Source organism: Alteromonas sp. S005, assembly GCF_036864475.1.
In the GTDB taxonomy this organism is placed as follows: Bacteria; Pseudomonadota; Gammaproteobacteria; order Enterobacterales; family Alteromonadaceae; genus Alteromonas.
Window position 1 is genome coordinate 115,344 of sequence record NZ_JAZETN010000007.1, and the last position, 57,671, is coordinate 173,014.

47 protein-coding genes and 1 tRNA gene (1 of these 48 only partly in view) are annotated in these 57,671 nt (G+C 43.6%); 27 read left to right on the forward strand and 21 right to left on the reverse strand.

The annotated features are described in order from the left end of the window. The first annotated feature begins 349 nt into the window (after positions 1 to 349). Positions 350 to 1,564, forward strand: a complete 1,215-nt coding sequence (gene fabB / locus V7R55_RS10570) for a beta-ketoacyl-ACP synthase I (RefSeq protein WP_334059436.1) — start codon at positions 350 to 352, stop codon at positions 1,562 to 1,564. A gap of 261 nt (positions 1,565 to 1,825) precedes the next feature. Next, on the forward strand, positions 1,826 to 2,992 hold the full coding sequence (locus V7R55_RS10575) for an alpha/beta hydrolase (RefSeq protein ID WP_334059437.1): 1,167 nt from the start codon (positions 1,826 to 1,828) through the stop codon (positions 2,990 to 2,992). Positions 2,993 to 3,133: 141 nt separating this feature from the next. Here V7R55_RS10575 and V7R55_RS10580 read toward each other — a convergent pair whose 3' ends face one another. Then, a complete protein-coding gene (locus tag V7R55_RS10580; protein ID WP_334059438.1) occupies positions 3,134 to 4,855 on the reverse strand; it encodes a serine hydrolase domain-containing protein in 1,722 nt (573 codons plus the stop codon). A 452-nt stretch (positions 4,856 to 5,307) separates the two neighbouring features. On the opposite strand from V7R55_RS10580, the gene V7R55_RS10585 reads away from it, so the two are divergent. Together V7R55_RS10585 and V7R55_RS10590 are read left to right on the forward strand one after the other, a co-directional pair. Continuing rightward, positions 5,308 to 5,538 carry a ribbon-helix-helix domain-containing protein gene (locus V7R55_RS10585; protein WP_110288631.1) on the forward strand — a complete coding sequence of 77 codons (231 nt, stop codon included), beginning with the start codon at positions 5,308 to 5,310 and terminating at the stop codon, positions 5,536 to 5,538. Further along, positions 5,539 to 5,826 (forward strand): type II toxin-antitoxin system RelE/ParE family toxin, encoded by a 288-nt coding sequence (locus tag V7R55_RS10590; protein WP_334059439.1) that lies wholly within the window; start codon positions 5,539 to 5,541, stop codon positions 5,824 to 5,826. Between the two features lie 221 nt (positions 5,827 to 6,047). Here V7R55_RS10590 and V7R55_RS10595 read toward each other — a convergent pair whose 3' ends face one another. Then, on the reverse strand, positions 6,048 to 6,956 hold the full coding sequence (locus V7R55_RS10595) for an alpha/beta fold hydrolase (RefSeq protein WP_334059440.1): 909 nt from the start codon (positions 6,954 to 6,956) through the stop codon (positions 6,048 to 6,050). A gap of 81 nt (positions 6,957 to 7,037) precedes the next feature. Then, entirely contained in the window at positions 7,038 to 7,727 is a 690-nt protein-coding gene (locus V7R55_RS10600; RefSeq protein WP_334059441.1) for a Crp/Fnr family transcriptional regulator, read from the reverse strand. 175 nt (positions 7,728 to 7,902) lie between these two features. Between V7R55_RS10600 and V7R55_RS10605 the strand changes: the two genes are divergently transcribed. From V7R55_RS10605 to purF, 11 genes are all read left to right on the forward strand, one after another. Further along, positions 7,903 to 8,658 (forward strand): class II aldolase/adducin family protein, encoded by a 756-nt coding sequence (locus V7R55_RS10605; protein WP_334059442.1) that lies wholly within the window; start codon positions 7,903 to 7,905, stop codon positions 8,656 to 8,658. A gap of 237 nt (positions 8,659 to 8,895) precedes the next feature. Next, on the forward strand, positions 8,896 to 10,104 hold the full coding sequence (locus V7R55_RS10610; protein WP_334059443.1) for a 4-phosphoerythronate dehydrogenase: 1,209 nt from the start codon (positions 8,896 to 8,898) through the stop codon (positions 10,102 to 10,104). Positions 10,105 to 10,133: 29 nt separating this feature from the next. Further along, positions 10,134 to 11,150, forward strand: a complete 1,017-nt coding sequence (locus V7R55_RS10615; RefSeq protein WP_334059444.1) for an aspartate-semialdehyde dehydrogenase — start codon at positions 10,134 to 10,136, stop codon at positions 11,148 to 11,150. Positions 11,151 to 11,647: 497 nt separating this feature from the next. Further along, the gene (locus V7R55_RS10620; RefSeq protein ID WP_334059445.1) at positions 11,648 to 16,294 is read left to right on the forward strand and encodes a FimV/HubP family polar landmark protein; all 4,647 of its coding nucleotides are present in this window, start codon (positions 11,648 to 11,650) and stop codon (positions 16,292 to 16,294) included. A 200-nt stretch (positions 16,295 to 16,494) separates the two neighbouring features. Next, positions 16,495 to 17,289 carry a tRNA pseudouridine(38-40) synthase TruA gene (gene truA / locus V7R55_RS10625; protein WP_334059446.1) on the forward strand — a complete coding sequence of 265 codons (795 nt, stop codon included), beginning with the start codon at positions 16,495 to 16,497 and terminating at the stop codon, positions 17,287 to 17,289. A gap of 27 nt (positions 17,290 to 17,316) precedes the next feature. Then, positions 17,317 to 18,129 carry a substrate-binding periplasmic protein gene (locus tag V7R55_RS10630; protein WP_334059447.1) on the forward strand — a complete coding sequence of 271 codons (813 nt, stop codon included), beginning with the start codon at positions 17,317 to 17,319 and terminating at the stop codon, positions 18,127 to 18,129. 280 nt (positions 18,130 to 18,409) lie between these two features. Further along, positions 18,410 to 19,255 (forward strand): acetyl-CoA carboxylase, carboxyltransferase subunit beta, encoded by an 846-nt coding sequence (gene accD, locus V7R55_RS10635; protein ID WP_179983821.1) that lies wholly within the window; start codon positions 18,410 to 18,412, stop codon positions 19,253 to 19,255. Beyond that, a complete protein-coding gene (gene folC, locus V7R55_RS10640) occupies positions 19,255 to 20,586 on the forward strand; it encodes a bifunctional tetrahydrofolate synthase/dihydrofolate synthase (RefSeq protein WP_334059449.1) in 1,332 nt (443 codons plus the stop codon). The genes accD and folC overlap by 1 nt, the downstream gene beginning before the upstream one ends. Positions 20,587 to 20,631: 45 nt before the next feature. Next, positions 20,632 to 21,255 (forward strand): SPOR domain-containing protein, encoded by a 624-nt coding sequence (locus tag V7R55_RS10645; RefSeq protein ID WP_334059450.1) that lies wholly within the window; start codon positions 20,632 to 20,634, stop codon positions 21,253 to 21,255. A gap of 159 nt (positions 21,256 to 21,414) precedes the next feature. Beyond that, a complete protein-coding gene (locus V7R55_RS10650) occupies positions 21,415 to 21,903 on the forward strand; it encodes a CvpA family protein (RefSeq protein ID WP_334059451.1) in 489 nt (162 codons plus the stop codon). Between the two features lie 14 nt (positions 21,904 to 21,917). Beyond that, entirely contained in the window at positions 21,918 to 23,441 is a 1,524-nt protein-coding gene (purF, locus tag V7R55_RS10655) for an amidophosphoribosyltransferase (RefSeq protein WP_334059452.1), read from the forward strand. A gap of 84 nt (positions 23,442 to 23,525) precedes the next feature. Here the strand turns inward: purF and V7R55_RS10660 are convergent, their stop codons facing one another. Next, positions 23,526 to 24,125 (reverse strand): Yip1 family protein, encoded by a 600-nt coding sequence (locus tag V7R55_RS10660; protein WP_105929391.1) that lies wholly within the window; start codon positions 24,123 to 24,125, stop codon positions 23,526 to 23,528. Between the two features lie 214 nt (positions 24,126 to 24,339). Next, positions 24,340 to 25,122 (reverse strand): tRNA isopentenyl-2-thiomethyl-A-37 hydroxylase MiaE, encoded by a 783-nt coding sequence (gene miaE, locus V7R55_RS10665; protein ID WP_334059453.1) that lies wholly within the window; start codon positions 25,120 to 25,122, stop codon positions 24,340 to 24,342. Between the two features lie 196 nt (positions 25,123 to 25,318). On the opposite strand from miaE, the gene V7R55_RS10670 reads away from it, so the two are divergent. Beyond that, positions 25,319 to 25,915, forward strand: a complete 597-nt coding sequence (locus tag V7R55_RS10670) for an acyl carrier protein phosphodiesterase (protein ID WP_334059454.1) — start codon at positions 25,319 to 25,321, stop codon at positions 25,913 to 25,915. Between the two features lie 332 nt (positions 25,916 to 26,247). Further along, the gene (locus V7R55_RS10675) at positions 26,248 to 27,756 is read left to right on the forward strand and encodes a S10 family peptidase (protein WP_334059492.1); all 1,509 of its coding nucleotides are present in this window, start codon (positions 26,248 to 26,250) and stop codon (positions 27,754 to 27,756) included. Here V7R55_RS10675 and V7R55_RS10680 read toward each other — a convergent pair whose 3' ends face one another. Next, positions 27,757 to 28,677, reverse strand: a complete 921-nt coding sequence (locus V7R55_RS10680; protein WP_334059493.1) for a LysR family transcriptional regulator — start codon at positions 28,675 to 28,677, stop codon at positions 27,757 to 27,759. A gap of 99 nt (positions 28,678 to 28,776) precedes the next feature. Here V7R55_RS10680 and V7R55_RS10685 point away from each other — a divergent pair, with 99 nt between their 5' ends. Continuing rightward, the gene (locus tag V7R55_RS10685; RefSeq protein ID WP_334059494.1) at positions 28,777 to 29,790 is read left to right on the forward strand and encodes a zinc-binding alcohol dehydrogenase family protein; all 1,014 of its coding nucleotides are present in this window, start codon (positions 28,777 to 28,779) and stop codon (positions 29,788 to 29,790) included. Positions 29,791 to 29,910: 120 nt separating this feature from the next. Here V7R55_RS10685 and V7R55_RS10690 read toward each other — a convergent pair whose 3' ends face one another. Beyond that, positions 29,911 to 30,900, reverse strand: a complete 990-nt coding sequence (locus V7R55_RS10690) for a YhdH/YhfP family quinone oxidoreductase (protein WP_334059455.1) — start codon at positions 30,898 to 30,900, stop codon at positions 29,911 to 29,913. 194 nt (positions 30,901 to 31,094) lie between these two features. Here V7R55_RS10690 and V7R55_RS10695 point away from each other — a divergent pair, with 194 nt between their 5' ends. Continuing rightward, a complete protein-coding gene (locus V7R55_RS10695) occupies positions 31,095 to 31,517 on the forward strand; it encodes a winged helix-turn-helix transcriptional regulator (RefSeq protein WP_334059456.1) in 423 nt (140 codons plus the stop codon). 125 nt (positions 31,518 to 31,642) lie between these two features. On the opposite strand, the gene gtfA is transcribed toward V7R55_RS10695, so the two are convergent. The 6 genes from gtfA to V7R55_RS10725 form a co-directional block, all read right to left on the reverse strand. Beyond that, entirely contained in the window at positions 31,643 to 33,139 is a 1,497-nt protein-coding gene (gene gtfA, locus V7R55_RS10700; protein WP_334059457.1) for a sucrose phosphorylase, read from the reverse strand. 385 nt (positions 33,140 to 33,524) lie between these two features. Next, positions 33,525 to 33,704 carry an oxidoreductase-like domain-containing protein gene (locus V7R55_RS10705; RefSeq protein WP_334059458.1) on the reverse strand — a complete coding sequence of 60 codons (180 nt, stop codon included), beginning with the start codon at positions 33,702 to 33,704 and terminating at the stop codon, positions 33,525 to 33,527. Between the two features lie 202 nt (positions 33,705 to 33,906). Continuing rightward, positions 33,907 to 35,676, reverse strand: coding sequence for a flotillin family protein (locus tag V7R55_RS10710; RefSeq protein WP_334059459.1), 1,770 nt, complete (start codon positions 35,674 to 35,676; stop codon positions 33,907 to 33,909). Between the two features lie 18 nt (positions 35,677 to 35,694). Continuing rightward, positions 35,695 to 36,309: an OB-fold-containig protein gene (locus tag V7R55_RS10715; protein ID WP_334059460.1), complete on the reverse strand. Its 615-nt coding sequence runs from the start codon at positions 36,307 to 36,309 to the stop codon at positions 35,695 to 35,697. A 178-nt stretch (positions 36,310 to 36,487) separates the two neighbouring features. Then, positions 36,488 to 37,213, reverse strand: coding sequence for a UDP-2,3-diacylglucosamine diphosphatase (gene lpxH / locus V7R55_RS10720; RefSeq protein ID WP_334059461.1), 726 nt, complete (start codon positions 37,211 to 37,213; stop codon positions 36,488 to 36,490). A gap of 152 nt (positions 37,214 to 37,365) precedes the next feature. After that, a complete protein-coding gene (locus tag V7R55_RS10725) occupies positions 37,366 to 37,857 on the reverse strand; it encodes a peptidylprolyl isomerase (RefSeq protein ID WP_334059462.1) in 492 nt (163 codons plus the stop codon). Positions 37,858 to 38,041: 184 nt separating this feature from the next. Between V7R55_RS10725 and cysS the strand changes: the two genes are divergently transcribed. Continuing rightward, positions 38,042 to 39,424 carry a cysteine--tRNA ligase gene (cysS, locus tag V7R55_RS10730; protein WP_334059463.1) on the forward strand — a complete coding sequence of 461 codons (1,383 nt, stop codon included), beginning with the start codon at positions 38,042 to 38,044 and terminating at the stop codon, positions 39,422 to 39,424. A gap of 273 nt (positions 39,425 to 39,697) precedes the next feature. Here the strand turns inward: cysS and V7R55_RS10735 are convergent, their stop codons facing one another. From V7R55_RS10735 to gloB, 4 genes are all read right to left on the reverse strand, one after another. Further along, the gene (locus V7R55_RS10735) at positions 39,698 to 41,689 is read right to left on the reverse strand and encodes an Ig-like domain-containing protein (protein ID WP_334059464.1); all 1,992 of its coding nucleotides are present in this window, start codon (positions 41,687 to 41,689) and stop codon (positions 39,698 to 39,700) included. Between the two features lie 130 nt (positions 41,690 to 41,819). Further along, positions 41,820 to 42,854 carry an ion transporter gene (locus V7R55_RS10740; protein WP_334059465.1) on the reverse strand — a complete coding sequence of 345 codons (1,035 nt, stop codon included), beginning with the start codon at positions 42,852 to 42,854 and terminating at the stop codon, positions 41,820 to 41,822. 78 nt (positions 42,855 to 42,932) lie between these two features. Beyond that, positions 42,933 to 44,597 (reverse strand): lytic transglycosylase, encoded by a 1,665-nt coding sequence (locus V7R55_RS10745; protein WP_334059466.1) that lies wholly within the window; start codon positions 44,595 to 44,597, stop codon positions 42,933 to 42,935. A gap of 64 nt (positions 44,598 to 44,661) precedes the next feature. Further along, complete coding sequence (gene gloB / locus V7R55_RS10750) at positions 44,662 to 45,453, reverse strand: hydroxyacylglutathione hydrolase (RefSeq protein ID WP_334059467.1); 792 nt, start codon at positions 45,451 to 45,453, stop codon at positions 44,662 to 44,664. A gap of 84 nt (positions 45,454 to 45,537) precedes the next feature. Here gloB and V7R55_RS10755 point away from each other — a divergent pair, with 84 nt between their 5' ends. After that, positions 45,538 to 46,395: a class I SAM-dependent methyltransferase gene (locus tag V7R55_RS10755; protein ID WP_334059468.1), complete on the forward strand. Its 858-nt coding sequence runs from the start codon at positions 45,538 to 45,540 to the stop codon at positions 46,393 to 46,395. A 185-nt stretch (positions 46,396 to 46,580) separates the two neighbouring features. Here V7R55_RS10755 and V7R55_RS10760 read toward each other — a convergent pair whose 3' ends face one another. Further along, the gene (locus tag V7R55_RS10760; protein ID WP_334059469.1) at positions 46,581 to 47,420 is read right to left on the reverse strand and encodes a mechanosensitive ion channel family protein; all 840 of its coding nucleotides are present in this window, start codon (positions 47,418 to 47,420) and stop codon (positions 46,581 to 46,583) included. Between the two features lie 342 nt (positions 47,421 to 47,762). Then, positions 47,763 to 49,790 (reverse strand): methionine--tRNA ligase, encoded by a 2,028-nt coding sequence (gene metG / locus V7R55_RS10765; protein WP_334059470.1) that lies wholly within the window; start codon positions 49,788 to 49,790, stop codon positions 47,763 to 47,765. Between the two features lie 108 nt (positions 49,791 to 49,898). Between metG and apbC the strand changes: the two genes are divergently transcribed. The 6 genes from apbC to V7R55_RS10795 all read left to right on the forward strand — a co-directional run bounded on the left by apbC (position 49,899) and on the right by V7R55_RS10795 (position 56,371). Next, on the forward strand, positions 49,899 to 51,005 hold the full coding sequence (gene apbC / locus V7R55_RS10770; RefSeq protein WP_334059471.1) for an iron-sulfur cluster carrier protein ApbC: 1,107 nt from the start codon (positions 49,899 to 49,901) through the stop codon (positions 51,003 to 51,005). 249 nt (positions 51,006 to 51,254) lie between these two features. Continuing rightward, positions 51,255 to 51,848: a dCTP deaminase gene (dcd, locus tag V7R55_RS10775; RefSeq protein WP_334059472.1), complete on the forward strand. Its 594-nt coding sequence runs from the start codon at positions 51,255 to 51,257 to the stop codon at positions 51,846 to 51,848. A gap of 138 nt (positions 51,849 to 51,986) precedes the next feature. After that, positions 51,987 to 53,423, forward strand: a complete 1,437-nt coding sequence (locus V7R55_RS10780; protein ID WP_334059473.1) for an SLC13 family permease — start codon at positions 51,987 to 51,989, stop codon at positions 53,421 to 53,423. A gap of 135 nt (positions 53,424 to 53,558) precedes the next feature. Continuing rightward, positions 53,559 to 53,635: transfer RNA gene (locus V7R55_RS10785), tRNA-Pro, on the forward strand. 228 nt (positions 53,636 to 53,863) lie between these two features. Then, a complete protein-coding gene (locus V7R55_RS10790) occupies positions 53,864 to 54,265 on the forward strand; it encodes a hypothetical protein (protein WP_334059474.1) in 402 nt (133 codons plus the stop codon). Between the two features lie 1,194 nt (positions 54,266 to 55,459). Then, positions 55,460 to 56,371, forward strand: a complete 912-nt coding sequence (locus V7R55_RS10795; protein WP_334059475.1) for a hypothetical protein — start codon at positions 55,460 to 55,462, stop codon at positions 56,369 to 56,371. 863 nt (positions 56,372 to 57,234) lie between these two features. On the opposite strand, the gene V7R55_RS10800 is transcribed toward V7R55_RS10795, so the two are convergent. Then, positions 57,235 to 57,399, reverse strand: a complete 165-nt coding sequence (locus tag V7R55_RS10800; protein ID WP_334059476.1) for a hypothetical protein — start codon at positions 57,397 to 57,399, stop codon at positions 57,235 to 57,237. Positions 57,400 to 57,478: 79 nt separating this feature from the next. Then, a protein-coding gene (locus V7R55_RS10805; protein WP_334059477.1) for a hypothetical protein crosses the window boundary here: on the reverse strand, positions 57,479 to 57,671 show its final stretch. Its footprint extends 782 nt past the window's final position; 193 of the gene's 975 nt are visible here — the last part of the coding sequence; its start codon lies off the right edge, out of view; its stop codon occupies positions 57,479 to 57,481.

Consider the following 57,671-nt stretch of genomic DNA (forward strand, 5'->3'; position numbering starts at 1 on the left):
TTCAGTTTTATCGAAATTTCGAACGTTTGGCCGCGTATTCTACCTGTCACTTTTTTGTTTTTCCGCAAAAGTTTATGCTCAAGTTATTTTGAAGGTTTTGTGACTGCATAAATTAACGCTGGTCATCACCCAGTGCATTCGTGCTACATTGGTATTGTTCAATGAATGATGTCGGCGTTAGCGATCTAAGAATAAAGGACGAGCCATCTTTTTAGAAATAAAAGCCTACAACAGAAAAAAGGTATTCAGCGGCCAATGCGATGTCATTTAAGTCGCTGCAATTGGCAGAGCAGACCACTTTACCGTTCAAAATCGTTACCATAAGCCGCAACAACGCAAAGGGTAAACTATGAGAAGAGCAGTTATCACCGGTCTTGGTATCGTATCAAGCATCGGCGTAAATAAAGAAGACGTACTTGCTTCATTAAAAGCGGGTAAGTCTGGAATTACATTTTCAGAACAGTTCGCCGAAATGGGCCTTCGCAGCCAAGTTTGGGGCGACATCGATATCAAATTAAAAGATCACATCGACCGCAAAGCAATGCGTTTTATGGGCGATGCAGCCGGCTACGCATACGTGGCAATGCAGCAAGCTATTGCAGACTCTGGTTTAGAAGAAAGCGAGATTTCAAACGAGCGCACAGGTATTATCGCAGGCTCAGGTGGCGCGTCTTCTGAAAACCAAGTGCTTTCTGCAGATATTCTTCGCGAAAAGGGCGTTAAACGTGTAGGGCCATATATGGTTCCTCGCTGTATGGCGTCTACGGTATCAGCTTGCTTAGCGACACCGTTTAAAATTCGCGGCGTGAACTATTCAATTGCCTCGGCGTGTGCAACGAGTGCCCACTGTATTGGTAATGCGCTAGAGCTTATTCAGCTTGGTAAGCAAGACGTGGTATTCGCCGGTGGCGGTGAAGAATTACATTGGTCACTATCAAGCCAGTTTGACGCTATGGGCGCACTAAGCTCTAAATACAACGACAATCCAGCTGTGGCATCACGTACTTATGACGCAGCACGCGACGGCTTTGTAAGTTCTGGCGGCGGCGGTATGGTTGTTGTTGAAGAACTTGAGCACGCCCTTGCGCGCGGCGCAAAAATCTACGGCGAAGTAGTAGGTTACGGCGCTACATCAGACGGTTTCGACATGGTTGCACCATCGGGTGAAGGCGCAATTCGCTGTATGAAGATGGCAATGCAAAATATCGATGCCCCAATCGATTACTTGAATACCCACGGTACATCAACGCCAGTAGGCGATGTGAAAGAACTTGCAGCGATTCAAGAAGTGTTTGGTCAAGCGGGCGTACCTATTAGTGCAACTAAGTCACTGACAGGTCACGCACTAGGTGCAGCGGGTGTAAACGAAGCTATTTACAGCTTGCTGATGATGGAAAATAACTTTATCGCGCCATCAATTAACATCGACACGCTAGACGATGCGGCACAAGGGCTAGATATTGTTACCGAAGCACGTGAAGCAACGTTGAATACTATTATGTCAAACAGCTTTGGCTTCGGCGGCACTAACGCAACGTTAGTTATGCAGCGTTACAACGGTTAATTGAAACCGCTTGAACCAGTAAGCTTTTTTAACTTCTGTAAGAAGCTTCAAAAAACAAAAGGGCGTAAAACTGAGCACCGTGGGTGTTTGTGTTTACGCCCTTTTTTGTTCCATTTTTCTATGAAAAGTGCCTAGGTATTATAGAGAAGACAATACCTATTACTTTTTAATTCTCTATTTAAGCTAACGCATCGGCAAGCTTGAATATTAATAAGCATATATATATTGAGATTAAACCAATTCAAAAAAAGATAGGAAATCATGAATGTAGCAGGGAAGTTTTTGTTTGGCTTATTCTTAGTATTTTGTTTTTCAAGTTCGATATTAGCGCAACAGCTTACACTAGACGAGCATGTGTTAAATTCAAAAGTACTCAACGAAGAACAGAAAATAAGTGTTTACCTTCCTGAGAGGTATGGAGAAGACCCCACTCACAAATACCCAGTAATATATGCTTTGGACGGCAAGTATTATAAACAAATGGTAAGTGCGGTAATTGCACGCTTTTATGATGACTGGCTAATTCCTGAAACTATTGTGGTTACTATAGATAATGAAAACCGCATCAGAGATTATACACCTACTCCACATGCAACAGCTGATGTACTTAGCGGTAAAGCAGATGTTTTCCTAGACTATATCGAAAAAGAGCTTATCCCTTTTGTAGACAGTAATTATCAGACTTCTGAATTTAGAATTTTCGAAGGTCATTCTCTTGGAGGATTACTTTCGTTATATGCCGTTCAAGCTCGGCCTGAACTCTTTACAGCGCATTATGCTTTCAGCCCATCCCTTCACTGGGGAGATAATAAAACAGTAGAAAAGATTATTACTTACCTTTCATCTCGTAAATCCTTAAAGCAATTCATATATATGAATTTAGGTAATGAAATAGTAAAAAGTGAGTATGAAACAACTAATACAATGGCCGATTCTTTTTTAAGGTTACAAACCTTTTTCAAAGAACACAGTGTTCCAGGGTTAAGGGTGAAAAGTGAAATTTTAAAAAACCTTCCCCATGCTTCAACGAATATATCTGGTTTAGTTAATGCAACTAACGAACTCTACAGGTACTGGGTTTTACCATTTGATGCAATTGAAGGAGGGCCTGAAGCCATTTCTGAACACTACGAAAAGCTATCTTCCGACCTTTACCAAGAAATTAAACCTCGTAAGGGGTCAATTAACTTCGCCGCAGACTACATGACCAATGGTGTTCACTCTCCAGAGAAAGGTATGAAGTTATTAAAATACAATGCATCATTATATCCAGACTCTGCGTGGGTTATTTTTAATTTAGCGAAAGGCTACGAGCAACGTGAGCAGGTGGACCTTGCAAAAAAATACGGACAAGAAGCTTTGAATTTGATGGTTCACGAAGACAAAGAGCTAAAGTCTTCAATTATTAGTTTTCTAGACGCCCTATGATCCTAGATAACACCAACCGTTTGGTATATGTGATGGAAGATAACCGCAAATACGGTTATCTCGTGTCGCTACCATTACTAGCTACCATGTTTGTCGTCCTTATTGATAAGTTTAAAAATAAATTGTTTTTATTTTTCTTGTCTACAGCTTTCTAAAGTAAAGATTGCGAACACGACCGTTAGATATTCTGAAGCCATTCACTTCACCATGAACATCGCGCTCAAATAGGATATCGCCAACTTGTGAGCTAAAAAAGTCACCTTTGACTGGCGCAATATAATGGTCGCTTAGACGGTGATGAGAAATTTTCAGCTGTTTATTTTCTGGTGAAAAGTGATAAGTGGAAGAAAGTTCAGGGCTGAAGTAACTGCCGGCGAACTGCGATAACCAGGTTCTGGTTATTTTGACTGGTGTATAGCCAACCGACACATACGTATCGATATTGTCTACCCGCACTGTCATGAAGCTTGTTTCGTCATCTTTAGTAAATTCAACATAAATCTCTCCCTCTACATTCAGCATTTTGAAGGTGTTTTCGCTGATAGGAGCGAGTTCGCTTACGTCACCTTGGCCTCTTGAATACATTAGTTTACCGTTTTCTAAATATATCTCTCGTGAGTACGCTTCTGGTTTATACCAATAGTGACCCGCATAGGCATTGAGTGTGTCTTTATCTAACTCAATAAAATCTGATATTTGTTTAGGTGAGATTGACTCTAGAAATGCGTTAGCAATGGCGTTATGAGGGGGAGGGGTGTCTTTCTTCAAAAGCGTGTCAGCCATTTGCAGAGCCAATTCCCATGGCCTTGCATCTGCGCCATTATTCAATATTGCAATTGCTAAATTTTGGTTAGGGAATCGAGCTAAATACGAACGAAACCCTGCGTCTCCGCCGCTATGCTGAAAATATTTGATACCTTTGTAATGACTAATAAATTGCCCATAAGCGCCACCAAATGTTTCTCCATTGTTTAAGGACGCAAGAGTATTCATTTGCTTAATTATAGCAGGGCTACCAACAGTCGGTTCGGTGTAGTTAGCTGACCATTTCAGCAGATCTTCTGCGGTTGTAAATAAACTGGTTGCACCTACATTTGAAAAGTTCAACACACTTTTTTTGTAGCCACTGCCATTGGGCTCGTATGAGTAGGCCCTATTGCTAACGATCTTCTGATGGTCGTCATAAAACAAGCTGTTACTCATATTCAATGGAGTGAACAGCCTTTCTTGCGTGAACTGAGCAAAAGATTTACCGCTAACACGCGCAACAACCTCTGCTAGTAGTGTGAACCCGGTATTTGAGTAAAGAAACTCTTCTCCCGGTTTGAAGTTTAGCTCTTTTTGTCGCGCTACTATTTTTAGTACGTGTTCGGTAGTGATTACGTCATCTAATCGCCAACCCGCCATACGTAACAAATTCCATTGATCTCGCATGCCGCTTGTATGTGATGCTAAGTGTCGTAAAGTTATGGTGTGACCAAAGTCCGGCACTTCTGGAATGTATTGCCGTATGTCATCATCGAAATTTAACTTACCTTCTTCAGCAAGTAGAAGAATGGCGAATACGGTAAATTGCTTGGATACAGATGCAACGTGAAACATAGTTTCTGGCGTAACAGGTATATCGTATTCTAGGTTTGCGCTGCCATAACCTTTTGAAAATATAATCTCCCCATCCTGCAGAACTGCAACTGAGGCCCCGGGCTTATCAATACCATCGAATTGGGAAAATAGTTGGTCAAACTCGATAGTTTGTTTTGAAGGGCTATTTAGAGGTTTTTCAGGTTTTAAAGATGGTTGGCAGGCGCTTATACCAATTAATAGTGATAAAATAACGACTAGACGTGCTGCAAGATTAGACATTGTAACGATTCCTTGTTCGCGCTTATTTTCAATTTTTTCCGATGAAGAGCAAGCGTCAATTCGCTGTAGAAAAACGCAAAAACCATTCTCAGGCGAAGGTTAGGGTAAAGTTGTTTTAATTAGTAGGCAAACATATTCTCTATTAACTACCCACTGATGAAAATGCTTTTGCACTTTAGCCGCTTGTTCTGAAAGCTGCGAAGCTAATACATGGGCTATGTCACATCGTTTCTAATTTTAGCCCACGCGTTATAGACCATTTGTGTAGTGTGTGAAGGTTTGCTGTTTGTCTCTAATTGCCAGAAAGACTACTCTTCGGCTGCGTACATTTACCCGTCACTCAAGCTGCCTGTGATAATTTTGGCTTTTGTCTTCTCTAAATTAAAAAATGCTGATGTTTAAACAAGTCTGATGTAATATTGCACCAGCTAATATCTATTGGAGTAAATGTCATGCCTCGTCAAAGTATCACTCTGACTGAAAAAAATGATGCGTGGCTCAAAAGTCATATTGAAGATACGCGAGAGTATGCAAACAAAAGTGAACTCGTGAATGATTTGATTCGTCGGGCCAGACGCGCTGAGGAAATAAATCAAAAGCTCGTCAGTGCAGAGAGAAGTGGATTCATTGAACAATCGCCTGAAGATATGCTGAAAGAATTTAAGGCTGAATTAAAAAGATAAATGGAAAGCTACAAGCTATCGCTGAATGCCAAAGAGGATCTCAGGCGTATTTATACATATGGATTTGTAGAATTTGGCGAACTCCAAGCAGATAAGTATTTCGAAGGTTTTTTTCAGACATTTGAAAAAATTGCAAGTAATCCATCTGCATACCAATCAGTTGACCATATTCGGCAGGGGTATAGACGCTGCGCTTATGGCTCAGACAGTATTTACTATCTATACAATGGTATTGAAGTTGAGATAATGGCAATTCTGGGTGGGCAAGACATCGTTGAATGGCTCTAAATCAAGCCAACAAACAAAACTCGGTGTCCGCTCCTTGTTTTGAGCAGACTGTAAAGAAGGAAACGAAGTCGCACCGCTCAACACAGTGCGTCACGTACAAATCCATATCTAACTAAGTAAAACCGCAAGCTCACCCTAATATTAATAGAGAGCTACTGTGTTATTACTAAGTTTTCGAAAAATAACTACAAGGCCATTTCACAGCGGAATTCTAGTATTAGTTAAAGCTTTTCAGCTAGCTTTTGAATTGCTTCAACAACTATTTCTGGCTGCCTTTTGTGAATAGAATGCTGACGTTCCCCTGAAAAAATAATTGTGCTATTGGTAGAGCGAGTGGCAATGTTTTCCTGCAAAGTAGCCCATACCAAATCTCTGGTTTTTGTATTGTCGATGTCAGAAGACGCTTTATTTCGCGCAATAACCACCAAGGGCATATCACCATAGTTAGGTGTTAATTCATTTAATTCGCTAAGGCTTCTTGGAAAGTATTCGGCTTCATCTAAGCTGGTATATTGATGCTTGGTCGTACTTTTTTTGGCTTTTTCTTCTGGATTAGTGTTGGAAAGGTACAATCTGGGAATACCGACAGGGGCTGCCCACATTCCAAACTTGAAAAGGTATTTTTGAAGAGGATTCGTTTGAGGCATCTCACCTATCTGATCTTCGTGGGCAGAGTCTACCAACACCAAAGCGGCTATATGTTCGGGATAGGTGAGGGCATAGCGCTGCATGTTTACCCCGCCAAATGAATGGCCTACAAGGATAATTGGTCCAGTAATGTCTTTCTTTTCTAGAACCGAGTGAAGTTCTGCGACAATAGTTTTGCTGTCTCTTTTGTTCGGGCTTTTTTCACTCCACCCAAGGCCAGCTCTATCATAGGTAATGACCCGAGAAAACTGTGAGACTTCCTCTGCCACTTTGTTCCAGACCGATGAGTCGTCACCCATACCAGCATCAAAAATTACGGTAACTTTTCCTGCTCCAGTGTCCTCGACATAAAGGCTATAGCCACCGATATCTATCATTTCTCCACGATTGTCAAAAGAGGTGGAATCGACATAGCTTGAATATGACTGAAATACAAAACCGACTAATAAAAGCAAAACTATGCTGACAGATAAAATTTTCAATGCGAACTTTCCTTTTCTTTGCGTCTCAACGCCTTTAATAATATTCCACAAACTCTTGAGCGATTCAGCTAATTAATTCGGTCAAATAAACTGGTAGCGACCAAACAAGGTATCTGGCTCGGAAATGGTGATTTTCCCGTAATGTCGTTTAAGCAAACCTTCACTTTCTAGCTCACCTAAAAGCTGATTAACCGTTTGCCTACTGCTATTTATCATCTGCGCCAAAGACTCTTGCGAGAGGGTGAGTGTAATTGCATTGTTCTTAGGTAAATGTTGACCATAGCTGGTGGTAAGCATCAATAGCCGTTTTACAAGCTGGTGTTTAAGGCTAAGCCCTGCACTTGAGTCAATAAACTGAAAAGCGCTGCGTACTCGCGTACATAAAAGGCGAGTAAAATGCGGGTACAGTTCAGGGTACTGTTCAAGTAATGTCTTAAACGCATTTTTTTGAATAATAGCAACGGTGGAGTTTGTCTCACAGAAATTATCATGGGTACGCGGAAGGTCGTCGAACATCGATATTTCACCAAACCAGGTACCGGGCCCAAGCAAAGCAAATAGCATCTCTCGACCATCCACGCCCACTGTAACAACTCTTAAACGGCCCTCGCATACGCCATAAAAACCGACACCGTCTTCACCTTTAGCATGCAGTTGCTGCCCAGCTTTTAAGTGTTTTAGACGCATCTTGTCGAACATGGCTTCCTGCAAATAGGGTGGGAGCGCGCCAAACCAAGTAGAGCTAGCGAGAACAGGTTTAAATTTTTCCATTTAACAAATTTCTTACAATGTCGTATATCCGACAGTGTATAGCAATTACTGCGCGTAATGTAGGCGCTAAGAGAAAGTAAATAAAATTTTCGTTGAAGCTTTCCTTTTGTAAGGCCTTCAAAAGACGGCTGACAGACTTCAATGAAAGTATTTTAGATATAAAAAGAGTAAAACTATGACAGATTCAGTAAAGTCGAAAGTTAGCAGTGAAGAATGGCAAACCCGTGTTGATTTAGCTGCATGCTACCGCGCCGTTGCTATGTATGGGTGGGACGATCTCATTTTTACCCACATCTCTGCCCGTGTTCCTGGGCCTGACCATCATTTTTTGATTAATCCCTACGGTTTAATGTTTGATGAAGTTACTGCATCAAGTTTGGTTAAAGTTGATTTGCACGGTAATAAGGTAATGGAAAGTGAGTACGACATTAACCCTGCAGGCTTTACCATTCACAGCGCAGTTCATGAAGCACGTGACGATGCCAAATGCGTGTTGCATTTGCACACAGCAGAAGGTGTAGCAGTTTCCATTTTAGAAGACGGGCTACAGCCATACTCGCAGCAGTCGCTTTTTCCACTAGCGTCCCTTTCTTATCATGCCTATGAAGGGGTGGCGTTAAACTCAGACGAAAAAGCACGATTGGTTCGCGACCTAGGCGATACCCAATTTATGATTTTGCGCAACCACGGGCTTTTGACCTGTGCAGACAATATTCCCGATGCATTCTTGTTTATGTTTATTATGCAGCGCGCCTGTGAGATTCAGTTAAAAGCGCAGGCCACAGGCAAACCGCTTATTCCAATTCATTCGGCAATTCTAGATGGCATTCGTACACAGGCCGATCAGGTCACACGGCAGGCTGGTGGCTCGTTAGCTTGGCCGGGTATCAAACGACGTGTTGAACGCCGTTTCCCTGGATATGACAAGTAACGGCTTGAAGTTTAACGTTATCTAATACGATGCTCAGCAAAGGCTGAAGTGCACATTAACGCGAGCTAAAACGCTTTGCATTAGGCGTTCTCGTTTTAAATAATTGTATGAGCTTCGGCCATCTCTTAAATGTTGCGACCAAACGCGCATCAAAATGACGTAAATTAAACAAATCACCGATAAGATAAATTGGGGCGCTGGGTTACTAAAAGCCTAAGTTAAGGTACACTTAGCGCCATGAAAATACTTCTTGAAGATACCATACCGTTTGGCACCGATTACCTTAACAGCGTAGGTGAGGTTGAAACCTATGCATGGCAATCTCTTGTGCCAGAAATGCTGCGCGATGTAGATATTCTTGCGCTGCGTTCTACTACCAAAGTTACCCCTGAACTGCTGACCTGCGCTAACAAGCTTAAGTTTGTTACTACAGCAACAGCGGGAACCAATCATTTAGATAAAACGCATTTAGATAGCGTGGGTATTATGCACAGCAGTGCAGCAGGCTGTAATGCCATTGCGGTTGCCGAGTACGTGTTAAGTGTTTTGCTGCATGCGCAAAAAGCCCAAAAGCTCGATTTATATAATGCGACGGTGGGAATAGTAGGTGCTGGTAATGTGGGAACTGCATTATCAAGAATTTTAACGGCAATTGGCGTTAAACACAGTCTGTATGACCCACCGCTACAGCAAGCGCTAGCAAAATCTGGTAAGAAGGAGCATAACGGTCAGTCATTTGTAGACTTAGCGCAAATAGCACAGTGCGACGTTATTTCGCTTCATGTGCCGTTCATTAAAGACGGCGACTATCCCACCTATCGGATGATAGACAATGCGTTTCTTGAAGCATTAACACCTGACCAGCTGCTTATCAATGCATGCAGGGGCGAGGTTATCGATGAAGTGGCGCTACTTAGTGTACTTCAAGGGGAAAAACCGCCAACGGTGGTACTCGACGTATTCGATAATGAACCTGCCATAAATACAGCATTATTTGACTATGTTTGGTTCGTTACACCACATATTGCGGGGCATTCTGTAGAAGGTAAAGTGCGCGGTACGCAAATGATTTACGAACAAATTTGTGACGTAGTGGGCACAGCCCCAAGCAAAGTGCTTAGCGACTTTTTAGAGAAAACCAACCCAATAAAAGTTGAGTTAGTATCGCCAGAGATATCTCGCGTATCAGTTGAAGATCTTATGGCGGTATTTCATGAGGTGTACGATGTCGCTATTGATGATGAAATAACGCGAAACGCGTTTTCTTCATTAGTAAAAAATACCGAAGAGGCGAAATCTGATATAGCAAATACGTTTTCTACATTGCGCAAGCAATACAGAGTACGTCGCGAGTGCAGCGCCTATGCGTTACACTTGCCAAAAAACACCAGTAAGCAAATCCAAGACACATTCACCAAACTGGGCTTTCACGTTAGTCTGGTTTAGTTATTTTTACATTAGGAGCATAAAGCATTATGTCGCAAGCGTTTGACGTAGCGGTACTTGGCGCCACAGGTCTAGTGGGCCAAACCATGATTGAACTATTAGAAGAGCGAGACTTTCCGGTAAACCGTTTGTATCCGCTTGCCAGTAAACGTTCAGCAGGTAGTACCGTGTCGTTTAAAGGCGAAGACATTGAAGTATTAGATGCTGATGATTTCGACTGGTCATTAGTGCAATTTGGCTTTTTCTCAGCCGGAGGCAGCATTTCTGCAAAATTTGCTCCGCTAGCGGCAGAGGAAGGCTGTATTGTTATCGACAATACTTCAGAGTTTCGTTACGAGCCAGATATCCCACTTGTGGTGCCAGAAGTTAACGCCCATGCACTGGCAGAGTTTCGCAATAGAAACATTATTGCGAACCCAAATTGCTCAACAATTCAAATGTTGGTTGCACTTAAACCTATTCAAGACGCGGTTGGTATTGACCGTATTAACGTGTGCACATACCAGTCAGTTTCTGGTGCAGGTAAAGAAGCCATGGAAGAGTTGGCTAAACAAACCGCAGGTTTGCTGAACGCACGTGAAGTAAAGCCAGAATCGTTTAGTCGCCAAATTGCCTTTAACGTTATCCCTCAAATCGACGTATTCCAAGACAACGACTACACCAAAGAAGAAATGAAAATGCTGAGGGAAACCCAAAAAATCATGGGCGATCAGAGTATTTTGGTAAACGCGACGGCTGTGCGCGTGCCGGTTTTCTACGGGCATGCTGAGGCCATTCACTTAGAAACGCGTTCGCCAATAGATGCGCAGCATGTTAAAGAGCTTCTAGCCGATGCGCCAGGCGTAACAGTTTACGACGGCAATGAGCAATTCCCAACTCAAGTAAGCAGCGCTAGCGGCAACGACATTGTGCACGTGGGTAGAATTAGAAACGATATTACCCACCCTTGTGGCTTAAATTTGTGGGTGGTCTCTGACAACATTCGCAAAGGTGCAGCGACAAACAGCATTCAAATTGCTGAGACGCTAATTCGCGATTACCTGTAAAGGCTTTAGCAGAGGTTCTGCTTTTGTTTAATCGGATAAGCACAGGAAAAGGTAAACATTTTTCTGTGCTTGCCGATACGCAATAAAAGGGCGGTTCTTGTTGCAATGAGGCAGCACTATTCAACGGGATAGAAAAACAGCACTCGAAGCTACTGAATGACACTTTTAGTGAAAATGTGAACATTAGAGTGCTCCAATACTACTGTCTAACTAGATCACCCTTAATAACTGGTTTATAGTTTGTAAAGTTAGGAATAAAACAACGTTAAAAACAATACTCAGTCAGACACTTAGGCGAAGGGTAAGAACTCTAAAAAGCGCAAATAAATCTTACTGCTAAGTTCATAAAGACTGTAAAACGCTAGCTTGATTATTAATGGTTTCAAGGTGGCTTAAGAATAAAAATAAAAGCCAATATTTTCTTCCGTACAGATTGGCTAGAAAATCCGCCCATACGTCTCGGGTGGTAAAGACGCTTGAGGGCATATAGGACTGCTATGAAATTGCATTTGACGGGCTTACTTTTACTAACACTTTGTTTGTCTGGCCCTATCATCACTGTTGATGCACAAGAACGCGCTACCTTCTTAAAAGGTCCGAAAGACGCAACCGATCAGTATTCAGGCCTAGAATATGGCCCTATCGACGCTAACGATACCCTGTGGCGTATCGCCGAGCGCTATCGCCAAAACAATAGCCTGAGTGTCTATCAGGTTATGACTGCTATCTACGAACTCAATCCCAACGCATTTGAAAATGGCAACTTAAACTTGTTAGTCGATGGCGCGGTTTTGAAGCTGCCGTCTGAGCGTTATATTGCCAGAATCGACAAACAAAAAGCACAAATGCGAGCTGAGCAAGACGATAGGGCATTCGCTGAATCACTTAACAAGCCCGGCAGCAGCGTAAAAAATATTAAGCCCGCTTCGCCGTTAGTTAATCAACAAGACCTCACTCAAACACAAACTGACATTGAGCAAAAGATCACCCGTTTAGATCAGGAACAAAGTCGTCAGTTTGATGAATTACGTATGCAATTTGCTGCGTCGCTAGAAAACGTTGAAGCAATCTTAAACGAAAATAGACGCTTGTATGAGCGTGTTGAAGCCGTCAATGGTGAGCTTGAAACCTTGCGAGGCCAAGTCGAAGGCGATGTTAAAAGCCAGCTTGATATGCAAGTAGCGCTTCAACAAGAACTGCTCGATATGATTAAAGCCGAGCAGGCTCAGCGCGAAGCCGAAAAACAGTCTTCATTTTTAAGCGCACTTACCAGCCCATTGAGCTTGATCATCGGTTCGGCAATTCTGTCGCTAATGTTGGTAGGTGGCCTAATCATGTGGCTACTTAAACGCAATAGTAAGCCCGAGGAAGCGCCAGCAGCTGGACCCACTATCACAGCTGATAATGATGAAGTTCCGGTGCCAGATGCTGATATTGACGACCTTTCAAGTGCATTAGCACCCGATTTAGATGATAAAGCGGAGTTATCAGATGACGATTTGTTCAACGATGACGACCTGCTTGATGACGTTCTGACCTCTGATTTAGAAGAAAGCTTAGACGATGAATTAGAAACATTTGCCGATCTTGAAGACGACATGTTGGTGCCAGGCGATGACAACGATGATTTGTTTGAAGCGGGCGCCGATGAGCTCGATCAGAGTGAATTAGATAGCTTGTTTGACGACGATGACCTGTCAGACAAAGTATTAAATGAAAAAGACGAAGATGATCTTGAAGGATTTGATCTCTCAGGTGATGACGACATCTTTGATGAAGATGCCGCAGAGGATAGTGAGCAAGAGACAGCGGACACAGAGGAAGTTGCAACAGGAGATGACGATGATTTTGATATTGATGACTTGCTTGACGATGTGCAGAGCCAAGACCTCGATAAGTCGGAAAGTCTTGAGTCGGATGAATCCGATGATGTTGACCCTGATGATATACTGGCTGAGGTTAACGGGGCTGCCGATTCTGAAAACGTTGATGAAGACGATATCGACGCGTTGCTTGCAAGCTCAGTTGATTCGGTGTCTGACGCGGAAGAAGAGGAAGAAAGTTCTGCATCTCTGCCGAATATAGAAGATGAAGACGACAAGCCAGAAATAAGCATTGACGATTTGCTTGAAGAGCATGGTGTTGATGCAGGTCTTACCGATGAGCTCGACAGCAACGACGACCTTATCAATGAAGACATGCTGAGTAAGCTTGATGACGAGATAAATCAGCAAAACAAAGAAATAGATAAAATCACCGACGACTTGCTTAACGAAATAGAGCAAATTGAAATGATGGGTGGTTTAGGCGAAGAGGATGATGAAGACGAAGATGATTTCGAAGATGAGATAACTACATCGTCACCTTCACCTCAGTCAATCCAAAGCCTTGATGCGATTACTGATGATTTAGATGAAATCGTCACCGACGAAATAGAAACTGATGCCGATTTCAGTGACCCGCTATCCGACGACCTTATTGCTGAGCTTCAAGCGGAGGATGATTATTCGGAAGAGCCTTCAGCGGATCAAGAATCGCAAGAAGTAAGCGATTCGGTATTAGATGAGTTTGAAGAACGAGGTGAAGACACTTCAAATGAACCACCTTCTCAAACAGAAGACGATGGCGACTTTGATGACCCATTTACCGACGAGTTGCTCGCGGAGCTTGAAGCTGAGCTAGAGGGCGAACCAGAAGTTAGTCCAAACGCTGAACCTGAAGTTTACGATGAAGATGCAGAAATTACGGTTTCTGATAGCGGCGAAGATTTAAACGATCCGCTTACTGATGAACTTCTAGCTGAATTAGAAGCTGAAGAGTCAAAAAGTAGCGAAGATGTCGATCAGCTAACAGACGAATTACTTTCTGAACTTGAATCTGAAATAGAGTCTGAAGGTGATACAGACACCGAATTTGATGCTGATGGCGAAACCGCTGGGCAATCTGAAGAAACAGAGCCAAAGCTAGAAGAGCAGCCAGAGATAGGCACCGAAGTAGAGTCTGAACAAGATGCCGATATAGAGTCAGAATTAGAGCCTGAGCTACAAGCAGAGCTAGAGTCGCAGCCAGAACCTGAAACAGAACTCGAGTTCGATTCTGAATTAGAAGAGACCGAGTTAACACCTGAAGAAAAGATTGAGGTGGACGCAGACGCTGATACCCATCTTGATGATAATCCAGAACCAGAACCAGAACCAGAACCAGAACCAGATTTAGAGCCAGAACCAGATTTAGAGCCAGAACCAGATTTAGAGCCAGAAGCGCAAACAGAGTTGGGCGCTGAAATTGAACCCGAACAAGATGCCGATATAGAGTCAGAGGTAGCTCCTGAATTAGAAGCAGAGCTAGAGTCTCAGCCAGAGCCTGAAGCAGAACTAGACTTTGGTACTGAGTCAGAAGAAACCGAGTCTACTCCTGAAGACAAGGTTGAGGTTGACGCAGACGCTGATACTGATCTTGAAGATAATGCAGAGCCAGAGCCAGAGCCAGAGCCAGAGCCAGAGCCAGAGCCAGAGCCAGAGCCAGAGCCAGAGCCAGAACAAGAATTAGAAGGTCAACCAGAGCAGGGCGCTGAAATAGAGCCCGAACAAGACGCCAATACAGAATCTGAACTAGAGCCTGAATTGGAAGCGGAGCTAGAGTCCCAGCCTGAGCCTGAAACAGAGTTGGAATTTGAGGAAGAAGCAGAAGCTGAGGTCGAGCCGGAATTTGAGCTCGAAAGTACCGAAGATGAGACCGAAGGCGATTCCGACGACCCATTAGACGATGCTATTGAAGCATTCGAAAAACAAATGATGGATGATATTCCTTCTTTCGGTGAGATGGAGCCTTCAGCCGAACAAGAGCCTTCAGCCGAACAAGAGCCTTCAGCTGGAGAAGAGCCTTCAGCGGATGAGAAGCTCTCTGCTGACGAAGAGTTATCCGAAGACGATGTCTCTACAGACGAATCAGAACCATCAGCAGAAAAAGACAGTGACGAGTATGACGATAGTCTTTTGGATGCAGCATTCGATGAGATAGACAGTTTTGAGCTTGAACAGGAGGTCGACGGCGTTGATGAAAATAGCCAGCAACCCGAAGACACTGGTGCTGCTAAGGACTTGGGCTCAGCTGAAAACCAAGACTCAAATGAGAGTGACTCAGAGGGTAGTGAAGAAAAAGAATTCAATGAACTTGATGACGTCCCTGGTCTTGACGATTGGTTGTCAGGTTCCGACGACGATGCTGTTGACGACAACGAGATACTTGATGACTTAGACAGCGCTGAATTTGATGAACTTCTCCAAAGCCTTGAGTCAGACGATGCTGTAGATGCGAGCGTCATTGAAAATGAAGGCATACATGAGTCAGCAGAGTCTTCGGCCGACAGTAATGAAGACACTTTCGAACTCGAGCAGGAAGATGATGAAGAGGCTACGTTTGAGTTGGAAGAAAGTGTCGATGACAGTCTTGAACCAACGGAAAGTCTTGAACCAACGGAAAGTCTTGAACCAACGGAAAGTCTTGAATCAACTGACAGTCTTGAACCAGCGAAAAGTGACGATACCTTCGAACTTGAAGAAGACGAAGAAACTTTTTCGTTAGACGATGGCGTTGACCTAGAGTCTGAGCAGATTGATAACGAAGAAGATACTTTTGAGCTTGAAGAAGACGACCTCGATATTCCAGATGATATGGACTTAGATATCGCCACGCCTACTGAAATTGAAGAGAGCCAAGAGGGCGCAGCACAAGCAGAGCCTGAAGGGGAACAAGAGGAAGAGCTGAAGCTTGATAATCCTGATTTGGATTTGGCTGCTTTACTTAGCGACGTCGATACTGACAGTGAGCTTTCAACATCGTCCGAAGATTTTCTTGATGTAGAGGCGCTGATGGACGATGGAGACGATTCAAATGCACCTGATCCAGATAGCCAAGCGTTAGATCTTGACGTGAGTTTATCTGACTTTACTGGCGTATCCGACGATGACACGGTAATTGATATTGATAAAGATGCAGGGCAAAACGCCAACTTAGACTTGGCTCGTGCGTACATCGAAATGGAAGACGTAGATGCTGCAAGAGAATTACTTGAAGAAGTAATGAAAGAAGGCAGTGAAGAACAAAAGCAGGAAGCAGCGTCGATTTTTGAGAAAATTGTTTAACAAGATTTTAAATGCGAGCTTAAACTTGCGTTGATATTCGTATTGAGCGGTCTGTATGTTAAAGATATACAGGCCGCTTTTGTTTTCATTGGCATGCGTTTATTTGTCGAGCTGCGATAGGTTTTGCCTATAAGCGGCATTGCATGTTGCAAGTGACATGACTACACTTAGCGGCTTTTCAGAAACAGGGTAATACAGATATGGGGCGAATTGCCTTAGGGATTGAATACGACGGTGCCGCTGTTTACGGTTGGCAACGCCAACGGGAAGTACCGAGTGTTCAAGAGCATCTTGAAAAGGCACTTTCGACAGTAGCCAACCAACCTATTGAAGTGCAATGCGCAGGACGCACCGACGCTGGTGTGCATGCGACCGGACAAGTGGTTCATTTCAATTGTGATGCTCCACGTTCAGAGCGAGCGTGGACACTTGGGGTTAATGCAAACCTTCCTAACTCCGTTGCCGTTACTTGGGCGAAGAACGTTAGCGATGACTTCCACGCGCGTTTTTCTGCTACCCATCGCCGCTATCGGTACGTCATCCATAATGCAAAAATGCGCCCTGCTATTTTGCATTCGGGTGTTACCCATATTCACCGTGAACTAGATGAAAAGAAAATGCACCTTGCCGCTCAAGCACTATTAGGTGAGCAAGACTTCACGTCTTTTCGCGCAGCGCTTTGCCAGAGTAAAACGCCGTTTCGCAATGTTACCGACGTGAGCGTGTACCGCCAAGGTCGGTATGTGATTATAGATATCCGTGCTAATGCTTTCCTGCACCACATGGTTCGCAACATCACAGGCGCGCTTGTTGAAATTGGGGCGGGGGAGCAAGATGTAAATTGGATTGCTCACCTGTTAAGCTTAAAAGACAGGAGCAAATCGGCAGCCACAGCGAAGCCAAATGGTCTGTACTTGGTAGACGTAACTTACCCTGAAGAGCATAACCTGCCTAAAGGGCCTATGGGGCCGTTATTTCTGCCAGATTACACATAGCACTGTTGATATGTACAAGGAAGTAGTGTGACCAGGTTTCAATTTTTATCACAAATTTTGGGTTTGTTACTGTGTTTTACGGCTTTAGAGTGCGGCGCCCATATAAAAGATAAAACCCCTAGCGTCCGTTTCGCGGTTAACACACCAGGCGCAGCTCCTTATTTATATTATGATGAGAACTCCAAACGCTATGAAGGCATAGTCGTCGATTTTTTTAATTCGAATGAGTTATCGAATCAGTTTCGTATTGTTTATTTAGACTCGAATCGTGCCAGAAGCGAAGATTTATTAAAGTCGTCATCGATAGATTTGTTCCTCTCTTCTGAAAGTTGGATAAGTAAACCGAACGACTTTTTGTTCAGCGAAGAGTTGATCAAGCATGACAGCTATATCTATTCAGCTTCAAGTTTCGAAGGGCCGTTTGTACCCGAGGCAAACTTATCCTCTAGTATTTGTACTAGATACGGCTTTACTTATCCCATTTTACAGCAGTTTTTTGAGAGAAAAGAAAACAATATCCAGAGGGTTGACTCAAGCAGTCAATTTACAATGGCTATGATGATGTCTAAAGGGCGTTGTGACTTTGCGATAATGAATGAACATAATGCGCGTGCTGTTCTGTTTAATAAGACGTTTTGCTCTTCAGAATTCTATCAGTCACCTAACGTTGTTAATCGGGCTCGTTTAGTGTTTGTTATTCGTTCTGATTTAAACTCCCTTAAAAATAAAATAGATACTGCACTGACGCATTTTGTCGAAAGCGGACAAAGGCAAAAATCGCTAGAACGTCACTCAGGTGTTAACCATTTTCCAAAAGTTAAATGTCACGGTGCTCGGTGAAACCAGCATTCTATAAATCTCGCCAGTGATAATTTAGCAAAAGCTAACAGCGGTAAGCACTACTTGTGTCGATTGCCAACTTCTAAGACCAGTTTTGTTTTTTCCATTTCGTTGTATTGTGGTCTAATAGCGCGCTATATTAGGTAGCTGTTCTATTGTGTTACGCATTTTTTCTTTGTAATACAGTATGAAACTTAAAAATTTAATGTGTTGTTGACCTCAAGTATGAACAAACATTAATCGTCATGGTCGGCAAACAAAAACAAAGGATTCAATTTCCATGAGCTGGATTCAAAAAATTCTTCCTCGCACGCAAACATCAACCAAAGGTAATGTGCCAGAAGGTATCTGGACAAAGTGTGGTTCTTGCCAAGCTGTGCTATACAAGAGCGAACTGGAAAAACTTCAGGAAGTTTGCCCTAAGTGCGACCACCATATGCGTATTACTGCACGCCGTCGCATTGATGCATTCTTAGACGATGGCGATCGCGTCGAGTTAGGTGCAGAACACGAGCCGCAAGACGTACTTAAGTTTAAAGATTCTAAACGCTACAAAGACCGTATTGTTGCTGCACAAAAGTCGACTAACGAAAAAGATGCGCTAGTGGTAATGCAGGGCAAGCTAAAAGGTATGCCTGTAGTCGTTGCATGTTTTGAGTTTGCGTTTATGGGCGGCTCAATGGCGTCAGTCGTAGGTGCACGTTTTGTTGCCGCCGTTAATGCATGTTTAGAAAATGATATGCCGCTTATTTGCTTTAGTGCAAGTGGTGGTGCGCGTATGCAAGAAGCGCTTATGTCACTAATGCAAATGGCTAAGACGTCGGCTGCGCTTGCTAAGATGAGCAAAAAAGGTTTGCCTTATATTAGTGTGCTTACCGACCCTACAATGGGGGGTGTATCTGCGAGTTTGGCAATGCTTGGCGATGTTAACGTTGCCGAGCCAAAGGCGCTTATCGGTTTCGCGGGCCCTCGCGTAATCGAGCAAACAGTAAGAGAAAAACTGCCGGAAGGTTTCCAGCGCAGTGAATTCCTTGTTGAGAAAGGCGCAATTGACATGATCATTGACCGCAGAGATATGCGTGATAGATTACACAGCCTGTTGGTTAAGTTGCATTACAAGAATTAGTGAATAACGAAAATAATTTAAAACCTGGCTCAGTGCCAAATACAGAAGGCGCCCTCGCGCCTTCTGCTTCGAAAAAAAGCCTGAGCCAATGGTTGTCTTACCTAGAATCTATTCATCCTAGCGCCATCGATATGGGGCTAGACAGAGTGAAAGAGGTGGCCAATGCCATGGCACTTTCACTTAGCCAGTCTTTGGTTATTACTGTTGCAGGCACAAACGGTAAGGGCACAACGTGCCGTTTACTCGAGCAAGCCATGTTATCGCAAGGCAAAAGCGTTGCGGTTTACAGCTCGCCTCATTTGACCGATTACCGTGAACGAGTGCGTTACAACGGTGAATTACCGCCTGCCAGTGAATTTGTCGGTGCTTTTGAGTTTGTTGAAAGCGCGCGAAAGAGCACGGGTGGCGAACCCATTACCCTGACTTACTTTGAGTTCGGTACACTGGCTGCAATGAAAATGATGCAGTCATGGGCGGTCGATGTAGTTATTCTTGAAGTGGGGCTCGGCGGGCGTTTAGACGCTACGAATATTATAAATCCTGACCTTGCCGTTATAACCACCATCGATCTCGACCATCAGGATTGGCTTGGCAATACAAGAGAAAAAATCGCTCGGGAAAAAGCGGGCATTATGCGCAAAAACGGTAATGCAGTGGTTGGTGAGCTGTTTCCTCCATCATCGCTTTACGATGTGGCAAACGAACTACAAGCTAACGTACGTTGGGCCACACAGGACTTCGTCACAGTCGTAGCAGGTGATTACAGCGAGTGGAGCTGGAAAGGAAAGAGTAACAGCTACGCGTCGCTACCTTACCCTAAAATTCCACTTCAAAATGCGAGTACAGCGTTGGCCGCGCTGGAGCTACTAGATTTGCTGCCCGGAGAAAGTGTGGTTAGGGACATTATCGAAAATACCACTATGCCGGGTCGCCAACAAACTATTAGTGAATCGCCTCTAGTTGTCGTAGATGTTGCTCACAATCCACAAGCTACTTCTGCCATGCAAGAATGGCTAAACCGTTACGATGTTAGCCAAATGCGCGTTGTTGTGGGTATGCTTAAAGATAAGTCTATTGCTGAGACCTTGGCGCCACTTTCCGGTCTTAACGCCAAGTGGTACTTAGCTTCAACAAGTGGACCGCGGGGTTGCAATGCAGAAGTACTTGAAAATGCACTTGTTAATGCCGGCACAACCATAGAGAATATAGATACGTTTCAAGACGTGTCTTCAGCATATCAACGTGCGCTTGCAGATTATCAAACTGGTGAACTTATTCTCGTTTTTGGTTCTTTTGTTACCGTTGCAGACGTGCTTGCTGAGCAAAACTAACGCGCGCATTGTAGGTAAAACCGTGTATTCAAGCAGGAGAGCACAGTGACATCGGCATTAAAGAATAGACTGGTGGGGACAATTATTGTTGTCGCCCTAGCGGTTATCTTTTTACCAGACTTTCTTGATGGCAAAAAGCAAACGAACAGAGAGCCTTTTGTCTCTGTTCCTGCAAACCCGCCTAAAAAGCCCATCGTAGAGCCTGAATCTTTTCCATCAGAGCGGGTAGCGAAAGCTGCGGTACCGGCTGTCGAAATTGAGGATGAAATAGCGTTAGATGAAGAGCTGGTTGCTTCAAGTACAGGTAACAGCAAAAATACTGACGAAGCTACAGCCGCTAAAGCGCCAGTGCCAAAAGCCTTTGAAGAAGAGGACAAGTTAGCGAGCCAAACGGTTGTTGATACGAAAAGTGCCTCTGCAGATGACGACGCAGGCTGGGTTATTCAGCTTGGTAGCTTTCGTCATGAAAAAAACGTAAAGGCATTGCTGGCAAAGCTTGAAAAGGCAGGATATCGCGCGTTTAGTCGCAAAATTCAAACTAGCTCTGGCCCGCTCAACAAAGTCTTCGTTGGCCCTGATTTAGACAAGAAAAAACTGGAATCGGCGCTACCACATTTGAAAGAGCTAACGAAACTTAAAGGTAAAGTCACCACGTTCAAAGTTGAGTAATGTGTATTCATTGTATATTGAACAACGTTTACTGACAGGGGAGTGATAGGGATTGCATTACAGACTAGTAATATTTCTATCTTCTGTTAGAATGCGCGCCATCTCGCCAAAGGCTCGTTGCTTCACCATAAAAAGCAACATCAACGCAATAAAGAGACGATGAACTGGGTAGACTTTTCCATACTGGGTATCATTGCGGTATCTACCTTAATAAGCCTTATTAGAGGGTTTGTTAAAGAAGCCATCTCGTTAGTGGTTTGGTTTGCTGCACTCTTTATTTCAAGTAATTTTTATGCTGACCTCGCCATTTACTTCACAGCCATTGATGATCCTTATTTGAAAAATGGCGCTGCAATTGCTGCGCTGTTTGTGACAACGCTCATTCTGGGCGGCATGATCAATTATGTTATTAGTCAGCTGGTACAGGCAACGGGGTTGTCTGGTACCGATAGAGTCCTAGGTATAGTTTTCGGTGCACTGCGTGGCGTGCTTATTGTTAGCGCATTGCTCTTTTTTATGGACACCTTTACTGGTGCAGCCTCCTCTAATTGGTGGCAAGCATCGGTACTCATTCCAGAGTTTGGTGTCATCATTGAGTGGTTTTTCAGTTATGTGAAAGACTCCTCCAGTTTCTTAAATCCCGCTTGAAATAGGTAACGCACATGTGTGGTATAGTCGGAATAGTTGGTAAAACACCCGTAGCTCAGTCACTGTACGACGGTCTAACGGTTATTCAGCACCGTGGGCAGGATGCTGCAGGAATTATGACTATCGACCAAAATATGTTTAATTTGCGCAAAGCGAATGGCTTGGTTCGAGATGTTTTCCATACGCGTCATATGAAGAGGCTGTCCGGCAACATGGGTATTGGGCATGTTCGCTATCCTACCGCGGGTACATCAAGCTCTGCAGAGGCGCAACCGTTTTATGTGAACTCGCCGTTTGGTATTGCCTTTGCACATAACGGCAACCTTACCAACGCCCATGAGTTACAGGAAGAAGTGTTCCGCATTGCACGCCGCCACATCAACACGACCTCAGATTCAGAATTATTGCTTAATATTCTTGCTCACGAACTGCAGCAGGTAGCGGGGTTAAGCGTAAGCGCCGAACACATTTTTGAAGTGGTAACGAAAGTTCATAAGAAAATTCGTGGTGCCTACGCAGTCGTTGCGGCCATCATCGGCCAAGGTATTGTAGCGTTTCGAGATCCCCACGGCATTCGACCGCTTGCACTGGGTAAGCGCATGAGCGAGCTGGGCGAAGAGTGGATGGTAGCGTCTGAAAGCGTTGCACTTGATGCTGTTGGCTTCCAGTTTGTTCGCGATGTTATGCCTGGTGAAGCGGTATTTATTACCGAAGAAGGCCAGCTGCATACAAGACAGTGTGCAGAGAACCCTGTCACATCACCATGTATCTTCGAGTTCGTTTATTTTGCTCGCCCAGATAGCTTTATCGACGGTATCTCTGTTTATGCGTCTCGCGTAAACATGGGCCGTAAGCTAGGTGAAAAAATTAAGCGCGAATGGGCAGACCTTGATATCGACGTGGTGATCCCTATCCCTGAAACGTCGATGGATGTAGCGCTGCAAATCGCTAATACACTTGAACTGCCTTATCGTCAGGGTTTTGTTAAAAATCGCTATATTGGCAGAACTTTTATCATGCCTGGCCAAACCATGCGTAAAAAGTCAGTGCGTCGTAAACTAAACGCCATCTCTTCTGAATTTAAAGGCAAGAGTGTATTACTTGTTGACGATTCTATTGTGCGCGGTACAACGTCGGGTCAGATTATTGAAATGGCCCGAGAGTCTGGCGCTAAAAAAGTGTACTTTGCGTCGGCGGCACCGGAAATCCGCTTCCCGAATGTATACGGTATTGATATGCCATCAGCTAATGAACTGATTGCATACGGGCGTGAAATTGACCAAATTGCAGAGCTTATTCAAGCTGATGGTCTTATCTTCCAGGACATTTCTGACTTGGTTGAAGCCGTGCGCGAAGAGAATGATACGATCCAGCGTTTTGAAACATCAGTGTTCGACGGTAATTATATCACTGCCGATATTAATCAAGAGTATCTTGAGCGCATTGATATGTCACGGGGTGAGGCAGCAAGAAAAGCACCTGTGGTCCAAGCTGAACTGAGTAATCTTGATGTACATAACATTGATGCCGCAGATTAGCACTTTTGAAATAAGTTTATAGTGAACGAAAAAGCCGCTTTTAAAGCGGCTTTTCATTATCCTATTTTGTGTTGAGCTAGGGCGTTAGTGAACGAACACTGGTCCGCCAGTTAACCCCCACACTAATACCGAACCTGTCATTAGAATAACCAGTAAAACCAACCCGCACGTCACTACAGAACTTGAGTAAATGAAGCCTTTGTCTTCTGGCATGTGCATCAAAATAGGTACGCCGGAATAGAGTAGATAAACCGAGTAGCTAATACCCACTAGCAGTGCCGTCATCACTACCCAAAGTTCAGGGTAAAGACCGGCAAAGCCGACCATGAACAGCGGTGTTGCGGTGTAAGCCGCAAGTTCTAGTGACTGTGTATACGTTGGCGTTGCATCGAACGCTTTAGCCAACTCATGAATTAACACTGCCAGCGCTACAACACCGGCAATTAAGCCAAAGTACATGCCGATACCCATCATAATAGCGGTATTCTCGCTTAGTCGTATTATGTCTCCAGCACCAATACTCCACCCTGTATGCGCACTAGAATAATAGGCTACAAGGGAGGGGATAAGTGCAATAAAAGCAATATGGGTAAGCGCGTAAAAATAGGTTTCGTGCTTGGTATCAATGGTTTGCCATTCTTCTCTTGGGTGGGTGTAAATTCCAATCAGATGATTCAAAATCATAAAGTCCTGCCTTATTCACCAACGTTATTATTTTAAAGAATATTGTTGTGAGGCAGGGTAAACACACGGACAAACCGTAAAATCAGAGAACACGAACACGAACACGACGCAAAGCGTCAAACACTGCCATTAACAATATGTTTACAAGTTGAGTGTGCAGCAGAAAGGCAAAGCCGTCAATATAAATTGCTTAATTTATAGACGGCTATAAGTATCAGTTAAATTGAGGGGCGCCAGAATGAAAACGCAGTTCCTCGTCGTCACTTTCAATAAGTGATTTTTCGACGCTTCCGAAGTGGGCGATGCGCTCTGATATATCGGATTTAGCGATCTGCTCGGCAAGAGTAAGGTAATCTTCAAAATGTCTGGCTTCTGAACGAAGCAAAGATATATAAAATTTGCCAAGATTTTCGGAAACATACGGAGCGAGTTTAGCAAAACGCTCGCATGAGCGGGCTTCAATGTAAGCGCCACAAATAAGCTTATCAACCAGCTTTTCAGGCTCGTAGGTGCGTATATGACGTAGCAATCCATTGGCATAGCGACTTGACGTCACTGACTTATATTCAAAGCCTAGCTCGTGCATAATTTCTAGCACTTGGTAAAAATGATGAAGCTCTTCTTTAATCAGCATCACCATTTTATCTAGCATGTCTTTTTTAAAGGGGTCTAGCCCTTCAGTGTTAAATACATTCTTGGACAGATGCTTAGTATTGAGCGATTGCCAATCGCCTTCATGGCGATAAGTAAAGTTTTCGTAAGGCTTTAACCAGCCTAGCAAAACTTTGCTGGTTTCCTCATCAGCCACATAGCGACGAAGTAGGTACATTGCCGATTGAGCTGCTTTAAGCTCGCAAATTAAGTGATCGGTGAGAATAACGCGGAGATTTTCTTCTTTCTGCGCTTCATCTATCCACGACTGTGGCGTCTCGCAATGTAAAAAATCATTGACGGGTAAAAGCAAAGACGTGACTTCAGAAGAAGATATTACAGACATGTTGAAACTCGGTTTTAAGTGCTACGGTTTTTCAGTTACATTTGAATTTGTCATACTTTCAACTTCAATGTCGACAAGGCAGTTGTGCTCGTCTTAGACTGATGCTATCCAAATTCGATGCTTCTGAACTGAGCGCTGATTTTACTTGATACCCATAAGCCGTTACAACTTAAAATCGAGGACTCTAAATTACAAAATGAACTACCTTGCTCACCTTTTTCTAGCACGCCCCACTGCCGATTCCCATTTTGGCAACTTACTTGGCGATTTTAGGCGTGGCGTTGATATAAACACATATGGAAAAGCTGTGCAGCTGGGTCTTAAAAATCATTACGAAGTGGACAAGTTCACAGATAGTCATAAGAACGTCGTGGCTGCGAAATCGCTGTTCGATCAAAGTCGCAGGCGGTTTGCGCCCGTGGCCCTGGATATCTACTTCGACCACTTGCTGATAAAACATTGGTCGACGTTTACGTCGCATAGCTTTGACGACTTTCGAGAACAAAGCTTTTCCTTGTTAGAACAGAGGTTGCCCATTATGCCAAGAGCAATGCAGCATAGCGTAGGTCATATGATTACCCACGATTGGTTTGAAGATTATGCCAAAGAAGAGGGCATTGCTAGGGCCATCTCTGTTGTTGCTAAACGAATTCGGTTTGCGAACACTTTTCATCACGTGGTAGATGATATAAGTGCGAATAAAAAGGAAATAGAAGCGAGATTTATGACATTTTTCCCAGACCTCATCGCTCATATAAAGGACAGGGGCCCTGAAAATAGCAATGAGAACTAGCCACCTTAACAGGAACGTATCGAAGAAATTGGTAGTTCTATCGTTGATTGCTAAGCTCACTTGTTAACAGCGATATAGTCTTAATTGATAGAGTCTCAAATATAGTGCAACAATGGCCTGTATGAAAAACAGGTTAGCTTGCGCTTAACAAATACAAAACGAAAAACTAACGACACACAAAAGACGAACAAATGAAAAATACTTACCCTTCAGCTAGAAACACAAGAGCCCTGCTGTTTAGTCAGGTTAACTCTAAATACAAATCACATGTTCACCATTTATTAGCAAGTTCTGAGACAAACCACCGTCCGTTAGCGTGGCTAATGGCAGTCATGATTGCTTTTTTCGGTTTAACAGCTAGTGCCTTAGCCCAAGAAGAAAGCTCGGCCTCGCACGCTCGTGCGGTGAAAATTGATAGTAGTGTAGTAACAGAGCATGAAACCAAAATCTTGGGAAAACGCGTAAAATACAGCGCAACGACAGGTACTCAGCCGGTTTGGAACAGTAAAGACGAAGCGGTTGCCACTTTGTTTTATACGTATTACCAGCGAACCGATGTGAAAGAAAATACCAAGCGCCCGCTTATCATTTCTTTCAACGGTGGTCCGGGCTCAGCGTCGGTATGGATGCATGTGGCATACACAGGTCCACGTATTCTTAATATTGATGACGAAGGTTACCCTGTTCAGCCCTATGGCGTTCAAACCAACCCTTACTCTATTTTAGACGTTGCTGATATTGTATTTGTTAACCCAGTAAACACCGGCTACAGCCGTGTGCTGCCAAAAGCTGATGGCAGCATGCCGTCACAAGATGAACAAAAGAAAATGTTCTTTGGCGTAAACGCTGATATTAGCTACTTGGCCGACTGGGTGAATACCTTTGTAACACGCAATAACCGCTGGCGTTCGCCTAAGTATCTTATTGGCGAAAGTTACGGTACTACGCGTGTTTCGGGCTTAGCACTAGAGCTTCAAAATCGCCAGTGGATGTATTTAAATGGCGTAGTATTAGTATCACCAACTGACATTGGTATTGAGCGCAACGGACCAGTAAAGGCCGCCAATCGCCTGCCTTATTTTGCCGCTGCCGCCTGGTATCACAATAAGCTAGACCCAGAACTACAAAATAAAGACCTAACTGAATTGTTGCCCGAAGTTGAAGATTTCACCATCAACAAGCTTATTCCGGCACTTGCTAAAGGTGGCTTTATTAGTGATACAGAAAAGCGTGATGTGCTAAAGCAAATGGCGCGCTACTCTGGGTTAAGTGAAGCGTCTATTGCGCAAAACAACCTAGATGTAAGCACAGCTTTTTTCTGGAAAGACTTATTGCGAGATGAAGGGAAAACCCTAGGCCGTTTAGATAGTCGCTATTTAGGCATAGATGCTAAGCAAAGTGGTGACCGCCCTGACTATTGGGCCGAACTTACCTCATGGCTACACTCCTTCACGCCTGCCATTAATTACTATCTGCGAGAAGAGTTAAATTACAAAACCGATATTAAGTACAACATGTTTGGAAACGTGCATCCGTGGGATAGAAGTAATAATCAAACGGGACAGAATTTGCGATTGGCGATGGCGCAAAATCCCTATTTAAATGTAATGATTCAAGCAGGTTATTACGATGGTGCAACGAATTACTTCGATGCTAAATATACCATGTGGCAGCTAGATCAAAGTGGCACTCTAAAAGACCGTTTAAGCTTTAAAGGGTATCGCAGCGGACACATGATGTACCTGCGTCGCGATGACTTAAAACAGTCTAACCAAGACCTACGTGAATTCATTAAAGCAAGTACACCGAGTAAAGGTGCGCCTGCGATGTATAAGAGATAGTTAGAGGTGAACACCTGCTTTTTTGAGCTGCGCTAAACATTCGGCGCAGCGCGCTTTTAACATATCTCTTAATAGCCTAACCGCTGGCGTAATAGACTGGCGGCTTGGGCAAATTAGCCAAAGCTGTGTGGGTTTTGCCTTGTAGTCTGGCAACATCGTCACAAGCCGACCATTTATAATGTCGTCGCACGTATCTAAACTTGATTTAACGGCGACTCCTTTCCCTGCTACAGCCCATCTTCTAACCATCTCACCGTCATTGGCGGTCCTGTTTCCCTGCATTTTTACTTTTATTGGTTTATTGTCGTGTACGAATTCCCATTCGTTATACACTTTATCGTGTAGTTGATAAAAAAGGCCGTTGTGAGCTTGCAGGTCGTCGAAGTTTTTAGGCGTACCATAAGTGCTGATGTAAGACGGAGAGGCAACAAGTAAGCGTGGTACATCACATATTTTAAACCCGTAAACGCTCGCATCGTCAGGCGAGCCATAACGTAAAGCTAAATCGATGGGGTCGCGATAGAAGTCGATATTACTGTCGTTTAAATTTAGCTTAACGCTTATCTTCTCATGCTCTACCATAAAATCATCAAGCCAAGGAGCGATAACATTGCGCCCGAGGTCTGACGATAACCCCAACCTTAATTCACCTTCAATAACGCCGCTATCACCCTTTAAGTTCTGTTTGGCGGTAGTCAGCATCGACATGGCTTGTTCGCACGTTGGAAGAAAACGTTCACCTGCAGAAGAAAGCCTAAGCGAACGGGTTGTGCGAACGAACAATTCAGCGCCAAGCGCTTGCTCAACACGTTTAACTGCCGCACTTGCCGTTGCGGTTCGCATATTTAAGTGGGTTGCAGCAGCGGTAATGTTCCTAAATTCGGCAACTTTTATTACAACATTTAAGTCATCAAGCAACATGATTTTCAAAAGCCATTTGATAATGTTTCTAATATTGTGCTGTTTATACAAATTTAATCAAGGGTATGATGGAAACATTACTCAAAGGAGAAACGAATGATGAAAGCTATTGGTTATACCCATTCACTTGATATAGATGAACCAGATGTATTAATGGATTTAGACGTTGATAAACCGAGTGTTTCAGGTAAAGACTTGCTCGTAAAAATAAATGCGATAGCGGTTAATCCTGTAGATTACAAAATTCGGCAGCGCGTAAACCCAGAGGGTGGCGAACCTAAAATACTTGGCTGGGATGCAGTAGGTGAGGTCGTAGACATTGGCGCTGATGTTACCGAATTTACGGTAGGCGATAGGGTTTACTACGCCGGCGATCTAACCCGAGGCGGTTCAAACGCAGAATTTCAACTTGTTGACCAACGTATTGCCGGCAATGCGCCTAAGTCTTTATCTGACAGTGACGCAGCAGCGCTTCCGCTTACAACAATTACTGCTTACGAATTACTGTTTGACCATCTCGCCCTTAAGCAACAGGACGAAAAAAGCGACGAAGTAGTACTTGTTGTAGGCGCAGCAGGAGGTGTGGGCTCTATCATGCTGCAGCTTCTCAAAACGCTAACGGGGGCAACGGTTATTGCTACTGCATCGCGAGAAAGCTCTAAACAATGGGTAAAGGATTTAGGGGCCGATTACGTAGTTGATCACAGTAAACCTATGGCTGAGCAAATTAAAGCGTTAAACATTGGTGAAGTGACGCATGTGGCAAGTTTAAACAACACACACCAATATATTGATACCTATGTAGAAGTAATGAAACCAAAAGGTAAGCTTGCATTAATTGATGATCCCGAAAGTTTGGATATAGCAAAGCTAAAACAAAAGAGTCTGTCGCTGCATTGGGAGTTCATGTTCACCCGTTCTATGTTTAAAACTGATGATATGGCAGAGCAAAGCCGTCTTCTAAATCATGTTGCTGCGCTCATCGATGAAGGTAAAGTTAAAACTACGGTAGGCAAGCATTTAGGTAAAATTAATGCTGCCAACCTAATAGAAGCGCATAGAACTCTGGAAGAAGGGCGCGCAATTGGTAAGTTAGTATTAGAAGGATTTTAAGATAATGTCAGCAACATGGCTCTTATCAAGAGCCATGAGTGTTTGTATCGAGAAAGGGCGAAGGTATAGGAACCAGCCCTTTTTCGGTGTTATTTTCAAATGTTCTTACGCTCTAAAAGATTAAAGCTTTACTAATGTTCTTCCCGACAGTTCACCTTTTAAAATGGCATCTATTTTTGGGCTAACGTCATTTAGCGAAACTTCTTCAGTTAGCTCGTCAAGACATTCTAGTTTCCATTCACTGGCTAATTTATCCCAAAGTCTCAATCTAGGCGGCATAGGGCATTGCACTGAGTCGATACCTAACAGAGACACGCCGCGTAAGATAAAGGGAAATACACTTACGTTAAGACTGGCAGAAGCAGTCAACCCACAACAAGTTACCGAACCACCATATTGGGTGGCCTTAATAGCCTGCGCTAAGTATTCGCCGCCTACAGTATCAACCACGCCCGCGTATTGCTCTTTTAGCATTGGACGTTCTTTATTTTCTAACAGTTCATCGCGAGTTATCACTTTGCATGCGCCGAGTTTTTTTAGGAATGACTCATGTTCTTTTTTGCCTGTACACGCCACTACAGAAAACCCCGCTTTGGCAAGTAGGGCAACTGCCACAGAGCCCACACCACCTGTAGCCCCCGTTACTAAAACATCACCTTTATCGGGCGTTAGGCCATGTTCAACTAACCCTTGTACCGATAGCCCAGCTGTGAAGCCAGCAGTGCCAATAACCATAGACTCTCTCAATGTAAGGCCATCTGGCTTAGCGACTGCCCACTCACTGGGTATGCGGATGTACTCACCAAACCCGCCAGGAGTGTTCATGCCTAGGTCATAACCCGTGATGATAACCTCATCACCCTCTTTGAAATGGCCGTCATCGCATGACACTACCGTGCCTGCCGCATCAATGCCTGGGGTATGGGGAAAGTTTCTGCTAACGCCAGGATTACCTGTCGCAGATAAGGCGTCTTTATAGTTGAGTGATGAATATTCTACCTTGATGAGCAGCGTGCCGTCAGGCAAATCATCGAGTGAGCGCTCTGTGGTGCCACGAGTGAATGATTTGTCTTCCTGTTGTTCTACAAGCAAAGCCTTAAACGATGTCATACCTGTCTCCGTTGGTCGAAAATTAACGCTACCCATTGTGACAATATATAAACTTTGCGCAAGTATGCACTTTTTAGTAGGGTAGTACCCTAAAAGATACTATTGAGGGTGGTGAGCTTTTAGTTGCGTGTTTTCACAAAAAGCGAGCTGATAATGAAATAGTGTTAATCGCTTGGTTGAGCTAAGAGGGCTATATGGAAACGAAGTTGAAAAGTGTAGAAGTAGAACCATGCGATACGGTTACTGAGAGCAAAAGCAACGCCGCAAATGCAAAAAAATGCTCAATTGAAAGCTCTAACGACCCTAAGCAATATATTTGTGGCGTTGCGGTATCGCTTGAGATTATCGGTGGTAAATGGAAGGGGGTAATTTTGTGGCATCTCTGCCATAAAACACTACGATTTAGTCAGTTACGCCGGCGTTTGCAAGGCGTTACTCAAAAAATGCTTACTCAGCAGTTAAGAGAGTTAGAGCGTGATGGGCTAGTTAATAGGAAAGTGTATGCCGAAGTACCTCCTCGCGTAGAGTACTCACTTACTGAGTTAGGCCGTACGTTGGAACCAACGCTTCAACAACTATGTGATTGGGGCAGGGCTTATAACGATGACTACAGGTAATGCGTGCCATATAAACTCGTTTAATCTTTAAATAGTGGCAACGCTAAGCAACGACTTGATTAGAAATAGCGAGTACTGAGCGAAGTAGCAGCAGTACTCGACATAAGATTAGCGCTTAGTATGATTTAAGCGAGCAATGAACCAATAGATAAAACGCTTTCTTCTTCATCAGAAACTGTCTTAATAGTCGAGTCCATTACGTTGAAATCTACGCTCAGTGACGCTGCATTTTTGCCGTTTTTCCAAGACAGTACTAGAACATTCTCGCTGTAATTTACGTCAAACGTACCATTGAATGCATCGCTTTCGTTTCTAAGCCTTATTAGCTGCATTAAGCCTTTTACTACTGGCTTTTTAACTGCCTCTTCGACCATCGCGGTAGACAAATAAGGGCGGTTAATGTCGCGACCCACATTGGTGTTGGCCAATAGCTCCATATCGTTATGGGCCGCAAGTAATCCACCGTAATAAACCTGAGGGATACCCGGGCTAAAGAATTGAATGGCGCGGGCAACTAAGTAGGCAAAGTCATCCTTACCCAATGCGTCGTAATAGGTGCAGTTTACCTGGTAAAGATCAACGTTGTTCGCCGCGGCACCTGTGGCCTTCTTAGACTCACCGTTAGAGTTCTCGTGTATTTGCTCTACAAGAGCGTCGATAGCCTCAGCGTTTAGGAGGCCTGGCTTTTCGCCGCTTGCGCCTACATCTACAATCCCAATGCCGTCGTGAGTATCTAGCACGGTAAAGCAGTTTCGTGGCGAAATAGATAACCAGTATGCCAGTGCGTCAGCATTTTTAGTGAATAAGGTGTGCAGTACGAGCGGAGGCAAAGCGAAGTCGTAAACACTGTCGCAACGTGCGGCAATATCAATCTGCGTTTGGTAATGGCTGTGTATTTCTACTAAACACTGCATGCCCATGTTACGTGCTCTATTTGAAAGCGCTTCAATAAATTCAAAGGTCTCTTCAAGCATAAAACAGTTCGAGCCCGCTCGTTTAATGGCGTAGCCTGCTGCGTCTAGGCGAATAAGGTCAACATTGCTTTCAGTAAACGACTGAAGAATAGACGATAGATAGTCTTTGCCGAGCTGTGACTCTACATCAATGTCAATTTGGTTAGAGGTGAAGGTGGTCCAGAATGGTACCGTTTCTGGGGTTCCTGTCTCTGTGCCTATTTCATAATCACTGAAAAATGGCGTTGGGCGAGGGCGGAACACTTGCGCAATTTGTTCATCGATCTGCGCTGGGTCATTACCCTTAAAAATATCTTCTTTGGTTAAAAACAGTGGCCAATAGGTAGACTCGCGTCCGTTTTTCAGTACGTCTTTGAATGCCTCGCTTTGTCCTGACATATGGTTAACGATAAGATCGGCCATGATATCTACAGACTCACCAAGCTTTTTAACGCTATTCCAATCGCCTAATCGCTCGTCAACTGATGTGTGATCAATAGGGTCGAAGCCCGCGTCTTCACCATCATAAGGATAGTAGAAAGGGAGAATATGAACACCGGTAAACAGGTCATTCAATGGACCTTCAAGTATGCTTGTCAGGCTCTCGATGTTGCCATCGCCCAATCGGTCTGCATAGGTAATTAGTTGAACGCCATTGCGTATAGACATGATAATTCTCCAAAATTCAGCATGCGCTGGCTCGTACTGCTGTTCGTTTCGCGAGCACACATTACTACAAATTAAGCACTACCAGTCTGAGAGGTCCACAGTTGACCATATAACAGGTTTAGCTTAATTCTTAATCTTTTACCGTGGTCTTACTCGATTTATTTGAGAACGCAATAAAAGATGGACTTAATCGATTAAGATAAAATAGCAATACCTGAGCGGTTTGTAAATGAGAAGTTTCAAAAATGAGAGCTGGTAAGAGCCTTTCCTGTTGCTTTGTTAACGCGCTTTTTGCGAAAATTCAACATGCTGAAGGAAGATTCGAAATGAAATGATTCAGCTTGTGTTGCTTAGGTATACAGCAGTTTAGATCTTTTATCGAAAGTTAGTCTCCCGTCTTAACGCTCACTTTTTCTTTGTTGTTTAGCTGTTCAAACTCTCGCTTTGCTTCTTTCCACTTAGCAAGCTTTTCGTAGTAGACGTCCCAAATACATGGGCAGCAGGAGCCGCCGCCACAACAGTCGTCTCTCAATGGTTTTTCCGGCTCTTCTGGTAACGACTTCATAAAAACTACGCTTGCCCTTTTTCGTCAAAAATATCTTGTGTGCTACGAGTATTCATTATTTTCAATGTCACAAGCAAGTGCTGCTCAATGCAACACTAAAGCATGATGGTACTCGCAAAAACGCCTGAAAACAAAAAGCCCTGTTAAATAACAGGGCTTAGTGCATTATAGTGCGCTGCTCAACAGTTTTTACTGATAAGCGTTAGTCAATAGGTTGGCCGTCCTGAGTTGCATGACCATTTAGGTTTTCTGGTGCAGCTACAACGGGCTTAGGCTTAACTGCGCCTGCTTTGGCCAGTATATCGCTGTTACCAGTAACCAGGTCTGCTAACGAGCCTTTGTCGGCATCGACTAAACCTACCTCACGCAGCATAGAATCTACCAGTGGGGCGTTAGCTCGATAATTTAGTGCTGCCTGCGTAACTTGTTCTGCAAGACCATTACCTGAGGTTGCAACGGTATGCTCACCTTTTGCACCGCTACCTTGACCGTACCCCTGAAGAATTTTAATACCTTCAATGTTTTCAAGAGGCTTAACCGCTTGCTCAACAAGTTCGGGCAATATCTTAAGCATCGCAAGGGCTTTTTGTAGCTCAATTTGTTCGGTCTTGAGCGTATTCTCAGCTTCGTAAAGCGCTTGTTTACCTTGCGCTTCAACGGCAAGCACTTTCTCGTCTGCGTCGGCTTGCAGCATTTTAGCGTCGGCGGCAGCTTTGGCTTCCGTAAGAATTGCGGCAGCAGAGTTTTCAGCCGCTTCTTTCTTAGCCTGTGCCTCAACGGTTATACCTACAGCTTCACGCTCGGCCTCTTTGCGAGCATCGATAACTTCAATTTGCTTCTTACGCTCAGCTTCTGCTACTGATTTAGCGGTAAGTACTGCTTCTTCTTTTTCCACTTTTTGCTTTTCAGCTTCCGCAGCTTTAGCACGTGCAGCAGACTCTTCTTCCGACTTGGTAGCAACAGCAATTTGTTTCACTTGCTCTGAAACCTCAACTTCTTGCTGCTGGCGAATACGTGCTTGTTCTAGCGCTTGGCGTTTGGCGATTTCCTGGGTCTCTATCTCACGAGATTTCTCAATTTCAGCCGCTTCGATAGCACGGTTTTTAGCAATTTCAGCCTCGCGCTCCTCACGTTCTTTCATTTCTCGTTGCTTGGCAATTTCAGCTTTTTGCTCTTGGCGTTTAAAAGCAAGCACCTGCTCTTGCGCTAAGCGAGCTTCTTCTTCATCGCGTTTTACGTCCAACGATTGTTTCTCGGCAGCTAGGTTGCGCTGCTCAATGAAAATACGGTTTTCTTGCTGAATGTCGTTCGTTTCTTTGCGCTTTTCTTCAATGATTTTAGTCAATCGAGCGCGACCTTCAGCATCAAATGCATTGTTTTCATTGAAGAACTGCAGGTCTGTTTGGTCGAACCCGGTTAAGCTTACCGATTCAAGTTCTAAACCGTTCTTCTCAAGGTCGTTAGCTACACTTTGCTGAACTTTTTGTACAAAATCAGCGCGCTGCTCGTGCATTTCCGTCATGCTCATTTCAGCAGCTACGGCACGTAGTACGTCAACAAACTTCGACTCCATTAATTTTTTGACTTCTTCAGCGCGGGTGGTGCGAGTACCTAGCGTTTGCGCGGCCATTGAAATGCCGTTGGCATTTGGTGCTACGCGCAAGTAAAAGTCGGCTTTTACGTCCACACGCATACGATCTTTGGTAATAAGCGCGTCTTTTTGAATCTTCTCTACTTCAATGCGCAGGGTGTTCATGTTCACCGGAATAATTTCGTGAACAACTGGCAGAACCAAAGCGCCACCGTCCTTTATTACTTTCTCGCCGCCTAAACCGGTTCTTACGAACGCAGTTTCTTTCGTTGCGCGGGTGTAGAGTTTGGCAAAAATAAGACCAATAACTATAAGCCCTACAACAATAGCACCGGCAATGAAGAGTATTGACGGCAAGCTAGATGTTTGAATTGTATCCATACTTTTATCTCTTTTAGGTTATAGGTAGCGGGTTGCTAACCAGCTGTGTTGATTTTTCTGAACTAAAATGACGCGCTCTCCCTGTGCGAACAATTCTTCATCTTCGAATGGTTCAACTAACACAAAATGAGGCTGAGAATAATGGTCGGTAAATTTAGCTTCTGCCGGATTACCACGGCTTGCTTTACCAATCGTGATTTCCGCCACCGAGCCAATAAAATCTTCGCTATTGACTGCACTAGACTCAACGCTTGGTAATACACTGGCGATAATTTTTACGGTTTTGGCTGTAACAAACAGCCCAACACCGAAGGCGAGAGGAACAGAGATAGCCGCAGGCAAAGTAATATTAAATATGCTGGCTGTTAAGCCGTTTAGCAATAGACCTGCAAGCCCAAATAAAGTAAGCAATACAACTAGGTATATGAGGAAAGGGACTTTATTGATATTTAACCAGTTGGCTAACGATGTACTTAAAAAGCCTTCGCCATCTACTTCAGCAAAATCATCGCCAAGCCCCAAAAAGCTTGCCCCGAAGATAGTACTTATTAGCTCTAATATGAAAACAAAGAATACGGCTATAAGCGCAATGCTAAACCAGAAATTTGCAGGGGAAAGAAGAACATCCGTCATTTACACCGTCCATGATGACTAACTTGCTTTTGTTCTTTATACCACAGAACAAAAATTAAGCCAGCGCGTAAATAATGTTCTTTAGGCTAGTTTGTAAGAAATCATGTTCGGTATAACGTTAGCGTTGTCGAGATGTCGTTAAAAGAGAGAAAGCGTTGATTCGTTCGAAAGACTACTATTAACTAAAGTTATGTTGCTGCAGCATCACGTCGTTTTCTGAAACCTTTAAAACGCTACCTTGATCGTACCAATCACCCAGCACAATCCGTGTAGCAGGTTTACCATTAGCTTCAAGGCTGTGGATGTTTGGTCTGTGAGTATGACCATGGATCATGCGCTGCACGCCCCATTTTTCCATCACTTTTACCACTTCTTCGGGGGTAACATCCATGATGTCTGGTTTAAGGTTTTGTTGTTTGGCCTTACTTTCCGCGCGGCCGTTGTCGGCAACACGTTGGCGATACCATAAAGGCAGGGCAAGCATTAAACGAGGCCACCACCAACCACGAGATTTCTTGCGAAACTTCTGATACGCAACATCGCGAGTACATAATTCGTCACCATGGGTCAGCAGGGTGGGTGTACCGTATAGATCTATGACCTCTTGTTCGTTTAACAGTGTCATGCCTGCTTTTGATAGCCACTTTTCTCGTATAGCGAAATCGCGATTACCGTGAATAAAGTAAATAGGGCAGTGCTGACTTACCTCTTTAAAGGCTGCCGCTATAGCTGTGTTAAAGGGGGTGACGTTATCATCGCCAATCCACACTTCAAATAAATCACCAAGAACATAAAGTGCGTCAGCGTTAATCGCGTCTTCTTTTAAAAAGCGCATCAAACACTCTGTGATATCTGGACGGTCTGCACTTAGATGTAAATCAGCAATGAAGTAGGTGAACGACATAAATCTTCTTAAGTGTGGTCTAAAAAGCCGCGTTAACGATCACGCGGCTTTGGTATAACTAAAGGCTTGTTTTGAATGGCATGGCTTTGAACAGCATGCCAGCCAAACTAACACTTAGTCAGGTAGTTTAATAATTTTTTCTAAGCAGTGACTTAGGCTACAACTGCTTTTTCGATGATAACAGGCTCAACAGGTACATCTTGGTGATAGCCGTTGTTACCTGTTTTAACCGCTTTGATCTTCTCTACCACGTCCATACCTTCAACAACTTTACCGAAAGCACAGTAGCCCCAGCCGTTTACAGACTTGCTAGAATGGTTAAGGAAATCGTTGTTGTTCACGTTAATGAAAAACTGCGCTGTAGCTGAGTGTGGGTCTTGAGTACGCGCCATCGCGATGGTACCTACTTCATTTGCAACACCGTTGTCGGCTTCGTTTTCAATAGGCTCTTTAGTATCTTTCTGTTCCATATCAGGTGTAAAACCGCCACCTTGAACCATAAAGTTGTTAATTACACGGTGAAAGATAGTGTTGTCGAAAAAGCCGTCTTCTACGTAAGAAAGAAAGTTAGCTACTGTTTTAGGTGCTTTGTCTTCAAAAAGCTCTAGGGTGATGTCACCAAAATTTGTTTTTAACGTAACCATTGTGGTTTGTCCTGTGTGTTAGCGTAAATGTAAAGTGTGGGCATTTTAGCGCAAAACCAGTCGATAGCGCAAAGTGACGGCTATTGCAGATTAAAGCAATGTCGCTGCAAAAGGCTTGTACCATTTAAATCGTGACAGTGATAAACTTTGCGCCCCAAAATTATGACAAATAGGAAATATAGACATGCTACATCTTTACAATACCCGAACCCGTGAAAAAGCGAAGTTTGTGCCGCTTGAAGAAGGGAAAGTGGGTTTGTATGTGTGTGGTATTACTGTTTATGACCTAAGTCATATGGGTCATGCCCGCACTTACCTAAGTTTCGATGTTTTAGTACGTTACTTGCGTCACCTTGGTTTAGATGTGAAATACGTGCGTAACATCACGGATATCGACGACAAGATTATCGCTCGCGCCAATGAAAATGGCGAAAGCTTTGAAGCACTAACAGCGCGTACTATCGCTATGATGCACGAAGATTTTGCGGCGATTAACTTACTAGAGCCAGACGTAGAGCCAACAGTAAGTGGCCACATAGACGAGATCATTGAAATTATCCAACGTCTTATGGACAAAGGCTATGCCTATCAAGCTAAAAGCGGCGATGTACTATTCGACGTAAGCAAGTACGAAGATTATGGCAAGTTAAGCAAACAAGACCTAGAGCAGCTTAAAGCCGGTGCTCGTGTTGAAGTGGCTGCAGGTAAAGACGACCCGCTAGACTTCGTATTGTGGAAGACCACCAAGCCTGGTGAGCCAGCTTGGCAGTCACCATGCGGCGAAGGCCGTCCGGGCTGGCACATTGAGTGTTCTGCAATGAATCATAAGCATCTTGGTGCGCACTTTGATATTCATGGCGGTGGTTCAGACTTAACCTTCCCGCACCATGAAAATGAAGTAGCCCAGTCGTGCTGCGCATACGATACGCCTTACGTAAATGTGTGGATGCACGCGGGTATGGTTCAAGTTAATGATGAAAAGATGTCTAAGTCGTTAGGCAACTTCTTTACCTTGCGCGATGTGCTTAAAGAGCACGACTCAGAAACCTTGCGTTTCTTCTTGATGTCGGCACATTACCGTAGCCAGTTAAGCTACTCTCAAGACAATATTACTCAAGCGAAGGCCGCCCTAGAGCGTTTGTACACTGCGCTGCGTGGTGTTGTAGTAGACGAGGGTACAGACCTTGGTTACGGCGGTTATCTAGCGCGTTTCGAAGCGGCTATGAATGATGACCTAAACGTACCTGAAGCATTTTCTGTGTTATTCGATGTGGCACGTGAGCTTAACCGCCAAAAAGATAACGTAGAAGAAGCAGGTAAACTGGCTGCTGTACTTAAAGGCCTAGGCGCAATTTTGGGTATGCTTCAAAGCGATCCTGACACCTATCTTAAAGGCGGTGAGGGTAACGATGATGAAGCTGCTGAAATTGAAGCCTTGATTAAACAGCGCAACGACGCTCGTGCAGCTAAAGACTGGGCAGCGGCAGATTCCGCACGTGATGCGTTAAACGCAAAAGGCGTAGTGTTAGAAGACGGCCCAAGCGGCACTACGTGGCGTAAAGCGTAGCAATAGCTGTTATATTTTGAGTTGAGAAAGCCCACTTATTGTGGGCTTTCTTATTTCTTACGACCCGTCCTAAATAGCGTTGACACTTTTTAAACATTCATTCACCTCGCTCAGTAATTTTATACGCAACGAAGCGTTTTGGTTAAAACGTTTTTTAGAGTTACAAAAAAGCCCGGTATCAACGCCGGGCTTTGTAATAGATTTTGTCTGAAGCTTAAAAATGTGGTCGCTTACGTTTAAATTAATCTCTGTTAAAGAAGCGAAAACGATTTATCATTTATTGAGCGGAGCATCAGAAGCAAAGCGGAACTTCCCTTTCAATAAAGGACCTGTTAGCTCACAACTTTGTTCAAAGTCTACTGCCAAGTTTTGAATATCGCCATTTCCATCATAAGACATTTCAAGAATTTCAAACTTGCCAATACTCTGATTGCATCCTCTTCCCGAGCCAGTGAAGCTTAATCCAGGTAACGTTGGAGACTGGAAGGGATATCTTCTCGCTTCCTCATACACGCCAACATCAATAGACTCGTTAGTAGGTGCTGCCAGATCTAAATTCCACCAATCGGTTCCGTCATAACTTACACCTATAAAATTAGGTGTTCCTACATCGTAAGATACCCGGAACACGCCATCTACCTCTGTATACACGCGGCTCTCGCCACCTCCAATATAATCGCCAGTAGGACTATCAAAACTCAAAAATGTACTCATTGGAGCCATATAGGTTAGCGATAGAGTTTCTGTCACACTGTAACCCGAATGCGCTGTTATAACTACTTCAACGGTAATGTCTTCAGTCGTCCCATCTGGCACAGTGAACGTCGTTACAGCCTCTGTAGGAGAATTAAACTCTACGCCAATCTCACTTTTTTCATTCCATTGGAAAGACAGAGCACCATCAGTGTTATTTACAGTATCAATTGCACTAAGCTGAGGAGTATCGTTGTAACGAAATAGGTTCGACTGCTTACTGACAACTGGAATAATCTTGTTGCTTGTTTTGATGGTTGAAAATCGCGCGAATGCGGTTTGGCCATTTGTAGAAATTACTTCGATATCACTTAATGAATATGTAGCATTTGCGTCGAGGGCGCTTTCAGGAGTAACAATTACAATAGAGCCATTGATTTCGATATCGGCAGGTACTCTTTCGTAAGGGAAATCAAAATTCTCAAAACTCACCTCCCCGTATGAACCAGAAGCAGAACCAACTGGTCTAGAAAAGACTATTACAATGCTATCACTTAAACCAAAGTTGTTCAGCGAAGCTTCCCTGATGAAAGCGGCAAAAGAGAAATTGTCGGAACGAAAAGGCGTAATAATATCTGGGGCTTGTGTTCCAACACCCATAAGTGCCCCTTCAATAGCCTCTTCCCAACGCACTAAGAAAGACTCTTCTCCGTAAGCAACGTTGTAATACATGGAGTTTTCAACAAAGTTAGCGGAAACTTTCACTATATCAGCTGAAGAGGTGAATATGGAAACTTCCCCCTCATTTGGGTATTCGTTGAAAAAGCCTGAAAACGAATCTATTTGCGCGACCTGATAAGCCTCACCGATAGTCTCGTCATCAATAGTGCCATTCACATTGACTCGATACTTCGCAGTTAGATAGTCATTTTGTTTCATAACCTCGAAATCATTAAAGGTTAATACTTTTTCGCCATTAAAGCTTAGTGCAACATCACCGAGAGTAATCATTGACAATTCACTGTTTGTTGGCGTTTCTGCATATTCAATGCGAACTTGACCATCCAAATTAATGGAGCCGTCAATTTCTAAATCACTCAAATCAAGAGTTGCATCGAAACCTTCATTCTCAACATATGAGTTGATCGTGTAAACGACGCTTCCGTCAACAAAGTCAGCTAAGCTTCCTATATAACACTCGCGATAAGTAATGGTTAATGTGTCACCACTTGATAGCTTACTGTCGCTGTCGGTATCAACATGTGTTTTTTCAAAAATTCCGCCATTGTTACAGCTGACTTCGCCCGCTGTATCAAGCGTATTGGGAGCTGCCAAGTCATTTTGCGCCATAAACCCAAGCTGCAGAAAACTATCCAATGATGAAAGGCTGCTTAATGATGCTTCAGTTTGATAGTCGGCCAAAATGATTTTGGGTGGGGGAGGTGTCGCTCCGCTACCACTTCCAGTGCCGGGGCTGTCATTTCCGCTGCCTCCGCCGCCACAAGCGGTAACAAAAAGGACTGAAGATAATGAAATAAGAGATACTTTCGATATGTTACTAAAGTTCGTCAATGCAAGACTTCCTTATCTTTTTAATTTAAAGTTTGAGATTCCAATGTTGCGAGTATAAAGCGCGTTTTAGTTAAAGTTAACCATTTTTAGCTTTGGTCTACTTAGTATGCATATAGGTGCATCAAGCGTTTTAGTTAATATCAGGCTTATCTACTGGAATAGCCGATTCTTTTTCAGTTAACTGTGATTTCCAACGCTGCTGTGCAACGTGGGCTTTAACTAGCTCTAAACATTCATTTACAACGTTAAGCACTTCTTTATCAAGTGCGTCGGCAGTAGGGGTATAGTCGTGCATGCCAACAGAAATAAAGTGGTCAATGCGCTCTGCATCTAAGTCGCTTAACAGGTTTACAAGCGATGTGGTAACAATGTCGGTAACTGATTCTTCCAAGGTATTCTCAATGGTTTTGCCAATAACTGGTAGATAGTGCAGAGAGGAAACTTGTGCGTTACTTCTCACCGCTTTCCCCACGCTTTTTCGTACGTGCTCTCGAATCACCTCACCATGTTCCTTGCTTTGGATAGACTGGCCTAAGTGGTTGATTACGCCAGCCATCCACTGCGTTATCACAGGTCGGCGGGGGGCGAGTACTTGTGCGTTAATGTCGTCTAACAAAGGCGAGCCTGCTGAAATGTCTTTTTGCGCATCGCTTAGCACCTTAACAACAATCCGGTCGCTGAGTTCTTCAACAAACACGTCGTAATAAAAGGCAAAAAAGCGAAAGACGGCGGTTTGGTTTAAATCAATAATTTCGAATTTGTGCAAACGATGCAATATGGAGAATATTCGCAAGAAGCGAAATAGACGGGTAGGGCCCGTAGGAATTAAACCAATAATGTCGTACCAATGCAAAAACGGGAAGAAGTACCAGCGTAAATGTTCTTTACGAACAATAGCAACGGCCCAACGAAAGCAAAACTCGGTAAAGAATATGGCAATGAAGACTAAATCAACCAACAAAAAGTTGGCATGAATAGGATCGTAAGCGTTAAGAAAGGCGGGAAAATAAGTGCCTAATAGGCCGTATACAACGTCTGTAGCATAAAGAGCATCGAATATAAGCCATACTAGATTTACGAACAGTATACCTAGCATGACTAAATCTAAAATTAACCAAGGTGTTTCGTGACTATTTCGCAAATTTTCTCGGTTAATTCTGAGCATTTCCATATCCTTTTCGTGATTTAACCCATCATATGACCGCTTAAAGGAAACGCGCTAATGATATATTACATTGAGTCACTAGCTGGATGCGTTCAACCTTGTTACGTCCACATACAGTGTCAGTCTTTGCCCGGGTTGCAGATAGCGTTTGGTGTTTAAGGAATTCCACGTGCCAATGTCGCTTACCTTTACATTGAACTTACTTGCAATTCGAGATAACGAGTCGCCGTTTCTTACCGTATAGGTTAATTTTTTGGTAACCCCGTCTTGCGCTTTGCCTTTCAGCCATATCACCAGAGTTTTTCCTGGGCGAAGCGTGTCACCAGGAGCCATACCGTTCCATTTAGCTAACTGCTTGGTGCTTATTTTGTATTTACGTGCAATATCCCATAGCGTATCACCGGGTTTAACGGTGTGACGCGCTTTTTGCTGAGACGAGCTGCCATTTTGCAAGCTGGCCAAACGTTGCTCTTGCGATAAGGTATAGCTGTCTAACTCTTGAAGTGCAACAGGTACCATTATCGCTTGACCTATTCGGATCATTGTCGAGTCCAGTTCATTCACACTCTTAAGCACTTTTACCGTAGTGTGGTACTGGTTTGCTATTTTACCTAAGCTATCGCCGGATTTAACTGTGTGGCGTACCCAGTTAAGACGCTCTTTCTGGTCAATTTTCGCAAGAGCTTGCGAAAATGCCGCAGCTTTATCAAGGGGAAGTACTAAACGGTGTGGACCATCTGGCGATGTGGCCCAGCGGTTGAACCCAGGATTCAAACCATGAAGCTCTTTCAAAGACATGCCGGCAAGCTCGGCCGCAAACGCTAAATCGACCTGAGAACCAATATCGACCACTTCGATAACGGCAACGTTTTCTACTTCTGGCCAAGAGTACGCATATTCATCTTTGTTTTTAAGAATATCAGCAAGTGCCAGTAGCTTAGGCACATACGCACGCGTTTCCCTGGGTAAATTCAAGTTCCAGAAATCGGTAGGCTTTCCAGCACGTTTGTTGGCTTTAATCGCTCGTTGAACGCGCCCTTCACCGCTGTTATAGGCCGCTAGTGCGTGTAGCCAATTACCATCGAACATCTCATTTAAATAGGTAAGATAATCCAGTGCGCCTTGCGTTGACGCGACAACGTCGCGGCGCCCGTCGTACCACCAGTTTTGATCCATACCAAACCGCTTACCGGTGCCGGGAATAAATTGCCACATACCCGCCGCCCTGCCATGAGAATATGCGAACGGGTCGAATGCGCTCTCTACGATGGGCAAAAGTATTAACTCCATCGGCATGTCACGCTTTTCAATTTCCTCAGCGATGTAATAGAGAAATGGCTTAGCTCGTTTAACTACGCGAGCCATATATTCTGGGTGCTTTAAGTACCACTTTCGTTGGGCACTTAGACGCTTATTGTCGGGTATGGGTAAAGCGAAGCTAGCGCTGGCCCGCCGCCATACATCAGTTACTACAGCCTGCGTGTGCAGGTCAGGCGTACTGGTGAGCTCAGCAGTTTCTTCTAGCGCGTCGTCATTGGGGTGCACGACCTCTACAACACCATCTTTTGCTAGTTCACAATCGGAAATGGCCTCTTCGCTGCTATGTATTTCACTGCATGAGCCCAGTGAAGCATTTTCGTGATTTTCTAATTGTGCATTGTCACTGTTATTATCGGTTAACTGACAACCCGTTAAACCTATCGCCAACAATAACGGCGATAGAGGAAAAAACTTCAACTGCATATATGAAGAAACCTCGTGGAGCACTGCAAACCCGCAATATTACGATATTCGGCTTACTTTTGCATCAAAACTCATCTTTCCAGCGGCGAACTGCAGCAAATACCGCTACATCGTCAGCCAGGTTATTTTCGCAATAGGCTTCGGCAGCAGTTTTCACAGAAAGTTCATGGGCGCGTAAAAATGGGTTAATGTTTTTTTGTTCTTTGAGGTTGCTCGGTAGCGTAGGCTGATTCTGTTCGCGCCTCTCTTTAACCCAGGCAGCATAGTCTTTAAGTGCTGTGTTATCGGGCTCAACAGTTAATGCAAATGCAACATTAGCCTGTGTATATTCGTGAGTGCAGTAAACCTTGGTGGTGTCTGGAAGTCGCTTTATCTTATTTAAAGAATGATGCATTTGCTCTGGCGAGCCTTCAAATAGACGCCCGCAGCCAGCTGAAAACAACGTATCACCACAAAATAGTACGCCATGACCAAAAAACGCAATGTGATCTAGCGTGTGACCCGGCACCTCCATAACTTGAAGTGCCATTTTGAACACGGGAAGAGAAACGGTGTCGCCCTGCGCCACCGATTTAGTGATGCCTCTTATATGGTTACCTCTTGGCCCTATAACCGGTAAATCCGGTACGGTAGATACTAGCTTTGCAATGCCACCAGTATGATCTCTATGATGATGGGTAATAAGAACCGCACTAAGCATTAAATTCTTTGCTTTAAGGAAGGCCAACACAGGTTCTGCATCGCCCGGGTCGACGACTATGGCGCTTTTACCATTGTGAATGCACCAAATGTAGTTGTCAGTAAAAGCGGGGATAGGATGAATTGTTACATCTGAAGGAAGCGTTTCTGCCGTCATTTGAGTACCTGCTTGTGTAGGTAGAATTATGCGTTACTATAGGGACTTGTGAACAGCAGAGCAACCTAAGAGCGCGCAGTGTTAATGAGAACGGCGTTTAAAGCCAAACCACCTCGCTACCCTACGAGCTGGGACGATTTCCCTGCAGGAGAGCATATTCGCGGTGCCGTGAATACTGTTTGTAGCGATTATGCTGAGCGCATATTTGGATATCACTTTGCTAAGCTAGGCGCGTTAAGTGCCGAAATTAATCTAAATACTAGCCCTATACGGCATCACATCAATCAGGTGCCATTTGACAACCAATTTGGCCGCCAGTTAGAGGGCAACGCTGCATCAAATAATACCTCAGACAATAACGTTGCAACTTCGCATCTACAAGGTGAAAGCCGCGAATTGACAACCAACAGAGAAAATAACGTTGTAGGGCAGTCGCATTCCTTACCTTTCTCTGAAAATAGTATTGACGGCTTTCTATTGGCTAACGAGCTAGATTTTGCCCAAGACCCCCACGAGATATTAAGAGAGGTTGACCGTGTGATTACGCAAAATGGTTACGTTATTATCAGTGGTTTTAATCCTTTAAGCCTTGCCGGTATCGCAAAGTTCTTACCTGTTAAGCGCGGAAATATTTTGCATGATGCTCGCTTTTTTACATCGTACCGCATTAAAGATTGGCTAGAGTTAATGGGTTTTGAAATTGTTGAGCAGCGCCAGGTGTTGTTTTCTACGCTATTTTTTCAGCAACGTTGGAAAGGGGCCGCTAAGCTTCAGCATTATTTAGCGTCTTATTTTCCTTGGTGCAGCGCAGTATATGTAATACTCGCGAAAAAGCGTGTAATCCCTATGACGGCCATAAAACCTAAACGTAATTTAAAACCGCGCTTTTCAGCGGTTGGGGCTAGTGTAAGAACTTCTACGGTGAATCGTACGCTGCGGTAGCGGTGTTTATGCACATGTCACGCACACTTAGCGCGGGCCAGGCTTTTAAATAAAAAGCTGTAACAAGCGTTAACCTTTTTAGATATTTGCTAGGTTGCTGTAGCAGAAAGCCAGGCCTTAGCGTTTATAAGCCAATTTGAAGGGGAGATGGAGATAGCTTAGCATGCTATCTCCATATTGATGGTTTAATCGGTACTTGCGTTATACAAATGCACATCTCGCTGCGGATAAGGAATGCTAATACCTTCTTCATCAAAGGCTTTTTTAACTTTTTCCTGCATATCCCAGTAGTAAGGCCACAAGTCATCTGTACCGACCCAAGGTCTAAACATTAGGTCGACTGAGTTATCACCTAACCCACCAACACATATCCTAGGTTCAGGATCGGTCAGTGAACGTTCGTCTTCTTCAAACAAACGCTGCAAAATTTTCTTAGCTTTGTCGATATCGTCATCGTAACCAATGCCAAAGGTCATGTCGCAGCGGCGTTTATCGTATACGCTAACATTAGTTAATGTGGCATTAGACAGATTCCCGTTGGGAATAACAACACGCTTATTGTCAAAGGTGTTAATTACAGTATAAAGAATTTGTATCTCTGCAACAGAGCCTAAATGACCTTCTGCTTCAATGGTGTCACCTACTTTAAAGGGTTTGAAAATCAGGATTAGCACACCGCCAGCAAAATTAGCCAGGCTGCCTTGTAAAGCTAAACCTATAGCCAAACCTGCCGCCCCAACGACTGCAATAAATGAGGTGGTTTCAATACCTATCATAGAGGCAACGGAAATCAACAACATGACTTTTAGAACGGCACTAATAAGCCCGCATAAAAATTTGTTTAGCGTGGGGTCCTTTTTTCCTATTCTGTGATCCAATAGGGTTATAAAACGATTCACCAACCAAAGACCTACCACCAAAGTAAGAATAGCCAATAGCAATTTTGGGGTATAAGTCATCACCAGTGATATGGCTTTTTCGGTTAATTCCGATAAATTGATATTTGTACCGAAGAAATCTTCCATAAGTGCCTCTTTCATTAATAAATCACGCTGACTACGTTATGGAAAGAGGGTTAGATCGCTATCTATTAACCCGAATGGTTCTAGCTTGTTTGTTGACTTACAGCCATTAGCCTAATTAACGTTGGAACACTGGTAGAAAGAAGGTATGAGTAACGGTGGGTTGAGATGAAAAACTGTGAGGTGTCTTGGCTTACTAGGCTTGTGCTTGCTCCGTGACGCTGCCTATGTGATTTAATGCTTTGTAAGTCTGAGTGTTACTTTGAACTACCAATAAAAAAGGTGACATCCTTTCGCTTTATAGCGCTGAATGTCACCTTAGTTTTATGTTCGCGCTTTTAAAGCTTACTTAACGCGCATACCCGGCTTGGCACCCTCGTGCGGCTCAAGAATGTATAGCTCGTCGCCACCTGGGCCCGCCGCTAACACCATGCCTTCACTCATACCAAAACGCATTTTGCGCGGGGCTAGGTTCGCCACCATTACCGTGTGCTTACCGATAAGGGCTTCAGGCGAGTAGGCCGACTTAATACCAGCAAAAACTTGCTTAGTTTCGCCGCCTAAATCTAGCTCTAAGCGTAAAAGCTTATCTGCTTTTTCTACGTGTTCTGCGTTAGCAATACGGGCGATACGTAAATCTACTTTCGCGAAGTCATCAAACGAGATAGTGTCGCTAATAGGGTCTTTAGCAAGCGGGCTGTCTGGGTCGATAGCTGGTGTAGCTGGCGCTAGGCTTTCTTTTGAATCTTCAACCATGGCGTCAATTTTCTCCATTTCTACACGCTGCATCATCGGCTTAAACTTGTTGATGGCGTGACCTTTCAGTAGGGTTTGCAGTGAATTCCAGTCAAACTTGTCGTTTAGGAATTCTTCTGCTTTTTCTGCAAGTACCGGAAGCACAGGCTTTAAGTAAATCACAAGCAGACGGAACATGTTGATACCTAGCGAGCACACATCGTGTGTGAACTGCTGCTTAGTCTCGTCTTTTATGGTTACCCAAGGTGCGTTGTTGTCGATAAACTGGTTGGCTTTATCAGCAAGGGCCATAATTTCACGCACAGCTTGGTGGTACTTACGCTTCTCAAATAATGCAGCAATGCTCTCTGATGCATTTTGGAACTCAGCAATTAGCTCTGGCTCAATCACGTTTTCAGACAGCTTCCCGTCAAAACGCTTAGTGATAAAGCTTGCACAGCGGCTTGCAATGTTAACCACTTTACCTACCAGGTCTGAATTCACCTTTTGAGCGAAGTCAGTAAAGTTAAGGTCGATGTCGGTTACACCATCACCTAGCTTAGACGCAAAGTAGTAACGTAGATATTCTGGGTTCAGGTGGTCAAGGTATGTGCGGCCTTTAATAAAGGTACCGCGCGACTTTGACATTTTCGCACCATTTACGGTTACAAAACCGTGTATGTTCACGCCAGTAGGCTTACGGTATCCCGCGCCTTCAAGCATGGCAGGCCAAAATAGGCAGTGGAAATAGGTAATGTCTTTACCAATAAAGTGGTACAGCTCAGCGTCAGAATCGGCTTTCCAGAAATCGTCAAATTCGAGGTTGTTCTGATCGCAGAAGTTTTTGAAACTTGCCATGTAGCCAACGGGCGCATCTACCCACACGTAGAAGAACTTGTTCGGCGCACCTGGAATTTCAAAGCCGAAATAAGGCGCATCACGGCTGATGTCCCACTGTTGAAGACCTTCAGTAAACCATTCTTGCAGCTTGTTAGCCATTTCTTCTTGAAGAGCACCTGAGCGGATCCACTCTTTTAACATGCCTTCAAATTTTGGCAGGTCAAAGAAGAAGTGCTCAGACTCACGTAGGACTGGTGTAGCACCCGATACCACGCTGCGCGGGTTTTTAACTTCAGTTGGGCTATACGTTGCGCCACATACATCACAGCTATCGCCGTTTTGATCTTCTGCGCCACAGCTAGGGCAAGTACCCTTAACGAAACGGTCTGGCAGGAACATTTCTTTTTCAGGGTCGAACAGTTGGTTAATAGTACGTTTGCTAATGTAACCCGCGTTATCTAAACGGGTGTAAATTTCTTCACACAATGCCTTGTTTTCTGGCGAATGAGTTACATAGTAGTTGTCGTAATCAACGTGAAAATCAACAAGGTCTTGGTGGTGTTCTGCACGGGTTCTAGCCACCATTTCTTCTGGTGTAATGCCAAGCTCTTGGGCTTTAAGCATAACCGGTGTACCGTGTGCATCGTCGGCGCAAACACTGTAGCATTCGTTTCCGCGCAGGCGCTGAAAACGAGTCCAGATGTCGGTTTGAATGTGTTCTAGCAAATGACCTAAGTGAATAGAACCATTTGCGTATGGCAACGCACTGGTTACCAGAATTCGGCGTTTTTCTGACATAATGACGTTATTGATTCTTTGCGTTTCAAAATGGCTGCAAATACTAGCGGAAAACCGCGTTTTTTGCATCTCGTAATTCAAACAATTCTACTACTAGTAAGGCATTTTATGTTCTTTTCTCGCAAAGCAGAGCCGCTAAAGCAAAAGGTTGCTGCTATTTTAGCCAAGTATTTCTCGCTAGACGTAGACGATACCTTACCTTGGTGTGCTTTTAGTCAGCCAGAAAATGAAGATGCAGGCGTTACGGTTACTTTGCCATTTTGCATTGCTACACAGTTAGATACGCTTAAACAAGAAGTGCTTAACCAGCTAAAAGGTAAATTAGGTGCCGATAAGCTTACTTTTAAGCAAAACGTTGCCAGTGGCGAAACTGAAGTAGCCCCTGTTACTAATATCAAAAATATTATTGCAGTAGCCTCGGGCAAAGGTGGTGTGGGTAAGTCTACAACCAGTATCAACCTTGCGTTTGCGCTTATGCAAGAAGGCGCGAAAGTAGGTATTTTAGATGCCGACATTTACGGGCCGTCTATCCCCATTATGTTGGGCAACCCTGACGCACACCCTGAAAGTGAAGATAATAAGCACATGCAGCCCCTTATATCACATGGGCTGGTGGCGAATTCAATTGGTTATTTAGTGCCTCAAGAAGACGCGGCCGTATGGCGAGGGCCAATGGCAAGCAGGGCGTTAAAGCAGTTGCTAGATGAAACCCTGTGGCCTGTGCTGGACTACTTAATTGTAGATATGCCTCCCGGTACTGGTGATATCCAGCTTACTATGGCGCAGCAAGTACCGCTGACTGCTTCAGTAGTCGTTACAACGCCGCAGGACTTAGCGTTAGCCGACGCTCAAAAAGGCATAAGCATGTTTGAAAAAGTCAATGTGCCAGTACTTGGGCTTATCGAGAACATGAGCTATTACCAATGCAGAGCCTGTGGCACTAAAGATTATGTATTTGCAAAAGACGGTGGAGAGGCACTGGCCGAACGTCACGGACTGCCGCTTTTAGGCCAGCTACCGCTTGATATTCATATCCGCGAACATGGCGATGCAGGTACTCCGTTGTTACTGGCCTCGCCTGACAGTGCTTTAAGCGAAAGCTACCGTGAAGCTGCGCGGGCACTGTCTATGCAATTAGCCCTCACCGTTGAGCCACGCAAAGGGGCGGTTAAACACATCAAAGGCGACCCAATTGGCATTATTGGGAAAGATTGAAAAAGGGGAAAGATTGAAAGAGATTTGGTTAAGTAATAACAGGTGACGCACAATAGTGTTGAATGTTTAGATTAAAGCCTAGTTAGATGCTGAACAAAGAAAAAATAGAGGCAAGTTTTGGCGCTTAAATTCAAAATTGGCTAAAACTTTATAAAAATTGCGCAAAAGCAGATAAAACAAGCCTTTGAGCAGTTGAATGCACGCGGTGACATACGCATAATAGCGGCCTAACGAAATGAGGAATACACCATGCGCTTGTGCGACCGCGATATCTACCAACATCTTCAAGATGGAAAAATAAAAATTGAGCCTACACCTGATTATGATCAGATTAGTGGTGTAACGGTAGATATCCGCCTGGGTAACAAATTTCGTGTGTTTGAAGACCATCAAGCACCGTTTATCGATTTAAGTGGGCCAAAAGCGCAGGTACAAGAAGCGCTGGACCACGTAATGAGCGACGAAATTGAACTAGAAGAGGGCAAAGCTTTCTTTCTACACCCAGGCGAATTAGCACTGGCCATTACTCACGAGTCAGTAACGCTGCCGGATAATATCGTTGGTTGGCTAGACGGGCGCTCTTCACTGGCGCGTTTGGGCTTAATGGTGCACGTGACGGCGCATAGAATCGATCCAGGTTGGTCGGGCAATATCGTTCTGGAGTTTTACAACAGTGGTAAGTTACCGCTAGCGCTTCGCCCTAAGATGAAAATAGGCGCACTAAGCTTTGAAGTGTTATCAGCACCAGCTGAAAAACCATACAACGCAAGAGTTGATGCGAAATACAAAGGCCAAGCAGGCGCAGTTGCAAGCCGTATTTCGTCTGACGATGAAAATAAGTAAAACAACCTAAAATCAACTTTTTTGGAAAAGCCTCGTGCGTTTCCCGCTAATTACTGATAGAAAATATAAGAGCAATAATTAGGGCCTAAAGCTAAGGCTCTAGCACTTATAATAAAGCGATTAGTAACGGGAAGCGCAATGCACACAAACCCTGAACCTTCTTCAGATACCCTACAACGACAGCCAACACGTAAGAACAGCATTATTCTTTTCGCGTTTATCGCCTCTGTTCTTAGCGGTATGGGCTTGTGGGCTGTAAATCAGCCCAGCGAAATAATCTTTACTGCTGCGATCACACTATTTGTAGCGATACTTTGGGTAACCGAAGCGCTCCCCATTCCCGCTACTTCGCTTCTGCCATTCGCGTTATTTCCATTATTTGGTGTGCTGTCTCACAGTGAAGCTGCGTCTGCCTTAGGAAGCCATGTCATTATTTTATTAATGGCGGCTTTCATGCTTTCAAAAGGGCTAGAACGTGCCAACTTACACAAGCGGTTTGCTATTTATATGCTGCGTTTAACGGGCAGCGGCAGCCCGCTTAAACTGGTATTGGGCTTTATGCTCACTACCGCCGTCCTTAGTATGTGGATTAGTAACACCGCCACGGTGTTAATGATGTTGCCAATGGCCATTGCCATTATTAATGCTGTCGATAACCCCCGATTTGGCGTGGCCCTTATTCTTGGTATTGCTTACTCAGCAAGTTTAGGCGGGGTAGGGACGCCAATCGGCACACCGCCCAATATTATCTTCATGAGCGTGTATGAAGAAACACAAGGTATGGAGTACAGCTTTATTGACTGGATGAAAACTGGCGTACCGATTGTTGTTTTAGGTGTGCCTATCATGGCCTTGTGGTTAGCGCGCGGAATTAAAGAAGTGGGCAACATAGATTTGCCGGTACCTAGCGCATGGACAAAAGCCGAAAAGCGTGTACTTGCCATTTTTGGTACGGTTGCAATGGCATGGATATTTAGACCTTTTTGGACTGCATGGATAGGCGTAACTACTATTAGTGATAGCACTATAGCCGTTGCTGGTGTTGCCGCCATGTTTTTCACCAATAGCGGCAATGATAACGGTGAAGTAGACGCAAAAGGCAACCGCGACAAACTTCTAGATTGGAAAACTGCTAACGATATCCCGTGGGGGATGCTGCTTTTGTTCGCGGGTGGCATTTGTATTGCAAAAGCATTTATGTCTTCAGGCTTAAGTGTGCTGATGGGCTCGTGGTTAACAGGGCTTGCAACCTTACCGGTATTACTACTTGTACTGGGCATTTGCTTATTCGTGACTTTCCTTACGGAAATTACCTCAAATACCGCTACGTCTACTTTGCTTATGCCGATATTGGCAGCAGCAGGTTTAGCGGTAGGCGTTGACCCTAAATTGCTTATGATACCGGCGGCCATAAGCGCAAGTTGCGCCTTTATGCTGCCAGTAGCGACAGCACCGAACGCTATCGCATATTCAACGGAAAAGTTCGATATTAAAACTATGGCAAGAGAAGGAATAATGCTGAACGTACTGGTGGCCTTAGTTGTAACCGCAGTGTGCTACGTTACGTTAGCCTGATAACAAAAAACGGCAACTAGGTGTTTTAATGCAGAAATTTGCGAAGATGGTTAGCAATTGAGCGCTTAAACAGGCTTATTGCTAATTCTCGTTGCATTGTGAACAAATATGAGTAGTATTACTCGCTCTTTCGGTCGGTGTGTAGCGCAGCCTGGTAGCGCACTGTCATGGGGTGTCAGGGGTCGGAGGTTCAAATCCTCTCACACCGACCAACTTTTCCTATTTTTCAATGACTTACCCCGCTCATTGGTTGCTCATGAAATGAGCGTCCCAAAACTGTCCCATAATTGTCCCATTATACAGTAGTACAAGTTTAAGTTTTCCTACCTGTTCATTCATAACTAACTTTCCGTTTCTGGGGTGGTACTCATATACCAATGGTCACAATTCTCCATAGTCGTAACTAGTTAATCCTGAGGTTTACTAAACAGGACATCACTATGACAAAGAAGACTCAGAAGCGTGATCTGCAAATCATGTTCATTCATCAGTTCAAAAGAGCGACAAGAACACCATGGCCCGACAAATTTCGTTTATGTTGGTATTTCAATCCAGAGACACTGGATTACGTGTACGAACATAAAAATGAGCAATTTGTTACGAACGGGTTTGTTATATCAGACGGTCTCGCAAATGAGCTTCCAGAAGAGTTCAGGAAGAAATATTTCGAGCCATCGGAGAGGTGCTTATTGTTCTTATTATTCGAGCTTCAAATCGTTGGTTTTATCAATTCAGATGAAGTTGATGATGGAGAGTTTGAAAATGTTTTCGGTGTAACGAAACATCGTTACTTTTCAGCCGAAGCCATTGATGAGTGGGCTGAGCAGGTTGAATCACTTTAAGGGCTGCTTTGCAGCCCTTTTTTATTAAGTGCTAAAAGCCCCTTCTTGCAGGGTTGAAGTCAATCTTCAAACGAATTCGTGCTGCTAAATCTCGCAGTAAAGAATTTGCAATTCGTAAAAAACTCATTAAGTTTTCAACTAGGGATACATACTAAGAGGGATATCGAATGAAAGCCGGAGCTATTTGTGAGTGAGTTAGAAGCTCATCAAATCATTTGTTTGGTGCTAGGTACTATGAGCGGTGTTTGCCTTACGTCGTTTTTCATAACTATGAATCCGACGTTTGCACTGGTTAACATTCTATTTATAAGCAAAGTTTTGCGGGGTATGCAAAGATACTATGATGACAAATCGTGTAGAAAAAATGGACGTGAGTTGATGTCGCAAGCATTATTACGATTCTTTTAAACAAGGCATGAACTTGAGTGATGGAGCCGCTATTGGCTTCGGACCTTGTAATGCGGTTGATTTTTTAATCTACTCTGAGAAGGTTTTTAACGAGGGACTTTATATGCAGGAATTATGGTTTTTACTACCCATGGTGATTTTAGTCGCAGGTTCTTTATTTATTATCACTAGGGCAAATTACGATGATTGATTAGTTCTTTGCAGACTAATGCGTTTTTATCGGTTTTGACGTCGTTACTCTACGCGTTCCTTCTCCCTAAATGTAGGGCTGGGATTGATACTAAAACAAATCCACGGCTGGTTTGAGCGAAAATCCTCGGTTAAGTGGATAGTTCTTGATGTTAACTTCAGCGCCAAAACAGCGCTTTGCTCACTCGTTAATTATCCTCTCATTTGTCATTATCGCTAGCCCAATCAATTGTGGATAAAATATGTACTGTTGCAACATAATAAAACGCGTAAGGGGCAACGACCAAAAATAACGTTACTCTATCAACTGATCGAACGGTATTATCCATAATCCACCTCAAATTTAGCTTTCTAGGACAAGTGGCTTCTATTTAGGCTAATTTGATTTTATGGGATGGTTATAATTATTACTTAAGGCGATATAACTAACCTAATTACGCTCAATTTTCGATCGACTTTTGTGTAAATACTGCTCTATTGAGTTGGCTGAGCAAAATAAGGTTTGAAATATTGTTTCAATCGATATAACTTATTTCAAAAAGGACTTTAAACAAGTTCAAAATCAAACCTTTATTGAACATTTAAAAGGGAATTATTATGAAGTACAAAAGTATTCTTCCATTTCTAGCTATCGTATTGTCTGGTTGTGGGGCTACTTACACTAGCGTGAAAGAAGGGCCAACTTTGCTCAACAGCGTTGCGGAAACTAAAGAGTTTAAATTCTTAAAGCCAAATCAAGAATTAGCCTCGCAACTTACTGAGAGCGAAATTATCTTAGCAGTCAAAAATGAGATAAGTGAAAGAGCACCTTTCAGTGGTTGCAGAACTCTATGCACAGAACGAAAAAACTATAATGCACCGTTAGAGAAGTGGGGCCGTCAAGTAGCATTGGATCATAAGAATAATGCCATTAATTTGACTTTAATTAATGGCGAGGAATATAAAAATACCGATATATCTTCAAACGTAACAAGAAATTTCAAGTCGACTAGTGTTACCGCAACCTTTAATTATGAGGTAGAAGAAAACTCGGAAAGTTTTGTATTTAAACTTTACCCTGCTAATACAATTAATATTGTGCCAGGTAAGAACCCAGTATTCATGACTTATAAACCTTTAATGTCGGGTGCCAAATTAGAATCTAGATTGGTAAATTTATTTGAGGAAATTACTCCAACGATTGATAAAACCATAATCGAAACTGGGGAGTTCGATGTTGATTTTGATCCGGCTTCAGTGAAAACTAATTTCACCCGAAAGCTAGAATCTTGGAGCGGTCCATCAGTAGAAACCACTACAAAGACTCAATACGATGAATCATTCAAACTTCAAAAAGACGGTGTGGTAGCAAAAGTTGATCTTCAGATATATTTATATCGAGGGAAATCGAAAGTAGAATATCGGATTTCTTATCCATATCAGATTATGTTTGATGGTTCATCAACAATTCCATCATCGTCTACTATGGAGCAATTCGTTAAGCATGTGCAAAATATAGCTAATAGTTAAGTTCGTTTTTAACTGCACGGTAGTTTTTTAACTAATAACAAAGGAAACTACCCTGAGTTATAATTCCTAACTGTGATGTCTTCTAGAACGACGAATTGTAAATAGACTGAAGGGGCAGCGGCGCTCAGCAATACGCAAGGTGCCTCTTTACGCCTCCACCTGCTTTGCGGTCGATAACTGCCTGTCAAATGAAGCTAGACCTCATCAACGCTTCTTGAGCAAAAGATATATTTTGCTCAAAAAAAGCACCCCTAATGGGGTGCTCAATATTGTGAGTCTCTTAGCTTATGCGTAGCATATAAAGAAACTAAAATTAATAGCACTGCTATCGCAATGCAGCCAAACGATAAAAGTAGTAATCTATCCGTTAACGCTTGGTATTCGATATTGTCGAAATGTCCAATTATGGCAAAAGCTGTATTAAAAAATGAATTTAATGCAGCTATTGCTACTAGTGAATTGCTCAGTGCCATCCATTTTCGGCTAAAGCGTGAACAACGGTTAAAAAGCCTCTCATAGTTTATTTTCATATTGTGTTCTCTTAGTTGATGTCCTAAAAATAACTAAGCTTTTTGCATGGAAATTTTTTCTGTCGCGCCATGAGTTTTAGTTTTTTTGACTTTTTTTGATCGACGGGCGAAATTAAATATCTTGCTTAATGGGCAGAGGCGCTAACGCTAAAACAGTTCTTTGCAGCATCGCAGAAAGAACTAAGGCGAACAGTGATGTGCCTTAGTATGCTATGACTTTCTTTAATTTATTCAATTGACTTGAGGCGGACGTGGAGTAACTGCCGCCACGGAATATTATCGACTATTTAGGGTGGTTAACGAAGGTATACGAAAAGTTTGCTTGGTAAGTGACTATTTAATAATGGCTGAGTCAGACAACTCTTTATCCATAATCGCTAGAGTTTCATGAGCTTCGGCGAGCACACTATTGATCGCACCGTAAACCTCAACAGTGCTTTCCTGCTGCTGACTCGACGTGCATAGAGGTATGTTCGTTAAATATGTATTGTTTATCATTGCGATACTCGATGCATATTGAAGCTTGAAGCCATAAAAAAAGGGAGCCTTTAAGGCTCCCAGAGGTCACCCTGAAGGTTTACTTTAAAATGCCTAACACTCTTCCTGCGTCACGAAATCCCTTCAGCCTGATGTCAATAACCCTGTCTTGAGTATTTTTTGCGAGTTTTTCTAACTCTGCAAGTTGTTCGATATACTTAATGCTACTGGTCGCCGCACATTTGTCGTCGCTCAATTGACGTTTACTATCAAACATAAGCTCATAGATTAGA

Excerpts from the sequence above, each read along its gene's own strand:
- V7R55_RS10620 (WP_334059445.1), top strand. The coding sequence starts at position 11,648 with ATGAAATTGCATTTGACGGGCTTACTTTTACTAACACTTTGTTTGTCT.
- V7R55_RS10685 (WP_334059494.1), top strand. The coding sequence starts at position 28,777 with ATGAAAGCTATTGGTTATACCCATTCACTTGATATAGATGAACCAGAT.
- V7R55_RS10680 (WP_334059493.1), bottom strand. The coding sequence starts at position 28,677 with ATGTTGCTTGATGACTTAAATGTTGTAATAAAAGTTGCCGAATTTAGG.
- accD (WP_179983821.1), top strand. The coding sequence starts at position 18,410 with ATGAGCTGGATTCAAAAAATTCTTCCTCGCACGCAAACATCAACCAAA.
- V7R55_RS10695 (WP_334059456.1), top strand. The coding sequence starts at position 31,095 with ATGGAAACGAAGTTGAAAAGTGTAGAAGTAGAACCATGCGATACGGTT.
- V7R55_RS10755 (WP_334059468.1), top strand. The coding sequence starts at position 45,538 with ATGAGAACGGCGTTTAAAGCCAAACCACCTCGCTACCCTACGAGCTGG.
- V7R55_RS10600 (WP_334059441.1), bottom strand. The coding sequence starts at position 7,727 with ATGGAAAAATTTAAACCTGTTCTCGCTAGCTCTACTTGGTTTGGCGCG.
- truA (WP_334059446.1), top strand. The coding sequence starts at position 16,495 with ATGGGGCGAATTGCCTTAGGGATTGAATACGACGGTGCCGCTGTTTAC.
- V7R55_RS10610 (WP_334059443.1), top strand. The coding sequence starts at position 8,896 with ATGAAAATACTTCTTGAAGATACCATACCGTTTGGCACCGATTACCTT.
- fabB (WP_334059436.1), top strand. The coding sequence starts at position 350 with ATGAGAAGAGCAGTTATCACCGGTCTTGGTATCGTATCAAGCATCGGC.
- lpxH (WP_334059461.1), bottom strand. The coding sequence starts at position 37,213 with ATGTCGTTCACCTACTTCATTGCTGATTTACATCTAAGTGCAGACCGT.
- V7R55_RS10790 (WP_334059474.1), top strand. The coding sequence starts at position 53,864 with ATGACAAAGAAGACTCAGAAGCGTGATCTGCAAATCATGTTCATTCAT.
- V7R55_RS10705 (WP_334059458.1), bottom strand. The coding sequence starts at position 33,704 with ATGAAGTCGTTACCAGAAGAGCCGGAAAAACCATTGAGAGACGACTGT.
- V7R55_RS10580 (WP_334059438.1), bottom strand. The coding sequence starts at position 4,855 with ATGTCTAATCTTGCAGCACGTCTAGTCGTTATTTTATCACTATTAATT.
- cysS (WP_334059463.1), top strand. The coding sequence starts at position 38,042 with ATGCTACATCTTTACAATACCCGAACCCGTGAAAAAGCGAAGTTTGTG.
- V7R55_RS10650 (WP_334059451.1), top strand. The coding sequence starts at position 21,415 with ATGAACTGGGTAGACTTTTCCATACTGGGTATCATTGCGGTATCTACC.
- V7R55_RS10795 (WP_334059475.1), top strand. The coding sequence starts at position 55,460 with ATGAAGTACAAAAGTATTCTTCCATTTCTAGCTATCGTATTGTCTGGT.
- V7R55_RS10780 (WP_334059473.1), top strand. The coding sequence starts at position 51,987 with ATGCACACAAACCCTGAACCTTCTTCAGATACCCTACAACGACAGCCA.
- V7R55_RS10670 (WP_334059454.1), top strand. The coding sequence starts at position 25,319 with ATGAACTACCTTGCTCACCTTTTTCTAGCACGCCCCACTGCCGATTCC.
- gloB (WP_334059467.1), bottom strand. The coding sequence starts at position 45,453 with ATGACGGCAGAAACGCTTCCTTCAGATGTAACAATTCATCCTATCCCC.
- V7R55_RS10615 (WP_334059444.1), top strand. The coding sequence starts at position 10,134 with ATGTCGCAAGCGTTTGACGTAGCGGTACTTGGCGCCACAGGTCTAGTG.
- V7R55_RS10690 (WP_334059455.1), bottom strand. The coding sequence starts at position 30,900 with ATGACATCGTTTAAGGCTTTGCTTGTAGAACAACAGGAAGACAAATCA.
- V7R55_RS10585 (WP_110288631.1), top strand. The coding sequence starts at position 5,308 with ATGCCTCGTCAAAGTATCACTCTGACTGAAAAAAATGATGCGTGGCTC.
- V7R55_RS10605 (WP_334059442.1), top strand. The coding sequence starts at position 7,903 with ATGACAGATTCAGTAAAGTCGAAAGTTAGCAGTGAAGAATGGCAAACC.
- metG (WP_334059470.1), bottom strand. The coding sequence starts at position 49,790 with ATGTCAGAAAAACGCCGAATTCTGGTAACCAGTGCGTTGCCATACGCA.
- V7R55_RS10760 (WP_334059469.1), bottom strand. The coding sequence starts at position 47,420 with ATGGAAGATTTCTTCGGTACAAATATCAATTTATCGGAATTAACCGAA.
- V7R55_RS10740 (WP_334059465.1), bottom strand. The coding sequence starts at position 42,854 with ATGCTCAGAATTAACCGAGAAAATTTGCGAAATAGTCACGAAACACCT.
- apbC (WP_334059471.1), top strand. The coding sequence starts at position 49,899 with ATGTTCTTTTCTCGCAAAGCAGAGCCGCTAAAGCAAAAGGTTGCTGCT.
- miaE (WP_334059453.1), bottom strand. The coding sequence starts at position 25,122 with ATGTCTGTAATATCTTCTTCTGAAGTCACGTCTTTGCTTTTACCCGTC.
- V7R55_RS10660 (WP_105929391.1), bottom strand. The coding sequence starts at position 24,125 with ATGATTTTGAATCATCTGATTGGAATTTACACCCACCCAAGAGAAGAA.
- V7R55_RS10715 (WP_334059460.1), bottom strand. The coding sequence starts at position 36,309 with ATGACGGATGTTCTTCTTTCCCCTGCAAATTTCTGGTTTAGCATTGCG.
- V7R55_RS10710 (WP_334059459.1), bottom strand. The coding sequence starts at position 35,676 with ATGGATACAATTCAAACATCTAGCTTGCCGTCAATACTCTTCATTGCC.
- V7R55_RS10675 (WP_334059492.1), top strand. The coding sequence starts at position 26,248 with ATGATTGCTTTTTTCGGTTTAACAGCTAGTGCCTTAGCCCAAGAAGAA.
- V7R55_RS10590 (WP_334059439.1), top strand. The coding sequence starts at position 5,539 with ATGGAAAGCTACAAGCTATCGCTGAATGCCAAAGAGGATCTCAGGCGT.
- gtfA (WP_334059457.1), bottom strand. The coding sequence starts at position 33,139 with ATGTCTATACGCAATGGCGTTCAACTAATTACCTATGCAGACCGATTG.
- dcd (WP_334059472.1), top strand. The coding sequence starts at position 51,255 with ATGCGCTTGTGCGACCGCGATATCTACCAACATCTTCAAGATGGAAAA.
- V7R55_RS10575 (WP_334059437.1), top strand. The coding sequence starts at position 1,826 with ATGAATGTAGCAGGGAAGTTTTTGTTTGGCTTATTCTTAGTATTTTGT.
- V7R55_RS10725 (WP_334059462.1), bottom strand. The coding sequence starts at position 37,857 with ATGGTTACGTTAAAAACAAATTTTGGTGACATCACCCTAGAGCTTTTT.
- purF (WP_334059452.1), top strand. The coding sequence starts at position 21,918 with ATGTGTGGTATAGTCGGAATAGTTGGTAAAACACCCGTAGCTCAGTCA.
- V7R55_RS10800 (WP_334059476.1), bottom strand. The coding sequence starts at position 57,399 with ATGATAAACAATACATATTTAACGAACATACCTCTATGCACGTCGAGT.
- V7R55_RS10745 (WP_334059466.1), bottom strand. The coding sequence starts at position 44,597 with ATGCAGTTGAAGTTTTTTCCTCTATCGCCGTTATTGTTGGCGATAGGT.